Consider the following 57,671-nt stretch of genomic DNA (forward strand, 5'->3'; position numbering starts at 1 on the left):
CCGTTCGACCGACACTGGCCGTCCAGCCGGGATGTCGTCGATCACCGAGCGGCGGAACACGTAGCAGCCGGCGTTGATCAGATTGGTCGGCGGCTCGAGGGTCTTCTCCAGGAACTCCGTCACCCGGCCGTGCTCGTCGGTCGGCACGACGCCGAACGCGCGCGGGTCCTCGACCTCGGTGAGGTGCAGGGTGACCGCGGCGCCGCTGTCGGTGTGCCGGGCGATGAGCGCCTGGATGTCGAGCCCGGACAGGATGTCACCGTTGAAGATGACCACCGGGTCGTCCGGGCCGCAGCGCAGGAAGCCGGCGACGTTGCGGATCGCGCCCCCGGTGCCCAGCGGCTCGGTCTCGGTCACATATGCCAACTCGAGGCCGAGGGCCGACCCGTCGCCGAAGTACTCCTCGAAGACCTCGGCCTTGTACGACGTGGCGAGCACGACACGGTCGATCCCGGCGTCGCGCGCGCGGGCAAGCATGTGCGCGGTGACGGGCACCCCGGCGACCGGAAGCATCGGCTTGGGGGCAGACATCGTCAACGGCCGAAGCCGGGTGCCCTTGCCCCCCACCAGCATCACTGCGTCCATGGCCGCCAGTTTTCCAGACTCCGAGCAGGGAGATGAGGCCACCCGTCCAAGTGGACCCGATCGCCCTGAAAACGAAACCCCACAGCCGTACGCGGTTTACCACCCACAGTGCGAACCCGCGCTCCGGAACATCATCACCTGAAGACTCTCCCTGACCACGCTCGGACCACCAGACGGAGATCACCTGAACCCGGGCCCGCCCTGGAGAAGACCCGGTCAAGAGGAACTGACCAATCCATCAAGAAACCACGAAGGGCCCTCCACGCCACCCCACGGAGCGGGGCCCGACCCGGGTGTCAGCGCGGGCGGGTACCGGTAGCCAGCATTTCGGCGGACCGGGTGGCCCGGGCGCCGGCGCTGTCCTTGGCGAACGCCAGCGCGAGCGCGAGCCGAGCGCCCAGCCCCAGCGTGACCAGCACCCGCAGCGGCAGGTACGCCGGCCCTGAGTACTGGCGGCACAGGTAGCGCACCATGCTGCGGTGGTGGGCGACGACCATCCGGCGCGACGTGCGCGTCGTGGAGTGCCCGCCCAGGTGCTCGACGACCGCGCTGGGCACGTAGACGCTGCTCCAGTCGGCGAGCCCGAGCCGGCGGCCGAGGTCGACGTCCTCCATGAACATGAAGTACGACTCGTCGAAACCGGCGACCGCCTCGAACGCCTCCCGGCGCAGCAGCTGGACCGAGCCGGACAGCCAGCCGGTGGTCATCTCCTTCGGCGCGCCGCGTTCCCGCCGGTAGGAGGCCGTCCACGGGTTCGTCGGCCAGAACCAGCCGAACAGCGCGTGCCCGGCGCCGCGGCCGAGCGAGGGCAGGTCACGGGCGGAGGGATAGAGCGCGCCGTCCGGGTTGACGATGCCCGGGCCGAACGCGCCACCGCGCGGCCAGCGGGCGGCGGCGTCGACCAGCTCGTCCAACGAGCCTGGGATGAACGAGATGTCCGCGTTGGCGACGACGATCCAGTCCCCGCGGGCGCCGGCCGCGCCACGGTTGGCGGCGGCGCCGTAGCCGAGGTTGCAACCCGGCCGGACCAGCCGCGCCTCGGGCCGCCGGGCGGCCGCGGCGGTGGCCTCGTCCAGCTCGGGCGAGTTGTCGACGATGACGACCTCGTAGCTACGCGCCGTCGCCTTGGCCAACGTGTCCAGGAAGGCGCCAATGACCTCACCGGACCGGTAGGTCACGACGACGACCCGGATCTCCGGCTCAGCACTCACCAACAGGCCCTCTTTTCTGGTTCGCTCCGTGCGGGCACGGCGCTACGGCCCCTTACTCGCTTCGCTCCCAAGGGACCTCCGCGCCGTGTCCTCCTCCGCTCACGTGCGCTCCGGCGACCTCCGCTGCGGCCCAACCCACGTCGCTTCGCTCGTGGGCCGAGCCTCCGCGGAGGCACGCCTCCGCGCCAGCCCGGTTGCTCGCCGCTGTACATCACCAATCCACAAGCAGCCCGGTCCGGAGCCGACCCACCGGGGGCCAGGTCACGCCCTCCGGCCGCCACGATGGGGTCCCGGGTCCGCCCGGCTCTTAGGCGTCCGCGGCGGCGCGGGCGTAGCTGGCCAGGTGCGCGTCGGCGCAGGCCGCCCAGGTGAACTCGCGAGCGCGGGCGAGGCCGGCGGCGGCGAGCTGGGCGCGCCGGTCGGCGTCGTCGAGCAGCGCGCCGAGCTCACGGGCGATCGAGTCGACGTCGGGCTGGGTGTACGCGACCGCGTCGCCGCCGACCTCCGGCAGCGAGAGCCGGGGGGTGGTGAGCACCGGGGCGCCACAGGCCATCGCCTCCAGCACCGGCAGGCCGAACCCCTCGCCGTGCGAGGGGTAGGCGACCAGTTCCGAGCCGCCCAGGTACCCGGGCAGGTCGGAGAAGCGCAGGTAGCCGGGCCGCAGCACGCGCAGGTGGCTCGGCACGGCGGCGATGGCGGCGTCCACCTCGTCGTCCCAGCCGGAGCCGCCCGCGAGCACCAGGGCCGGCGGCTCGTCGCGCCAGTGCACCGCCTCGGCCCAGGCGCGGATGAGGTTCGGCACGTTCTTGCGCGGTTCGAGCATGCCCAGGAAGGCGACGTAGCGGCGGTCGCCGAGGCCGAGGCGCATGCGCACCCGGCGCTTGTCCTCGTCCGTCGGCGGATGGAAGGTCGCCGTGTCGACGCCGTGATAGGCGACGTCGGTCGTGGTCGGCTCGCCGTCGAGGACGCGGACCAGCTCGTCGCGGGTGGCCTTGGACGGCACGATGATCCGGTCGGCCTTGCGGACCGCGGTGCGCATGGCCGAGCGGAAGAACGTCCCCTTGACGGCGGTGTGCATCTCCGGCTCGGTGAAGAACGTGACGTCGTGGATCGTCACGCACACCGGCCGCTGCGCGCGCAGCGGCATCGTGTAGTGCGGCGAGTGGATCACGTCCGCGGCGACCTGCTCGGCTACCAGGGGGAGGCCGGTCTGTTCCCAGGCGAGCCGGGCCGGCCGGTGCGCGATGGCGGCGGGCCCGGACAGAACGGTGGCGTCTGGTGCCATCCGGCTGTATCTTTCTTCGTCCGACCGTTGGCACACCAGCGCCAGATCGGCGCCGGCCGCGCCAAGAGCCGCTACCAGCCCATCGACATAGCGCCCGACACCGCCACGGTCCGCTGGAACCGAGGTGGCGTCGACGAGCACCCGGGGTCCCACGGCGCTCCCTCCACCGAGACGTGCTGCCAGTCTCTCGTCTGTCCGAATCGGGTCAGATTTCTGGGGAGCGCGCAGCACCTTGTCACGCCCCGTCAGCCCACTTCTACCGCCGTCCGCTCCGCCCGCGCCGAGGGATGTCCCTCGAATGTTCGGACGGTGCATGCGACCGGGGCAACACTACGCCCGCCCGTCAGCGGCGACGGACATGGCCGGGGGAACCGCTGACTCGACGGTAGAGGGCCCAGCACGCCCGCGCTGCCTCAATCCAGTTAAAGTGCCGAGCCCGCTCGCGGCCGAAGTCCGACAGCCGCGCGCGCAGCGCGGAATCACCAGCGATCCGGATCACCGCGGTGGCGAGCGCCCGTGGGTCGTCGACCGGCACGACGACCCCCGCCGGGCCCGCGACCTCGACGAGCGCGGGCACGTCCGAGATGACGACCGGCACCCCGTGTGCCATCGCCTCCACGACGGGCAGGCCGAAGCCCTCGGACCGCGACGGCATGACCAGCGCGGTGGCGCGTGACAGCACCACCGCGAGGTCGGCGTCGTCGATCCGGCCGAGCGAGCGGAACCGCCCTACCGGCACTCCGAGCTTCTTCGCCTCCATGTCCGCGTCCAGCCCGCCCCAGCCCGACTGTCCGACATGCAACAGCGGCAGCCGGGCCGCGGGGCCGGTGAGCATCCCCAGGGCCGCAAGCGCCACTTCCAGGCCCTTGCGCGGCTCCAGGGTGGCCAACGTCAGCAGGTAGCCACCGGCCGGCAGGCCCAGGCGGCGCGCCCGCCCGTCGGCATCCGGGCCGAGGCGCAGAACCGCGTCGGCGGGGCCCTCGCCGATGACGTGCATCCGGCCGTCGGGCACCCGCAGGAAGGGGCGCAGATCCGCGGCGACGGCGAGGGTGGGAACGACGATCGCGTCGGCGGTATGGGCGGCGCGCTCGCCCATCTCCTGGTGCCAGCGGGCGCCGTGCGGCGTGAGTGTGCGGGGGTGGGTCCAGGGGACGGCGTCGTGGATCGTGACCACGAGCGCCGTGCCCTTCCGCCTCGGCGGTAGCAGCAGCGTCGGGGCGTGCACGACGTCGACACCGGTCGGCGCCGGACCGACGCCTCGCGCCCAGGCCGCCGCCAGCGCTCTGCGCCCCAGCGGGAGCCGCAACGGGCCGAGTACGCCGGGGATCGCCGCGTCGGCCGCCGGCGCCGCCTGCGCACCTGGGATCCGGCCGCCGGTAAGCCGGCCGAGGGCGGCGCCACCGAGGCGCGCGGGGAAGCCCGTCGGCCGGTGCTCGGGGCGCAGCGCGCACCAGCTGGTGACGCCGTCACCCGGGACGGCGGTGCGTGCCAGCGCGGCGGCGAGCTCGGCCGTGTAGCGGCCGGTGCCGCCCGGCACCGGCGCGAGCATCTGTTCGACCAGGAAACCCACCCGCACGGGTCCGGCCCCCTCTCAGTGCTTCTGGGACGGGGGCCTCCGGAGGTGCGAAGGAGGAGCATTTTCGCACCTCCTTTGGCCCTCCAGTGCTTCTGGGGACGGGGGCCTCCGGAGGTGCGAAGGAGGAGCATTTTCGCACCTCCTTTGGCCCTCCAGTGCTTCTGGGACGGGGGCCTCCGGAGGTGCGAAGGAGGAGCATTTTCGCACCTCCTTTGGCCCTCTAGTGCTTCTGGGACGGGGGCCTCCGGAGGTGCGAAGGAGGAGCATTTTCGCACCTCCTTTGGCCCTCTAGCGACGCCCGGAGCGGCCTGGGCGGCCGGTTCCCCCCGGCCGCCCAGGCCCGCCGGCGCGTCCGGAAGACCTGCCGGAACCGCCAGCGCCGCCTGGACGGCCGGGACCAGCCGGGCGGCGCGCGGCCGTCGGGCGGCGGCCGTCACCGCGCTGGCCGGGGCCGGCGGGCCCGCCCGTGCCCTCGGACCGACGGGAGCCGTTGACGGCGGCGCCGACCATCACCGCGCAGGCGAGCGCGCCCGCGACATAGCCCCAGACGCGGTGGTCGAACAACGCGAACAGGGCTCCCATGCCAAAGATCACCAGGCCGAACAGCCCGACGGTGAGCAGGACGGCCAATGCCCGCTGCGCCTTCACCGGCGGCCGGCCGCCGCGGCGCCCAGGGCACCGCCGCCAGAAACGACACCGTCAGAAACGACACCGTCAGGGACGGTGCCAGCCGAGATCGCGCCGACGGAGGCGCGGCCGGCCCGGCGGAGTCCCGTCACCGGGCGTCCCGCCATGCGGCCCTCAGCCACGGCGGCGGGCGTGCGTGAGCACCACGCTGCCGCCGTCGTCGGAGGTGCGCCGGTCGTCCCACGCGACCAGCGGGGACAGCGGAGCCGCGGCGTTCCAGCCGGCCCGGCCGCCCTTGCTCGACAGCGTCAGGTAGAACCGCTCGGCGCGCTCGGAGCGGAACATGTGCGTCTGGCTGACGACGTCCAGGCCGGCGGCGTCCAGCAGCTTGGACAGCACGTCCGCCGGATAGGTGTGCTTGACGTGGTAGCGCTCCCGGTGACGCGCGAGCATCGCCGGCCAGCGTTCGGCCCTGGTCAGCGCGTCAGCGGACATCACGAGATCGCCGCCGGGGCGCAGCACTCGCGCCATCTCGGCGAGCGCGGCCGCGCCGTCGTCGAAGTGCTCGATCGCGCAGACGGACATGACGACGTCGAAGGAGCCGTCGGCGAACGGCAGCGCGAGCGCGTCGCCCTCGATCAGCCCCGGGTGGCGGCGTAGCCGTCCGCCGAAGTCCAGCTTGTGCCGCGCGAGGTCCAGGCAGACTGCGCGTGCGCCGCGGCGGATGGCCTGGCCGGCCCAGTAGCCATCCCCGCCGGCGACGTCGAGCAGGGTGCGCCCGCGCAGGTCGCCGGCCCAGCGCAGGAGGGTGGAGACCTCCCGGCGGCGCATCACGTGCACCTGGTGCCCGAAGTACGCCAAGGCGTCGTCGCGCAGCGAACTCATGCCTCCAGTCTGCCCTTCGCCCCCACCGGCGCACGTGCCGGGTCATTCCGGCGAGTCGGCGACCAGCCCCGCCCCTGCCTGTGGTGGTGCTTGTCGCGAGGCCGCGCGGCAGCCCGCGGCGGATCTCATCTTCCGCGCCAGCCTGTCCCCGGGGTCTCCACAGACTGGCGGTCGGTCGCCGCGGCGCCGAACGTCCAGATGGGCTTCAGGTCCCTGAACAGCCAGTCGGTCGAGAAGGCGGCGCCGACCGGGCTCGGCGGGATGGGCAGCGGCTCGCCGGCGGGGTGGCGCGAGCCCGGCGTGGCGACCCACAGGAAGGTCGGGGCGAGCGGCAGCGCGGCGCGCGCGAGCCACGCCCGCGCGGCCACCGGCAGCTGGCCCACCACCGTGCCCGGCAGGGGCAGGCCGCGCAGCGGGCCCGGCAGCGGCGGTAGGCGTGGCACGTCGGCCTCGGCGTGGAACGCCTCGGGCGCGAGCAGGACCGGCACCGTGTAGTCCCAGGCCCGCAGCCCGGCGGCCGCGAGCATCCGGCGCAGGCCGGCGCGCGTGCGGTAGCGCTCGTAGTAGTGCTCGCCGCGGCCGGTGGCCCGCAGGTACCTGTCGGCCAGCGCAGGGGGCAGCCAGGACAGCAGCGGCAGCCGGTGGTGTGGCTCCATGACGCCGAGCCGGTTGCCGAGGCCGAGGTACGCGACGCCGTCCGGCGCGAGGACGCGGCGCACCTCGGCGGCGAGCGCGTCGGCGTCGGCGACGTGCTCGTAGATGTGGTTCGCGACGACCACGTCGACGGCGCCGTCCGCCAGCGGCAGGGAGAGCCCGTCGGCCTGGACGAACCGGGCACGCCTGGCGAACCGCGCCCTGGCGCGGCGCAGGCCGGCGATGTCGATGTCGACGCCGGTCACCTCGGCACCGGCGGCGGCGAGCTCGTCGCAGATGAAGCCGGCGGAGCATCCCACGTCGAGCACGCGCAGCCCGGCGAACGCCCGCGGCGCGGCCTGGTCGCGACCGAGGAAGTGGGCAAGCACCGCGATCAGCTTGCGGGCCTTGCGGCGGCGGGTGAACTCGTCGAGCGAACGGGGCTCGATCTCGGAGTAGCGCAGCTGGCGCCCGCGCGCCTCGGTGCGACGTGCCCTGGTTCGGCGGGATCTCGTCTGACGTATCGGCGCAGTGCGTGTCGTCGCTCTCACAGTGCGTGAGAGTACGGACAGCTCTCTAACGCTTACCTATTGTGCTCAATGGCCTCGCCTGGCCCAGGCTCACCTGGCCCAGGCTCATCCGGTTCGGCCTCCCCCAGGCCGGCATCCTCCAGCCCGGCCTCGACCCGGGCCTCGCTCTCCGGGAACGTCTCGTCCAGGACGGCGCCGGCAAGCACGTCGAGGTACCGCTCCCAGCCACCGGCGGTGTCCGGCGGGCGCACCTTGGCCGCCAGCGCCGCGAGCACCCCGGGCTCGTAGAGGCGGCGCAGCGCCGCGGCCAGCGCCGCCGGGTCCTCCGGCGGGACCAGCAGGCCGTCCACCCCGTCGGCGACGGCCGCGGGCAGGGTGCCGACCGATGTCGCGACGACCGGCAGGCCATGCAGGTGCGCGAGGTCGACGTTCTGCGACGCGGTACCGGCGCGATAGGGCAGCACCAGCGCATCCGCGGCGTCGAACAGCGCGGGCACGTCGGCCGCGTCGACGTAGCCGGGACGCAGCTCGACCCGGTCGGCGAGCCCGAGCTCGGCGATGAGCGCCCTGGTCTCCTCCGTCCCGCCCCAGAACTCGCCCGCGACCGTGAGCGCGACGTCCGGTGGCCCCCCCGTCGCGAGGGCCCGCAGCAGCACATCCAGCCCCTTGTAGGGACGCACCAGCCCGAAGAACAGCACCCGCCGCCGCGGCGCCCGGCCACCGGCGGCCAGCGCGGCACCCGCGGCCCCGGCCGCGGCTTCGCTCCCGGCGGCATCCGCGGCCCCGGCGGCGCCCGGGCGCACCCGGCGGGTTGGCGCGGCCCACAGGTGGGGAGCCATCGCGGCGACGTGCACGGGTGCCCTGGTCAGCGCCGCGGCCCGGGTCGCCTCGGCGTCGGTATGGACCAGGACGGCGTCGGTTCGGCGCAGCACGGCCCTGACCAGCGGCTCGTCGACCGGCCGGCGCTCGTGCGGAAGCACGTTGTGGCAGAGCGCGAGCACGAACGGCCCGGCCGGGCCGGCCGGCTTGCCCGGCGGGCGCCCGGCTGAGCTGACACGGGTACCGGCGCGGTCGCCGGCCCGCGGCCGGGAGCGGCCCAGGCCGGCGAGGATGCCCAGATAGGCGGGAGCCTGGATAGGGGTGACCACGACGACGATGACCACGTCGGCGGTGGCCCGCAGCCGGCGGCCGAGCCGCACCCAGCCATCCGGCCGGCGCCACGACAACGGGTAGCCCGTGGCCGGGAACGGCTCCATCTCGGGCACGTCGACGCGCTGCTGACCAGGGTAGAGCCGAGCTGGGTACTGCTCGCTCCACGACTCGATCCACACATTGTGTCCGCGCACGGCCAGCCGGTGGGCGAGCTCCGTGGTGTGCTGCGCGATCCCGCCCTTGTACGGGTGGGTCGGCCCGACGATCGCGACGCGCGGCCGGCCGCTGGCGGCCGCGCCGCCCTCGGTCCCGGTGGCCGTCGACGGCTCAGGAGCTGCCACGGGAGCGGGCGACCAGGTCGCCGATCAGCGCGAGGACCGCGATCTGGAAGCCGACCAGGATCGCCAGCATCGTCGACGTCGTGACGTGGAAGTTGTACCGGATGACGTCGTAGATCAGCTTCACGAAGCCAAGACCCATGATCCACAGCGCCACCGGCATGAGGACCTTGATCGGGTCGAAGTACATGACCATCCGCAGGACCTGCAGGATGTAACGCCGCGCGTCCCGGAACGGGTGGAACTTCGACTTCCCGGACCGCTTCGCGTAGTCGATCGGGATGTAGTCCACCGGGTGCTGGTTGGACAGGAATGCCATCGTGATGGTGGTGACGCAGGAGAACCCGGGCGGCAGCAGCCGCAGGTAGGGCAGCGACACCTCACGGCGGAACGCGCGCAGGCCCGAGTTCAGGTCGGGAATCCTCATCCCGGACAGCCGCTGCGCGACCATGCGGATGAACCACTTCGCCGGCACCCGGGCCCACTTGTGGGTGCCCTCCTCGGTGAGCCGGGCTCCGACGACCTGGTCGACGTCCTGGTGGTCGTCGAGGTACTTGATGAACTCGGGGATCCGCTCGTTCGGGTAGGTCATGTCGGCGTCGGTCCACACGACGATCTGGCCGCGGGCATCCCGCGTGCCGATCCGGCGGGCGGTGCCGGAGCCGCCATTACGCCGGAACGGCATCAGCCGCATCCTCGGGTATTGGGACGCCACCTCGTAGAGCACCGCGAGCGTGTTGTCGGTCGACTTGTCGTCGATCACCAGCAGCTCGTAGCTGTAGCGGCTGGCGTCCATCGCTCTCGTGATCCGCTCGAGCTCCATGACGACGTGGTCCTGCTCGTTGTAACAGGGCAGCACGATCGTCACGTACGGCGCGTCTCGCTGGACCGAGAACTGTTCGTCGTCGCCGGGCGCGGTGAGCATGGACGCGTCCGATGGGTGGGGCTGGCGGATGGCGCTGACACTCACGTCGGTCTGACTCCCGGTCGCGTGCGGAACTGAGCGGCCTCGGCCACCGGACGCGAGCGGGCACTGTGACGCCGCCGGCGGCTTCTGCGCCCCCCAGGGTGACACGGTGTGGCGCACGCCCAGACAGTGGGCAGGCCGTGGACACGCTATGCGACGGGCGCCGTGTGCCCGCCATCGGGCGCTTAGTGCCCTCCCACGTGGTTTTGGGCCAAGGCACTTGGCGGTGGTACGGCTGGATCCAGGTCACCGAGGTGGCCGAGTTGGCACAGCGCTGACGCACCGTCACCATGAGCGACCAGGCTGCGCTGGCGGCTCACCAGAACGACCACCCACTGCGCGGCGAGACACCCAAGGCCATGGGATGCGGCGGGCGCTGGGCGTCTACGCGCCTTCGGCCCCGGTGCGGGTGGCCATCGCGGCGGCGCCTAGTCTGGTTTGCCGTGGGTGCGTTCAGGAGCGATCTCCGCGAGTACGTCCAGCATGTCCGTGCCCTGCATACGGGCCGGGAGACGTCGGCGCTGGCGTTCGTCGCCGGGCTGCGCTACCCGCTGGCCTATGGCAAGCCGATCTGGACGGGCTCGCGCACGATCATCGAGGGCCACGAGCGTTTCGAGTTCAGCCCCGGCGGGGTGATGCGGGTCGGCCTGGGCTCGTTCGGCCTGTCCACCAAGCACGACTCGTCCGTTGTCCGGGTGCATCCGGAAGGACGGCTGCGCTGCGAGGGTGTCGTCTCGCTGCAGCGCGGCGTGCGGGTGGTCGTCGACTCCGGGCTGCTGCAGCTGGGCCACGGGGTGAACATCAACGGCTTCGCGAAGATCCTGGTCCGCGAGCGGGTGTCCATCGGCGAGCACTGCACGATCTCGTGGAACACCCAGATCATGGACAACGACTTCCACCCGATCATCATCGACGGCGTACAGCAGCCACAGAGCGCGCCGGTCGTGATCGAGGACCACGTCTGGATCGGCACCGGGGCGATCGTGCTGAAGGGCGTGACAATCGGCGAGGGCGCCGTCGTCGCCGCCGGAGCCGTGGTGACCCGGGACGTCCCGGCCAAGGCGATCGTCGCCGGCTCGCCCGCGAAGGTCATCGGCACCGCCGACACCTGGTCCTGAGGCCGTCCCGCGGCCGGACGCTCCGCGCCCCAGACCTGCCGGATCGGCGAAGCCGATCTGGGAGGTCGTGATCTGGAGGTCCGCGGGCGCTGGGCGCCCTCCCATGTGGTTCCGGACCCTGGCATATGGCGGTGGTAAGCCTTTGAGCCCGAGCTAACGAGGTGGCTGAGTTGGTACTGCGCTGATGCGCAGTCACTCGTCATGGCTGGGTTGCGTGCGTTGCTCGCCGGAACGAGATCGTGACCACCCAGTGGCTCGACGTCGAAGCTCATGGGATGTCTGAGAACGCCGCCACGCGCCCATCGGTTCAGGTTCACCATGAGCGGTGCCGGCCGGCGTCCGTGACGGCCAGATCCTGGTCGATATCCTGGTCGATCGGGGCGAATTGGGCCGATCAGGTATATCCGTTGCTGGCGGTGCGCTGGTGAGCCCCTACGATGACAGGCGTCCATCGCCCGGGGGGTCTTTCACTGTGCCCACTGTTGTGGAAGGCCGGCATCCGGCCGTCGCCGACGCCCGCCAGCTGCTGCCGCCTGAGGTGCGGTTCCGCCCGTGGCGGGTGCTGCGGTCCGTGCCGGCACCCGTCTGGCTGATCACGGCCGCGTTCGCCCTGCTGCTGGGCACCTGGTCGATGCTGGTGCCGCAGTACCACGCACCGGACGAGCCGCACCACGTCGATGCCGTGATGCGCCTGGCCGAGGGCAAGGGCTGGCCGCCCACCGGGCATGCCCTTGTCTCGCCCGAGACGGTCGGCTCGATCGCCGCCGCGCCCTACGGCACCCGGGACAAGCCACGCGAGCTCGCCGTCGGGCCGTTCACGGAGGCGGACGCCCCCGCGCGCACGGACCGGCCCGAGTGGGGCGAACTGGCCAGGCCCGGCCAGCCGGCACCCGACGTGCAGCAGATGCTGCAGCACCCGCCGCTCTACTACCTGGCCGGCGCGGCGCTGGTGAAGCTGCCGCCGGGTGCGCCGCAGGACCTGCGGTTCGACCTCGTCATCGGCCTGCTGCGGCTGATGAGTGTGCTGATGGTCGCGCCGCTGCCGCTGCTGGCCTGGGCGGCCGCGGACCGGCTCACCGAAAGCCGCGTCGCCGGCCGGATCGCCGCGCTGGTGCCGCTGGCGGTTCCGATGCTCACCCACATCGGGTCGAGCGTGAACAACGACGCCCTGCTGGTGCTCACCGGGGCGCTTACGACCCTGGCGCTGTGTTACGTGCTGCGCGGCGACACCTCGTTGCGCACAGCCTGCTGGCTGGGCGCGTTCATCGGCGTCACGATGCTGTCGAAGTCGCTGGGCGTCGTGTTCGTCCCGATGGCGATCGTGGCCTACGTGCTGGCCTGGCTGCGCGCCCGCAAGGCCCTGGCCCGGGCCGGTACCCAGGCACCCGATGCCGGCGCGGCCGGACTCGGCGCCGCCACGGGCGGCCGGCGCGAGGGCGGCGACTCCGCCCCGTTCCTGCTCGCCGAGGCGGCGGCCGGGCCGGCGGTACCGGCCGGCGCCGCCCGCTTCCCCTGGCGGCCGCTGCTGGTCGGGTCGGCCGCGGCGCTCGCCTTCGGCGCCTGGTGGTTCGTCGTCAACGTCGTCCGCTACCACTCCTTCCAGCCGTCGACGCCCGGGTTCACACCCGGCAGCAAGCTGTCCGGCTGGGGCGAGTACGCCGACGTGCTGGTCAACGGCACGATCCTGCGCTGGTGGGGCGACTTCGGCTGGTTCGAGGCGCACGTACCGGAGCTGGCGGCCCGGATCGGCACCGCGGTGATCGCGGTGCTCGTCGCCGTCGGGATCGCCCAGGCACGCGGGGCGACCCGGCGGGTCGATCTGCTGCTGATGGTGTGGCCGACGGCGGGCCTGTTCGCCCTGATGACGCTGCAGTCCGGGCTGCACTTCCACCGGACCTACCACGTCAGCGGCATCTCCGGCCGGTACCTGTTCGCCGGGATCGCGGCGCTGGCCGTCGCGGTCGGCGCGGGCGCCGCCTCGACCGGCCGGTTCTCCCGGTTCGCCCCGCCACTGGTGCTCGCCGCGGCGCTCGCGATGCAGGGCATTGCCGGCCAGCTGCTGTTCCGCCGCTGGTGGGAAGGCCCGGGTGGCGGGCCCCGCACCGGCTTCTCCAACCTGCTGGCCTGGTCGCCGTGGCCGGAGCTCGCGGTCGAGATCGTGATCGGTCTGTGCGCGCTGACGCTGCTGGCGATCATCGTCTGGTCGGTGGTCTTCGCGATCCGCCCGGTACCGCGCGACCCGGGCGAGCGCGACGACCACGCGGGCCGAGGCGGCGCGCCCGCGCCGGCGCTCGCGGCGACCGGCGGCGTGGACGGCGCGACGGGCGGCTACGACTGGTTCGCCGACGGCCCGGGCGGTCGCACCGGTGCGCACCCAACCACTCCCGCCGGCTCGGCCGGCCCTGCTGGCTCTGCTGGCTCTGGCGGCTCCACCGGCCCGTTCGGCCTCGGTCCCGAACCGTCGAACGAGGCGGAGCAGACGATGTCCATCCCCCGCCGTCCCGGCGCCCATCGCCACCGTCGCCCCTGATCCCCGGGCAGGGCCGCAAACAGGAACTACTTACGGCAACTGGATTGTGGCGCCACGGCGTCGCGGGTGGGACCGCAGACTGAAGACCTGTCGGGGGAGGGCGACCGGCTCGGTCGGGGGTGGTCTGTGCGGCGCAACCAGCACCAGACGCTCGCCTTCCCGCCCATGGCCGCGAGCCTGCCCGCCCAGCAGGCGCTGACGGTCCCGCCCCACCAGGGACTCACTCTCCCTACGCATCCGACGCACCCGCTGGGCGCCGTCGCCGCCGACCCGCTTTCCGCCGACGATCCCGAGGAGCTGGGCAGTTACCAGCTGATCGGCCGGCTCGGCGAGGGCGGGATGGGCACCGTCTACCTCGGCGTCGGCCCGCTTCGCGACGGCCAGTCGATCCCCGGCGGCGCCTCCCCCGGCGGCGCCGCTCCTGGTGGCGGTCCGGCCGACGACGCGGCGACCGGCGGGGCGGCGAAGATCGGGCCGAACGGCATCGAGGGCGATCTGCGCCTGGTCGCGATCAAGATGATTCGGGCGGACCTGGCCCGGCTGCCCGAGTTCCGGGAGAGGTTCCTGCGTGAGGCGGACGTGGCGCGCCGGGTCGCCCGGTTCTGCACCGCGGAGGTGCTCGAGGTCGTCGACCCGCCGGACGGCCCGCCCTACCTGGTCACCGAGTACATCGACGGGCTGACGCTCACCCACGCCGTGCTCGCCGGCGGCCCGCTGCGCACCGGCGACCTGGAACGGCTGGCCGTCAGCGTCGCCGCCGCGCTGACCGCGATCCACGGGGCCGGGCTGGTACACCGCGACCTCAAACCGTCGAACGTGATCCTCTCCTCGCTCGGCCCGCGCGTCATCGACTTCGGCATCGCCAGGGCCACCGACGCGCACGGCGTGCTGAGCCACGACATCCAGCGGATCGGCACACCAGCGTTCATGGCCCCCGAACAGGCCAACGGCCGGCTGGTGACGGCCGCGGCGGACATCTTCGCCTGGGGCGGGCTGGTCACCTACGCCAGCACCGGCGTGCTGCCCTTCGGCGACGGGCCAACGCCGGTCCAGCTCTACCGGGTCGTCCACCTGGAGCCGAATCTGGAAGGCCTCGGCCCGGCGCTGCGCCCGATCGTCGAGCACGCGATGCGCAAGGACCCCGCGCAGCGCCCGACCGCCCAGGAGCTCTTCCTGCGCCTGGTCGGCATGGGCCCACCGACCCACCCCGACCCGGCGGTGAGCCGGGCGATCCGCTCAGGCGCGATCCCCGGCCAGCCGCCGGCCGCGGGCGCGGGCGCGGACACCGACGGGCCCACGGACACCGACCCGCCCCTGGCCGCAGGCGAGGCCGGTGCCACCGGCGCGCGTGGGCCCGCCGGGGACGCGGCGGGCGGGCCGGGTGGCGTCGGCGCACCCTCGGGCGGCGACGGCCCGGCCGGCGGCGAAGCCCTCGGCGGGTACGCCGGCCCGCCGGACCGGACCTGGCGAGACCGGCTGCGCCACGGCTCCCTGATGATCACCCCGTTGCTCGCGCTGATGCTGATCGCGGTCCTGATCCCGGTGGTGCTCGGACGGGCACCCGCGCCAAGCCCGACGCCGGCCGCGCTCGCCGCCGAGGTCGCCGCGTCCGCCGATGAGATCCGTTCCACCGACGCGGGCCTGGCCGACGCGCTGAGCCTCGCCGCCTTCCGGATCAACCCGGCCCCGACCGCCCGGGCGAGCCTGCGCACCTCGTTCGCCGGCGCCGCGGCGAGCCCGCTTTCCGGGCATACCGCGTCGGTGCTCGGCGTCGCCGTGAGCCTCGACGGCCGGCTCGCCGCCACCGCGTCCGCCGACGGCACCACCCGCCTCTGGGACCTCGCGGCCCTGACCGGCCAGGCTGGGGGGATGGCATCTCGGGGAACGCCGTCGAGGGAGGCGCCGTCGCCGGCGCGGCCCCCCGCGCCGCTCGCGGTGCTGAGCGGGCACGACGGCTGGGTCACCGCCGCCGCCTTCAGCCCGGACGGGACCCTCCTGGCCACCGCGGGCTACGACCGCACCGTGCTCCTGTGGGACGTGAGCAACCCGGCCAGCCCGGTGAAGATCGCGACGCTGACCGGCCACGAGGGCTATGTTCTGTCCGTCGCGTTCAGCGCGGACGGCGGGCTGCTGGCGACGTCCGGCCACGACGACACGGCCCGGATCTGGGACGTCCATGACCCGAGGCGCCCGACGGAGCTGAGCGTCCTGACCGGCCACACCGGCTGGGTGCGCCACGTTTCATTCAGCCCCGACGGCCGGCTGCTGGCGACGGCGAGCACCGATCACACGGCCCGCCTCTGGGAGCTCAGCGACCCCCGCCATCCCCGCGAGCTGGCCACCCTGTCCGGTCACACCGACTACGTCTGGGCTGTGGCCTTCAGCCCAGACGGCCGCCAGCTCGCCACCGGCGGCTATGACGGCACCGCGCGCCTGTGGGACGTCACCGACCCGAACCACCCGCGCCTCCTCGAGACGATCAAGGCGGATTCCCGCTGGGTGCTCGCGCTGGCCTTCAGCCCCGACGGCCGCATGCTCGCCACCGCCGGCCGCGACGACACGGTCCATCTCTGGGACCTCACCACAAGTGGCCCGCCCGCCGCCGTCGGCAGGCTTTCCGGCCACACCGACTGGATCCAGGATCTCGCCTTCACCCCTGACGGCCAGTCAGTCCTCACCGCGGCCTCGGACCACACGGCGCGGCTGACTCCGATCGACGACACCACGCTTCTGGCGACCGCCTGCCGCACCGGGTCCAACCGGCTGGATCCCGTCCAGTGGCAGCACTACATCCCCGCGGCCCCCTACCGCCCCGTCTGCTGACAACCACCCCACGGCCCAGCCGCGGCCAAACAGGTCAGGAGGGCCGGTCGGGCTTCTGGTTGCGTTCGGGGTTGTGGTTGCGGCCGGAGGCTCGGTGGCGGGGCTCGTGCCGATCGGCCGCGAATGTGCCGGCCATGCGGCGTCGTCGAGGGACGCCAGAGCGGTCGAACAGGGGCGGCTGGCCGGGTGCGCCGAGCTCGGCCGGTCGGCCCGGGTCTGACGGGTGGACCGCCGAGCCGGGTGGGATGGGCTGGCCGGCGGGGATCGGCCGGCCAGACTGGATCGGCGTCACCGGCGGGGCCGGGCTCGGCGGTGCCCCGCCGGCCAACGGGGGGAGAAGCGGCGACGGCACCCGCGGCGGGCCTGACACGCCGCCGGTCGAGGACGGGTCGGGCAAGGACAGAGGCGACGGAGGCAGCGGAGGCGCCGGGGTCAGCAGGACGGCGCCGGAACCCGCGCCCGGCGGGACCGACAGCGCGTGCGGCTCCCCTGGGGGTGCCACCGGCGGAGGCGGGGGCACGGACCGCGCGGCGCGGCCGCGGCGCGGCGGATCGGCGGAGGCCTGTCCCGGTGTCCACAGAGAGGGCTCCTGGTGACCTGGGCCGCCAGCGACGATGTCCGGTTCGCCGATGCGGTGGTGCGGCCGGTGGCGGCCGCGCAGACGTTCTTCGGTGTCCCTTCCGGCGTCCGTGCCCCGGCTCGCGGCCGTTTCGGCGGCCGGGTCGCCGGCAGCCGGCCCACTGGGTGAACCTGGCGGAAGAGCGGGCAGCGCATGGGACCCACGGTCCAGACCGCCGTCCCCGCCCGCGCCGAGGTCCCCGCCCAGCGAGCCGTCGGCGCCCGCGCCGGCGCCGGGCGGCAGGGCCAGCCTGCCGGCGGCGCCGGCCAGCTCAAGGGCACCGGCCGTGTCCGGGTCGGCGAGCTGGGCGAGGCGGCGCTGCTCCTCCTGGGCGAGCCGGGCCCTGGCCTGCTCGTAGCGGCTGGGGCCGCGGCGGAGCCTTGCCCGCAGCCGGGAGTCGGCGGAGCGGGCGGCGGCCACCAGCCGCGGTTCCTCCAGCCGGGCGCCCAGCGCCTCGGCGGCCATCGCCCGCTCGGCGGCGAGCTCCCGCTCGAGCTGGGCGATCCGGTCCGACTTCTCGATGTCGAGCGCGACCAGCCGCATGCGCTCGGCGTCGAGCTTCGCCCACTCCTGCTGATGCAGCCGGGCGGCGGCCATCCCCTCGTCGCGCGTCGCCACCACCCGCAGGTACAGCTCGAGCCGGTTGCGCTCCAACCGGGCCAGCAGCGGGTTGGCCACCCAGGGCGACAGGAGCTCGGCGACCCTGGTCGCGAACGGCGCGCGCCGGTCGACGACGACGCCGAGGCCGAGGACCGGCGCGACGGTGAAGAACCGAAGCTCGGGGTGGCCGGCGACGAACTCCTCGACGGCGGTGCGCACCCCGTTGCGCGGCCCGCCCTCGGCGAGCGCCCACGCGTAGGCGCCGCCGCCGCGCATCCCGCGGCCGAGGACGGCGTCCGGCGTGTCGAGCGTCACACCGGCGTCCCAGGAGTGGGGCTGAAGGTCGGCGTCGGTCAGCCGGTCGGGGGCCCGGTACTGGTCGCGCCGGCCGGTGGGCCAGCCGACGTCGTGGACGATGACCAGCGGGAACGAGTTCCGGCCGAACTCGTGGACGGCGTCGTCGACCGCGGCGAGCGTGGCGGTGACGGTGGCGTAGTTCGCGTCACCGTCGATCAGGTAGGCGTCGGTCGGGGTGTGCCCGTCGAGCCCGGCGGCGCCGTGGTCGCGAACCACGTCGATATCCAGGCCGCGGCCGGCGCTCGGTACGCGGCCCGGCTCGGGGTCGACGATGAGGAGCCGGCCGCCGCCGCCGGCGCGCAGCAGCTCGACGACCAGACCGGTCGTCGAGCCGTTCTCGGCGCCGAGGACGGTGACGCTGCGGACGCTGGCCGCGCCCAGCAGCGGCAGCCAGACCTCCCGCAGGTCGATGAGCGATCGCAGCAGCAGCGGCTGGCCGCCCGCGCGGTTCGCGGCGTTCGGGTCGTAGCCCTCGACCGCGCCGCGGCCCTCCTGGCCGTAGACGGCGAGCTCGGCCGATCCGGGCGCGGCCGCGGCGGCGGCCGCCAGGTCGGCGAAGCTCTCCCGCAGGGCACCCTCGCCAGCCCCGGCCGCACCGCCGGGGCTGGGGAGGCGCAGCGGACCGGTGTTCGCCGAGGCGGCGGAGCGAACGTAGGGGCGGGCGGTGTGCGAGACAGGCTGCTCGTCCCGCCCGTCGTGGCCCGCCAGCCCGGCCGGGGCAGTGCTCGGCGTGTCGTTCACCGCGGGCCTCCCAGCCGGCCGTCTCGACCTGTCCAGGCCTGCCGCCGGATCCCGCGAGGCGAGTCGCCCACCCGGGGTCTTCCAGCTGTCACCGCAGGCCTCCCAGCTGTCGCATCACCCGGCGGGCGGCCCGGCGCGGCAGCTGCGGCCCCGACGCCGGGCCTGCCGCGGCAGGCGCGGGAGCGGCCACTGGGTCCCCCCGGATCCCTATCCAACCAAAGGCGAACTCGACGTCAATTGCGTACGTGCCGCCCAACTCTGGCATGCCGGACAGATCCAGGTTGTAGACGAGTTGAGGGTCGTCGTCGAGGATTTCGACCAAGTTGGGCTGCAGTATTCTCAGCCCCACCAGACCGAGAACAATGCCGCGCCTACGGTCCACCAATCCGGTTTCGCCAGGCGTCCCAGCGGGGATACTGCGGCCCATCGCATCCGGAAGCGAACCCGGCCCGTCGAACGCGGTGATCGTGATCTGCCGGGGCTCGCCCGCGCCGACGATGTGGAAGGCGAGGGTGAGCCAGTCGAGCCGGAGCAGGCCCCGCCGGCCGGCGGGGTCGACCCGGACGCGACGGACACCGACGGCGTCGACGACCCGCAGCCGAACCAGCGACAGCCCGTCCCGGCCGGCATAGGGCACCGCGATGGCCTTGGGGCCACGGGCGAAGTCCGCGCCGGTGTCGACGTACACCTCGACGGGGCCGGCCGCGGCCGGCGCCGACAGCTCCCGCGGGTCGATTCCCGCGGCGGCCGCGAGCTCGGTGACAACCGCGAGCGGCCGGTTCGCGACGGCGGCGACGGCCGCGGGCCAGGTCGCCTCGCGCAGCGGCAGCTCCGCCAGACCCGCCGGGCTCAGGTAGGGCATCCGCCTGATCAGCTCGGCGGGCAACAGACCCCGGCCGTCCTGCTCGGCGGGCTCCGCGCGCCCATGCCGGCCGGTCACCGGCCCCGCTCCCATGGCTCCAGGGACGCCGACCGTGGCGGACGACTCGGATCCGGCCCTTCCCAGCCCGGCCGCCGGCCGCTCCTGGCCGGACGCCACCCCACCGGCCTCAGCACCAGCCAGCGCCATTCCGGTCGGGCCAGTCGGGCCAGCCGCACCGGCCATACCGGCGAACGAGCCGTCCTCCGACGCGGCACCCGGCGGCCGGCCGTCGACCACCAGGGCACTCGTCGCCTCGATGCCGACCGGCTCGTCGTCATCGCCGTCGTGTCGCCAGGAGCCGAAGGTGGCGGCCTCCGCCGTCGTCGGCCGGGCGACGAAGCGAGCCAGCATGCGTAGCAGCGCGAGCCGGGCGCTGTCGCCACCCAGCGACGGCAGCGCGCTGTCGGGGCTGTCCGGGCTCTCCGCGCGCCGGTAGCGCAACCACTCCTGCTGAAAGGCCCGGGCACCGTCCTGGGCGGCGGCCCGCTGCGCCAGCTGCGTGCGGCTGGTCCGGGCGAGTCCCAACAGCGGGGTGGACATCTCGTCGAACGAGGCGAGCCGGCCCGTATCCGCCATGGCGACCTGCTCGACGACCGCCGGGGCGCGCAGCAGCTGGCCGGCGAGGCGCGCTGGCTGGCCGCCGGAGACGAGGTAGCCCTCCATCCGGTGGCCAGCGAGCTGGTATTCGAGCGCGGCGGGACCGGTCGCCAGGTAGAGCCCCACGGGGATGACCTCGCGGCCGGTGGCGGTGAGCAGCCGGGCAAGCAGCGCCTGGGTGGTCCCATCCCAGCCAAGATCGACCATTACGGCCGGGCCGCGCTCGGGCAGCCGATCGTCCAGGTAGCGCAGGAACCGTTCACGCAGCCGCTCGGCGGCCAGCACGATCTCGCCGCGGACGCGGTCGTCGCGGCTGAGCGTCTCCAGCAACTCGTCGAGGATCTCGTCGAGCAGCCCGGCCGGCACGTCGAGCCGGCGGCCGGCGAGCGCGGAGATCCCCGGCGCGGCGGCGAGATCGACCCGCAGCCGGCGCAGCAGTGCCCCGACGGTGCCCACGGCGCCACCGGTGCCAGGGGCCGGACCGCCGGGGCCGGCGTGCGCGGGGCCGGTGCCGGCGTGCCTCAGGAAGGCACGCAGCTCCTCGGGTGAGGCCTCGAAGACGTTGGCCAGCGCACACACCTCGCGCGACGCCCACAGCGTCCGGGCCGCGACGCCGGCGTCGCGGCCGGGGCTTTCGAGCAGGCTCGCGACGAACCGGCCGGAGCGCATCAGGCAGAACGCCTCATCGGCGCCCAGCTCCCGGGTGCGCTCGACGACCCACTCGGCGAAGCCGGTGAAAACCGGGCCGAACACGGTCGCCCCGGTGTCCCAGAAGCGGCGCAGCGCCCGAGGGACGGCGGCGGCGTCGGCCCGGTGCAGGACGCGGGCGCGCAGCGCGGTCAGCCCGAAGTCGCCGTACTCGAGATCTACGGGGGCCGCGTCGTCCGGTTCGTCGAGCAGTCCCTCCATCGCGAGCGTCGCGCGCAGGTCGCGAGCGGGACCGCCCCTGCGCACGATCGTGACGCCCCGCCCACCGCGACCAGCATGCCCACCACGGCCATCACGCCCGCCCGAACCGCCCGAACCGCCCGCGGGCTGGCCCGCGGCGCGCCCGTCGCCGGTGCCCCGGCCCGGCGGGCCACCGGCCGGTTCTGAACCCGCGGCACCGGTGTGCTCGCCGGTCGGGTCGCCGGCCAGGTACAGCAGCCTGGACGTGGGGGCACCGGTCGCCGTGAGCACGTGGCCGAGCAGGCCCTCGGCCGTCCCGACGCCGATGTCGGCCGAGGTGAACGGGCCGGCGAACGGGATGCCCGCGAGCTCCGGGCGCGTCAGCAGGCGCTCCAGCTGCGCCGCTGACAGGCAGGTGTCGGCGACGAGGTAGACCGGCAGGCCCAGCTTGAGAGCGGCGAGCTCGACGAGCTCGGCGGCGGCGAGGTCGACCCGGTAGGCCGCCCGCAGAGCGGCGACCTCCGCCTCCACCAGGGGAGCGAGCTCACCGGCGCCGGGCAGCGCGGGCCGCAGCAGCGCCCAGATCTCGTCCAGCCGCGGCGCGGGGCCACCGCCGTCCCCGGCGGCGGCCACGCCCTCACGGGTGGCCAGCACCCGGCGCCTGGCCTGCCGCTCAGCCAGGATCCTCAGGTGGGCGAACTGGCCGGGGGTGATGCCGGCCGGCAGCCGGCCGGCGGCGGCGAGCCGCTCACCGAGCAGCAGGAACAGGTGCGCCGGCCGCGGCGCCAGCCGCCACAGCAGCGTCTCGAAGACGTCGACGACGAGTACGTCGGCCCCGCCCGAGTCGAGGTGCGACCACGCATCCCCCAGCCTCGCGTCGGTGAACACCGCGGTCACCCCCGTTCCAACGCCGTCGGCCGCGCGACGGCGGGGGAAACGGCGGGCGACATCCCGGGAAGTCCCGGATGTCCGCGCCACCGCGTGCGGTCGCCTCCGACAAGTCGCGAGGGAGGAGCCGGCCACCACACCGGAGGCGGAGTGGACTGCACCGTCGCGCCTCCTTCGGCCAGGGCTGCGCAAGGCGCCGACCGGTGCCGGAGCAGGCTGGCCGATACTATGAACCGCCTCCCGGGTGGCGGGCACCGGCGTCAACGGAGACGCGTGCGGTGGGGTGGCTGTGCGCCCACCGTGCTCATCTCCTGTGCGGCGATGGTGCCCGGTTCCTGCTGGATCGCGAAGCCGGGGCTCCTGCCGGATCGGCGACAGGGTCCCTGCCAGATCGGCGAAGCCGATCTGGCAGGTCAGCGATCTGTGAGGTCAGCGACTTGGGAGGTCTGCTGGGAGGGCGGCGAACCGGAAGGTCCGCCGGCTCGGCACGGGTGCCGACGCCACCGTCGCCGAATCCGGACCTCACCCGCCTCGGCGGGCCCAACCGGGACCATGGCACGATCGGGACAACAACCGGGGCCGCGCCAAGGCGCGCGGCGGTCCCGCGACGTCCCGGGGTCCGGCGTCGTACAGGGTCGAGAAGGAGCCGAGGAGTGCAGCTCGCAGGTGCTGGCCCCGCCGCCGGCCCGGGCGGCGCGACGGGAGCGTCCCCGATACCGCCGCCGGTGACGCCGACGACCGCGACGGCGTCACCCTCGCCGTCCGCGTCGCCGGCCCCCGACGAGTCGTCATCGTCGCCCATGTCCTCGCAGACGGCGCCCCAGCCAGCGGCGCCCCAGCCAGCGGCGCCCCCGCAGGCCGCGTCCCCGTCGGCGCAGGCCCCGTCGCCGTCCACCTCCCCGACGCCGCGTCCGGCGCCGGCGCGCAGGTCCGGTGCCGGGCCACGGCACGCGGCGAGGAACTCGCAGCAGACCCCCCGGCAGATCCCGGGTTCCGCCGGTCCGGACGGGACCTCGGGCTCCGCTGGTCCGGGCGGGGCCCCGGGGGCGCTGGCCAAGCGGTCGCGCGCCCAGAGCAGGGTCCGCTGGGAGCTGCTGCGCAACCTGATCCGCAAGGACATCAAGGTCAAGTACAAGGGCTCGACCCTCGGCTTCGCCTGGTCCCTCGCGAACCCGCTGCTGCTGCTCGTGGTGTACACGTTCGTCTTCCAGGTCGTGTTCAAGTCGGGTGTGCCGCGGTTCGGCATCTACTTCCTGTCCGGCCTGCTCGTCTGGAACGCGTTCGCGGGCAGCGTGTCGACAGCCTGCGGCAGCGTCGTCGGCAACGCCAACCTGGTGAAGAAGGTCCGTTTCCCGCTGCAGGTGCTGCCGCTGTCCGCGGTCGGCTTCGCCGCGGTGCACTTCGTGCTGCAGCTGCTGGTGCTGCTGGTGCTCACCCTGGCGCTCGGCTACCCGCTGATCGGTGGCGGGCTGCTGCTGCTCGTCCCGGCCGGCGCGGTCGCGCTGGTGTTCACCGTCGGGATGTCGATGCTGGTCTCGGCGCTGTCGGTGCGGTTCAAGGACGTGCCGCACCTCGTCGAGGTGGCCCTGATGGCCTGGATCTGGCTGAACCCGATGGTCTACGCGTTCGGGCTGATCCAGCAACGGCTCCACGAGTACACCTGGGTCTACGAGCTGAACCCGATGGCCGTGGTGGTCATGGCGTTCCAGCGGGCCATCTACGTCGACGCCACCGCCACCAAGCCCGACGGCAGCCAGCTGCAGGTCCTCGCCGACCCGGGGTACCTCTACTACCTTGAGCGCCTGGCCATGGCGGGGGCGATCTCCCTGGGCGTGCTGGTGCTCGGCATCTGGGTGTTCCGCAAGCTGCAGGCCGACTTCGCCGAGGACCTCTAGTGAGCCAGACCTCCCCGCCCCTCCCCGTCGGCGCGGCCGCGACGTCGGCGCCCGCCCGGCCGGCCGGCGGTGGCGCGACCGCCAGCGTCAGCGCCGGCGTGCTGCCGACCGGCGGCACGAGCGCGAGGGGCGGCGCCCCCGCGGCGGGGACCGGCCCGACCGTGATCCGCGCTACCGGCGTGAGCAAGAAGTTCGTCTCGTACCACAAGCGGGCGACGAGCCTGAAGGAGGCGTTCGTCCGCCGCGGCGGCCTGGCCGGCGAGGACTTCTGGGCGCTGCGCGACATCAACATCGAGATCGCCCGCGGCCAGACCGTGGGCCTCGCCGGCGCGAACGGCTCCGGCAAGTCGACGACGCTCAAGGTGCTCGCCGGCATCCTGCGCCCGACCAGCGGCAAGGTCGAGGTGCACGGCCGGATCGCCTCGCTGCTGGAGCTGGGCGCCGGGTTCAACGGCGAGCTGTCCGGCCGGGACAACGTCTACCTGAACGCCTCCCTGCTCGGCCTGTCCAAGCGGGAGATCGACAAGCTGTTCGACTCGATCGTCGACTTCGCCGAGCTGTCACACAAGATCGACGACGAGGTGAAGCACTACTCGTCCGGCCAGTACGTCCGGCTCGGCTTCGCCGTCGCCGTGCACGTCGACCCGGACATCCTGCTCGTCGACGAGGTGCTCGCCGTCGGCGACGAGGCGTTCCAGCGCAAGTGCCTCGCCAAGATCGACGAGTTCCGGAACCAGGGCCGCACGATCCTGTTCGTCACGCACTCGCTCGACCTCATCGAGAACATGTGCGACCGGGTCGTCGTGCTCGAGGCCGGCAAGGTGATCCACGACGGCGCGCCGGCGGTCGGCACGAAGCTGCTGCGCCAGCGGCTCGGCAGCTCGCCGACCGAGGGTGCCGGCGCCTACAGCACGGCGACGGTCCGGCCGGAGACCGTCGCCTTCGGCTCGTCCCCCGGCGCGGCGCCGCAGATCTCCTACGACCCCGGCGACCCGATGACACTGAGCGTCGGCATCGAGGTCACCGAGGGCGCGCCCGAACGAGTCCGCGCGCGCTGCGTCATCGTCGGCCAGAACGAGATCCCGATCTGGGTGATGGAGACCCCACCGGGGGGTATTCCGGTCAGCCAGGGCTTCACCATCGTCGACTTCACCATCGGCTCGCTACCAGCGCTGCTCGGCGCGTTCGCCGTGCGGGTGGAGGTCGCCGACGCGGCGACCGGCACGCCCATCACCTCACGTCGCTTCCACGAGCTGTTCGGGATCAACAGCTCGCACGCCGAGGGCCTGGTCCACGTCGACTACGAGGCAAGGCCGCGGGCATGAGCCACATCACCGACCTGACCAGCAGCGACCCGACGAGCAGCGACCTGACGAGCGCCAACCGGGCGAGCGTCGGCCTAGCGAGCCGCGGCCTGGCGAGCGCCGCTGTCGGGGCGGCGTCCGGCGTGGCGGCCGCGGGATCGCTGACCAAGGCCACGCCCGACACCCCGGGCGTCGACGGCATCTCCGACGCCCGGGACACGGGCGGCGCGGTGCCCGCCGCCGGGCACCCCGACGGCGGCGGGTCCGGCTCCGGCTGGGGCGAGCGGCCGCTGGCGACCATCGTCATCGTCAACTGGAACGGCGCCCACCTGCTGCCGCCGTGCCTGGACGCGGTCGCCAAGCAGATCACCGGCTTCGGGTTCCAGACCTGGGTCGTCGACAACGCGTCCAGCGACCACTCGCGGGCGATGCTCGCCGAGCGCTACCCCTGGGTGCGGGTGATCGAGTCGTCGAGGAACCTCGGCTTCGCGGGCGGCAACAATCTGGCGCTGCGCCAGGTGAACACCACCTACGCGGTACTGCTGAACAACGACGCCATCCCGGAGCCGGACTGGCTGGCCAACCTGCTGGCCCCGTTCGAGCAGCCCGGCGGGGACAAGCTGGGCGCGGTCACCGGCAAGGTGGTGTTCCTGCCGCGGTTCCTCCGGCTGCGCATGGAGACCTCGACCTTCTCACCCGGCCCGCACGACCCGCGCTCACTCGGCGCGCGGATCTCGTCGGTGACGGTCAACGGCCGCGACGTGCTGCGCGACGTCCTCTGGGAGAAGCTCACCTTCGGGGCCGAAGGGCCGCCGACCGCCCCGTTCTTCTGGACGCGCGGCAACGGCGAAATGCTCGTGCCCGTACCTGAAAGAGGGACGGTCACGCTCGGGCTCACCTGGGCGGCCGAGGCCGCGAAGACGGTCATGCTCAGCTGGGACGGGCACTCCGGCCCTGCCGACGGCGGCCCCGGCTGGGCGGCGGCCGACGGCGGTGCCGCCCGCTTCGCCGCGCTGCCGGTCACCGGCACCGAGCCGAACGCCGTCTCGGTGACGATCGACGACACCGCGCCGCGCGTCGACGTCATCAACAACGTCGGCGGGATCGTGCTGCGCGACGGCTACGGCGCCGACCGCGGCTACCAGGAGGTCGACACCGGCCAGTTCTCCAACCCGGAGGAGGTCTTCACGGCCTGCGGGAACGGGATGGCCATGCGCGCGGAGCTCGGCCATGACCTGGGCTGGTTCGACGACGACTTCTTCCTCTACTACGAGGACACGGATCTCTCCTGGCGGATCCGCTCCAGGGGGTACAGCATTCGTTACGTGCCCGGCGCCGTGCTGCGGCATGTGCACTCGGCGTCGAGCGTCGAATGGTCGCCGCTGTTCGTCTTCCATACCGACCGCAACCGGCTGCTCATGCTGACGAAGGACGCGACGCTGCCGCTCGCGGTGGCCGCGGTGGCGCGCTACCCGCTGACCACCGCGTCGATCGCGATACGGACGCTGCGCCAGGGGTGGCGGGCGCGCAGCCGGCCGGCGGTGCGGCCTACGCTGCTGCGGCTGAAGGTGATCGCGTCCTACCTGCGACTGTTCCCGATCATGGTCGGGCGGCGCAGGGAGATTGGGCGCACCGCAAGCGAACGGCGCAGCGCGCTGCAGGACTGGCTGGTGTCACGATGACGGACCATTCCGACGAGAACACCCACGGGGACAGCACCTTCGAGACAGATGGCCCCGAGAGCCCTGACGGCGACGCGGCCCGGCCCGGTGGCGACGGATTCGGTGCGCGGGTCGGGGCCGGCGGCTACCCGAGCGGCGGCTGGTCCGGCGAGGAGTGGTCGGCGCGGGGGCAGGACTCGTTCGGTTCGCCGCCCGCCCCGACGCCGATCAACTTCGACCCGCTCGACCCGCTGGGCCTGAGCCGGCTGGACTCGTTGGACGGGCCGGGCCGGGCCGACCCGTTGGACCTTCCGACCCGCTACGACGAGAGCGCGCGGCCGGCACCGCTCGGCCCGTCCTTCGACCAGTCCCTCGACTTCCTCGACCGAACCGCCACGCCCGACGACAAGGCCTACCCAGGACTGCGCGATCCGCTGGACCCGCCAGGCAGACTGGACCGGCCGGGCCGGCTGGACCCGCTGGCGGGGCTGGAGCCGCTGCCGCCGCTGGGCATTCCCACCCGGCCGGACGAGGGCACCAGGCCGACACCGCCGCGCTCGCGCCCGGACCGGCTGTCCTCCCTGGAGCACCTGTCGCTCCTGGAGCCCATGCCGCCTCGGGAACCCGTGTCGCAGCCCAAGCCGCGATCGGCTCGAGAGCCGCTGGCGTCGCCGGAGCCGGCTGGAACGGCGGAGCCATTCGGCTCGTCCGGCCTGGAGCCGCTTACGGGTCATGGCGGCGGCGAGCCGCTGGAGGGGCAGGTCATCGACCGGGCCACCGGTCGTCCGGTCGGCATCCCCGCCCAGGACGCCCGTCTGGCCGGCGCGCCGTACTTCGGCTCTGGCCCGTTCGCCGGCGATGGCACCGATGTGGACCCGCGCACGCGCGGGGTCGACGCGCGGGACGGCCACGACCCCGACCGTGCCGGTGACCACGGCATCGCGTTCTCCGGCCTGTCTCCCGAGCTGGACGACGGCGCGGGCCAGGTTCTCGACGGCGCGGTCCTCGACGCGGACCAGGTGATCGACGTCGATCCGGTGCTCGATGTGGACCTGCGGGAGCCGCTCGACGAGCTGCCGCGCTGGGACCCGCTCTCCGATGACCTGCCGGAGGAGCTAGCCGTGGGCCTCACCACCGAGTCGACGACGGCCGACGACCTGCTGGCCCGCAGACCGCCGTGGCCGGACGGCCTTGACCCGGACGGCCTCGACCTCGACCGCGTCGACCCGGACAGCGTCGGCATCGACGGCCTCGGCTCGGGCAGCCTCGGCATCGACGGCGTCGACCCGGACAGCGTCGGTTTCGACGATGCTCGCCTGAACGATGCTCGCCTGAACGGCATGACCGGGCCCATCGCGCCCACGTTCTCCGACCCGGACGCGGCCTCGACCGCGCGTTCGGGCCTGTTCGGCCTCATCTCCGACGTGCCCGGCATCTCCGACGTGCCCGGCCCGCGGCCCGTCGAGCACGTCCCGGTGGAGCACCTCCCGGTCGCCGACGGCCTGCCCCAGGACCCGGGAGCCATCGACCCGTTGGCGGGTCAGGGCGTCGAGCCGTTCCCGGCCGAGGCCGCGGCGGACCGCGTCGACGGGACGTCCGGCGACGACGCGCCCGAGATCCCGGCCGTCGGCGACGGCTACGCCTCCCCCTTCGGGGACGTCCTCGCCGACGTCACCGATCGCGCCGCGGCCCCGGACGGCGGGTTCGTCCCGGACCCCGGCCCCGTCTCCGATGGTGAGCCTGTCTTCGACGACGGCCGGATCTTCGACGACGACCTCGCGACCCGCTCCGCCGCGTTCGGCGGCCCGATGTTCGATGACGGCCGCGTCTTCGACAGCGGTGCGGTTCTCGACGACGGCCCAGTATTCCCCAGGCCTGGCGGCTCGTTCGACGACATCCCGGCGTTCCCGGCCCCCGGCTCGTTCGACGAGCGGCTCGGCTTCGTCGGTGATCTGGGCGGCGGCTACGGTGAGGATCTCCCCGGCGACGCCCTCGGTCCCGTGCTCGACGACGCGCTTCCGGCCCCGGTCGGCAACGGCGCCTTCGAGCCCACCGACGACGGCATGGCCGACGCGGAGGCGCGCGGCCTCACCAGCTCCGAGGAGACCGCCGGCGCCGACAACGGCGGCGCCCTCTCGGACGTCGACATCCCCATGGATGAAGGCGTCTTCGAACTCGCCGACGAACTTCCCGCGGGCGAGCCGGAACCGGCGACGTGGAGCGGCACCGCCGAACCCGTCGAGACCGGCATCCCCATGGACGAAGGCGCCTTCGAACTCACCGACGAACTTCCCGCGGGCGAGCCGGAACCGGCGACGTGGAGCGGCACCGCCGAACCGGTCGAGACCACCGAACCCGTCGAGACCGTCCTGGCGGACGACAGGGACCACCCCGGCGAGGACGGCGAGGAACCGTCCAACCCACCGGGGCCGGTGCATCCGGACCAACCGACCGAGCGGGCGTTCATGCTGTACTCCGGCTTCTCCGGTGAGCGAAGGCACGTGGGTTTCCAGATCGGGACGCTGCCGGAGCCGGCGATCCCGGAGCGCGCGGTACCGAGCCTGGCCGCGCCGTCGCCCCTGGCCGCCGAGCCCGGCGTCCTGGCGCCCGTCTCCAGCGGTGGCGCCGTCCCGCTGCGGGCCCGGTTCGCCGGCAGGCCCGCGGCGGCTGATGGGTCTGTGACGGCTGATGGGTCTGTGATGGCTGATGAGCCAGTGACGGCTGACGGGCCCGTGGAGGAGTCCCGCCACGGCCGCGCCGGCGGGTTGGCGGCCGACGACGAGCTGGCCGATGCCTACCAGGTGGCCCAGGACGAGGACGTCCCGACGACGCCGGCACAGACGGCCGAGGCCGCGGGCACGAGCGCCGCCACCGCGACGCCGGGCACCCCCGCCACCCCGACGGCGGGCGAGGCCCCGGCAACCTGGCCGCTGAGCATCCCGGCGGGCCGGCCGGTGAGGGCCGCCGTCTACAACCGGTTCTGGCACTCGATGGGCGGCGGCGAGCGCCACAACGGCATGATCGCCCAGGTGATGGCCGCCGACGGCGTCGAGGTCGACATCCTCGGTCACTCGGACGTCAATCTCGCCGACCTCGGCGCGCACCTCGGTCTGGACCTGTCGGGCTGCCGCTACGTCCGGATCCCGGACCGCGGCGAGGAGGACCTGTCGGTCCGGTCCGGTGAGTACGACCTGTTCGTCAACGGCTCCTACATGAGCCGGGTGCCGACCCGGTCGCGCAAGGCCGCCTACCTGTGCTTCTTCCCGACACCGTTCGACCACGACATGGCGGCGTGGCGCAAGGCGGCGGTGCGCTCCGCCGGGCCGCTGCTGCGCGGGGTGCGCCCGGCGGTCGACTTCGGCCTTGGCTGGTATCCGCCGGAGGGCGGCCGGGTGCGCCAGTGGCGCTGGTCGTCCGGGAACGCGGTGCTCGCGATCTCCCCCGGCACCCAGCGGGCGCTGCGCGCCGACTTCGGCCGGCCGGGCGCTCCGACCGGCACCTCGCTGCGGATCGTCGGTGCCAGCGGCGAGACACTCGCCAAGATCGACGTCGGCGCGGAGTTCGTCGCGCACGAGATCCCGCTGCCCGAGTCGCCGACCGGCACCGAGATCACCCTGATCTGCGAGCCGTTCACCCCGGGCCCGGCCGACGTGCGCGAGCTCGGCGTGGCCATCAGCCGGCCGCGGGTGGCCGACGCGGACGAAGGCCCGCGCGCCAAGGTGGCGCTGCGCTTCCCCTGGCTGCTGCGTGACCCGCACGACCTGGCCTGGATCGACCGCTACGACGCGGTGATGGCCAACTCCGACTACACCCGCGGCTGGATCCGGCGGATGTGGCGGCAGGAGGCCGACGTCCTCTACCCGCCGATCCAGGTCGACCGGCTGCACCCGGCGGCCAGGCGGGAGAAGACCATCATCACCGTCGGGCGGTTCTTCTCGCCCGGGCTCGGGCACGCCAAGCGCCAGCTGGAGATGGTCCAGTGGTTCGGCGAACTGCACGCCAGCGGGGCGCTGCCCGGCTGGACGATGCACGTCGTCGGCGGCATGGAGGACTCGCAGAAGCCGTACGTCGAGCAGATCAAGAAGGCCGCGGCCGGCCTGCCTGTCGAGGTGCACCCGAACGCGGCGCGCTCCGACGTCGAGCGGCTGCTGTCCACGGCTTCGGTGTTCTGGTCGGCGACCGGGTGGGGCGAGGACGAGCGGCGCCGGCCATGGACGGCTGAGCACTTCGGGATGACGACGGTCGAGGCGATGGCGGGCGGCTGCGTGCCGGTCGTCATCGACCGCGCCGGCCAGCGCGAGATCGTCCGGCACAGCATCGACGGCTTCCGCTGGACGGAGCCCGACCAGCTGATGTCGTTCACCCGCCGGCTCGCCACCGAGGAGGACCTGCGCGCACGGCTGGCCACCGAGGCGGTCGGCCAGGCCCAGCACTTCTCCGACGCGGCGTTCGCCGAGCGCTGGCGCACGATCGCCGCGCGCCACCACCTGTACGAAGGCTGACGCGCGCTGAAGACGGACGGCCGGGCGCCCTTCCGGCGCCAGAACAGGGGCATCCACGGCGGGTGGGCCCGTATCCCGGGCGCTCCGGTGCGAGGAACTCACCTGCCAGCCGTGCGAACGACCGCACATCTGACGACCATGCGCCTAGGGGGCCAAAGGGTGTGCGAAAATGATCTTCCTTCGCACACCCGGCGGCCGCTGTCCCCAGGATCACTAGCGGCCCTAGCGGCCGCGCACCTGGCGGCCGGCCGTGGAGCGGGCCTCGGGGCGGACGACCGGTGAGCGTGGACCAGCCGCCGCTGCGGGTGGTGCTCGACGGCACCCCGCTGCTGGGCCGGCGGACCGGTGTCGGGCGCTATGTCGAGAGCCTGCTGGCCGGGCTCGCCGACCTGGTAGGCGACGAGACTCTTGGCCTGACAGCCGGGACGATCGCCCTCGGCCGAGGCGCCGCGGGCCTCGCCAGCCGTGGCGGCTCCGGCCGGCCTGGCGGCGCGGTGGCGCCCAGCACCGGAGCGGGCCGAGGCACGAGCGAGCGGCGCTCAGCCGGCGAGGCCACCGAACCGGCCGAGCCGACGCTGGCCACCCGCGCGGCAAACGGTCGCTCCCCTGGCAGGGCGGCCCGCTCCCCCTCGACGCGGCCGCTGGAGCTCGCCGCGACGGCGTTCACCTGGCGGGGCCTCGCCGGCCTCACCGAGGCTCTGCCGCCGGGCATCACCCCCGCGGCGCGTCGGGTGCCGGCCCGGCTCCTGCAGGAGATCTGGGCGAGCGGCGAGCGGCTGCCCGTCGAGCTGCTCACCGGGCGGGCCGACGTCGTCCACGGCACGAACTTCGTGTTGCCGCCGCTGCGCGCCGCGCGCGGCGTGCTGACCATCCATGACCTGTCCTACCTGCGCACCCCGGACACGGTCAGCGCCGCCTCCGCCCGCTACACCTCGCTGGTCCCGCGCGGGCTGCGGCGGGCGGCGGTGGTGATCACCCCGAGCCAGGCGGTCGCCGAGGAGGTGATCGCGGCCTACCGGATCGACCGCGACCGGGTCATCGCCACTCCCCTCGGCGTGGACGACGCCTGGTTCGGCGCGGCGCCTCCCAAGCCCGGCTGGCTCGAGGAGCGCGGCCTCCCCGAGCGCTACCTGCTGTTCGTCGGCACCGCCGAGCCGCGCAAGAACCTGCGGACGCTGCTGTCCGCGCTGCGCGGCCTGCACGGCACCTACCCGGACATTCCACCGCTGGTGCTGGCCGGCCCGCCGGGCTGGGGGGCGGCGCTCGACACCGCGGGGCTGCCCGCCGGGGCGGTCGTCAGCGCCGGCTACCTCGACGAGGCCGACCTGCGCACGGCCGTCGCCGGGGCGGTCGCGCTGTGCTTCCCGTCCCGCTACGAGGGTTTCGGCCTGCCGCCGCTGGAGGCGCTCGCCGCCGGGACACCGGTCATCGCCTCGGACATCCCGGCGATACGCGAGGTGACCGGCCCGGTCGTCGGCGTCGCGGTCCGTCTCGTCCCGCCCGCGGACGCCGACCGGCTGGCCGACGCCCTGCTCGACGTGATCGACGGCGGCCACCGCGGCCTGGCCGACGGCTCGGCCCACGCCACCGGCGCCACCCCGGCCGGCACGGCGGACCCGCGCCGCGCTGGCCGTGAACACGCCCGCACCTTCACCTGGCGGCGCACCGCCGCGCTGACCGCCGACGTCTACCGCCGCGCCGCCGACTCCTGAGCCGCCCGGCGAGCTGGCCGCCTGAGCCGCCCGACCGGTTAGTCGCCGGGTCGGGCGGTGGACTCGGTGGCGGCGGCCAGGACCTCCGGGCCGCCGACGGCGGCCTCCGTGGGCAGGACGGACGACGCGGATACGGACGACTCAGATACGGACGACTCAGGTACGGATGACGCGGGCGTGGTCGGCCTGTCGACGTGGACGTCGACGTGGACATAGCGGCCGCCGCGCAGGAGGGACGCGGCGGCGGCGATCAGGGTCATGACGATCGCCATCGCGAAGACGATCGTCAGGCCGTGGTGGAACGGACTGGTGATCAGAGAGGGGAAGAACTCCTTGCCGGTCAGCGTCTGGGCATCGCCTGGCGGCAGACTGGCCAGCGTGTCCTGGCCGACTAGATGCTCGATGGGGTTGTAGCCGAGGAACGCGGCGAACAGGCTGCCGACCGGGGGCAGTGAGCCGACCTGGCCCGCCACGTCCGCGGGCACGCCGTGCGAGGCGAGACCGCCCGTCAGGGTCCGGGGCAGCACCGAGGCCAGGCCCACGATCATCAGCGAGAAGAACACGCCGATGGACAGCACGCTGCCCGAGTTCATGAACGTCGACCGCATGCCGGACGCGCTGCCGCGCAGGTCGGCCGGTACCGAGTTCATGATCGCTGTCGTGTTGGGCGCGGCGAACAGGCCGGAGCCGATACCGTTCAGCAGCAACAGGAGCGCGAACGTCGTGTAGTGGAAGTTCGTCGGGATCAGCAGCAGGCCGCCGAACGAGCACGCGCAGAGCAGCAGGCCGCCGGTGGAGAAGACCCGGGCACCGAACCGGTCGGACAGCGCCCCGGACACCGGTCCCGCCGCCAGGAATCCGACCGTCAGCGGCAGCATGTAGATGCCGGCCCACAGCGGTGTCTCTTCGTAGTCGTAGCCGTGTAGCGGCAGCCAGATCCCCTGCAGCCAGATGATCAGCATGAACTGCAGGCCGCCGCGGGAGATCGCTGTCAGCAGCAGGGCGATGTTGCCCGCGGCGAAGGACCGGATCCGGAACAGCTGCAGCCGGAACATCGGGTGCTCGACTTTGGTCTCGAGGACGGCGAACGCGCCGAGCACGACCACGCCGCCGATCAGCGCGGCGAGCACCTTCGGGTTCGTCCAGCCCATCGTGTGTCCGCCGTAGGGCTGGATGCCGTAGGTGACGGCGGCGAGCAGCGCGGTCAGGCCGACGGCGAACGTCACGTTACCCAACCAGTCGATCTTCGAGGCGGATCGGCGGCCATTGTCCCGCAGGCTGATGTAGGCCCAGATCGTGCCGACCAGGCCGATAGGCACGTTCACCCAGAAGATCGCGCGCCAGTTCCACTCGGACAGCACGCCACCCAGGACAAGGCCGATGAAGGAGCCGCCGAGCGCGGCGACCTGGTTGATGCCGAGCGCCATGCCACGCCGGTTGGCGGGGAACGCGTCGGTGATGATCGCGGCCGAGTTGGCCATCAGCATCGCGCCGCCGATCCCCTGAATGATCCGCACCACGATCAGCCAGATGGCGGCCTTCGCGCCGGTCCACGGGGTGAGGGCCAGGGCCGCCGAGGCGACGGTGAAGACGGCGAAGCCGGCGTTGTAGATCCGCACCCGGCCGTACATGTCGCCGAGCCGCCCGAGCGAGACGACCAGCACCGCCACCGCCACCATGTAGCCCATCAGCATCCAGAGCAGGTAGCTGATGTTCCCTGGCTGCAGGGGGTCGAGCCCGATCCCCCGGAAGATCGCGGGCAGCGAGATGATCACGATAGAGGCGTCGATCGAGGCCATCAGCACGCCTACCGTCGTGTTCGACAGCGCGATCTTGCCGTAGTGCCGCCCACGGTCGGCCGACACGGCGTCACCGGCCCCGGCGGAGTCGGCTCCGGCAGAGTTGGCGCCAGACGCGGCCGGACTGGGTGGCGAGGGCGGCCTCGGGGTCATCGTCGGTGCTGCTCCCGTCCGGGCCGGCATCCGGCGCCGTCGGAGATGAGCCCGCGGACGCACGCCACCGAGCAGGCCCGACAAGTCGGCGGCACATACTTGCTTAACACAAGCTAACGATCGACATCTCAGCACATCCCAAAATCTGACGTTCACGTAACTGATCGACTCCCGAGACGTCACGACCAAGGTCACGCGGCGTCCGGGGGCGAGCACAGACCCGGCGATCCCGGCGACGTGCCGAGCCTGGCCAGCGCGCGCCGACGTGGGTTGGTGTGTGCCGGCGCGCGCCGGCGTGGGCCGGCGCACAGGCTCGGGCCGGCGTGGGCGGGCGCGCCGGCTTGGGCAGACTTCGACGGACAAGCTTCGACGCGTGACGATCGGCTGGCTACGCAAAGTCGGGAAGAATCTTCCCGGACGGGTGTCGATCCGTCCAAGAGCCGTTCGTCGGATCCGTGAGCGGTCCGAGAGGCGGGCCGCGAGACGACAGGGGACATGCGATGGCGCAGTACCTGATCCTGATCTACGAGGACGAGGCTGGCTATGTCGCCGGCGGCCAGGCCGCCACCGACCGGGCGATGCGCGAGCACACGGCGTTCGGGGAGAAGAACGGGCCGTCCCTGCGTGGCGGCAACGCCCTGCAGCCGGTCGGCACGGCGACGTCGGTCCGCTCCGACAGCGCCGGCGGGTTCACCGTCACTGACGGCCCGTTCGCCGAGACGAAGGAGGCCCTCGGCGGCTACTACCTCGTCGAGGCCGCCAATCTCGACGAGGCGATCGCGATCGCGAAGGAGGTCCCGGCGCCGTTCGGCGGCGTCGAGGTCCGCCCGATCATGACCTTCGAGTAGGCCCGACCACCCGATGCGCACCGCCGAAGTGGCCGCCGCGGTCGCCGATGCGCACCGGCGCGAGTGGGCGTTCGTTCTCGCGGCGACGGTGCGCGTCACCCGTGACCTCGACGTCGCCGAGGAGTGCGTCCAGGAGGCCTACGCCCGCGCGCTGACGGCCTGGGCGGATGAGGGGATCCCCGCGCGGCCGGGCGGCTGGCTGACGACGGTCGCCCGGCGGCGGGCCATCGACCTGCTCCGCCGGGACGCGGCCCTGCGCCGCAGCCTGCCCCTGCTCATCGAGGACGAGGCCGCGCCGGGCCCGGAGGACGAGGTCACCTCGCCCTCCGGGCCGCGCCCCGGTTCCCGGCCCCGGATGCCGGCACTGGACTTGGCGGACCTGCCGGTGGTCGAGGGCGCGGCCGACGATCGACTTCGGCTGATCTTCACCTGCTGCCACCCGGCGCTGGCGCCCGAGGCGCGGGTGGCGCTGACCCTGCGGCTGCTGTGCGGGCTGACGACGGCCGAGGTGGCGCGGGCGTTCCTCGTGAGCGAGCCGACGATGGCCGCCCGGATCACCCGGGCCAAGAAGAAGATCACAGCGGCCCGGATCCCGTACCGGGTGCCGCCGCCCACCGAACTGCCCGATCGGGTCGACGCGGTGCTCACCGTCGTCCACCTGCTCTTCACGACCGGTCACACCGCGCCCGCCGGTGCCGACCTGGTCCGCCGCGACCTCGTCGAGCGGGCGCTGGACCTCGCCAGGATGCTGCGCCTGCTGCTACCCGACGACCCGGACGTCGCCGGCCTGCTCGCCCTCATCCTGCTCACCGACGCCCGGGCGGCCGGCCGGGTCGGCCCCGACGGGCGGCTGCTGCTGCTCGCCGAGCAGGACCGGGCCCAGTGGGACCGGGCCGCGATCGACGAGGGCATCGCTTTGGTCCGCGAGGGGCTACGCCGACGCGGGCCCGGGCACGGCCCGGGGCGGCTGCCCGGCCGGTACCCGCTGATGGCCGCGATCGCGGCGGTGCATTCCGGCTCGCCCAGCTGGGCCGACACCGACTGGCGCGAGATCGTCGGCCTCTACGGCCTGCTGGCCGCGCGCTGGCCGTCGCCGGTCGTGGCCCTCAACCGGGCGGTCGCGGTCGGTTTCGCGAACGGGCCGGCCGCCGGCCTCGCCGCGCTGGATGACCTCGCCGCCGAACCCCAGCTCGCCGGTTACGGCTATCTCCCCGCCGCCCGTGCCGACTTCCTGCGCCAGCTCGGCCGCCCGGGCGAAGCCCGCCTCGCCTACGAGGAGGCCCTCACCCTCACCGACAACTCCGTCGAACGCGACTTCCTCGCCACCCGCCTCCGCCAGCTCGACCAGCCCTGAGGCCCGGGCACCGGAGCCGGGGACAGGGGCCGCAGGCCAGGGAGCAGGACCAGGGGCCAGGCGGTCGGGACCGGGGAAACCGAAGGCAGCCATGGGACACGGCGGTCCGCGGGCGGCGCAGCGGTCACAGTTGGTCACGGCGACGAGGGGCAGGCCGTCAGCCGGCCGAGGCCAGCTCCCGTGGGGCGGCGGCCAGGACGAGCAGCTCGTCGACGGACCACTGGTCGTAGGCATGCTCGCCGTACTTGGCGGCGAGCACCTTGCCGTCGGGCGCGATCAGGAAGTCGCCGGGCAGGCCGAGGCGGCCGTGCGGCTGGCGCCGCGCCGGCGGCCGGTCCCGGCCCCGCAGGACCGCCCAGGTACTGCGGGCGACCCCGCCGATGACCGCGCCCCACGCCCGCGGGTCGAGCAGCGCGCGGGCAGCCGACTCGACGCCGAACTCCACGTAGAGCCGTCTGTCCGGATCTGCGATCAGCGTCAAAGGCAGCTCGTCGGCATAGCGGGCGAGCTCGGCCGCCGGCGAGTGGAAGACGACGACCTCCCGCACCCCTGCGCCTTCGATCTCGGCGACCCGACGGGCGACAGAGCGAAGGTGCAGGTTGCAGATGGGACAGCCGGCAAACCGCCGGAACTGCAGGTGAACGAGCCGTCCAGCCGGATCGGGGACCGGTATCGGCGGGCCGGCGACAGGCACGAGCTCGCGGACGGCGACCACGTCACCGGGCCGCACCGGGTTTCGCGGGGTATACATCAGGATCTCACTCCCACCGTAGGCGTACAGGGTACGCCTACCAGCGTAGGCGTACCCTGTACGCTGTCAACCCACTGAAGCCGCACCCCCAGCTGACCGCTCCTCCGAGCGGGACGTCTCGCCGGCCGCCACGGGTCACCGGCCCGGCGACCCGCTGGCCCGCCGACCCGCTGACCCGAGGACCCACCGACCCGCTGGCCCGGCGACCGCCGGCCCGGCCCGACTACCCGATGGACGATCCCGATGCCGCGCCGCCCCTCGCTCACCCACCTGCAGCTGGCGTCGGCGGCCCTCGACGTCGTCGACCGGGACGGCCTCGCCGGACTGACCATGCGAGCGGTCGCCGCCCAGCTCGGTGTGAGCACGATGGGGCTCTACCGATACGTCCAGGACCGGGACGAGCTGGAAGAACTGGTCGTCGAGACCGTGCTCGGCGAGATCGACACGGATCCGCCTGGGCCGGGCGATGCCGCGTCCTGGCGGGAGCAGCTCACGGTGATGGCCAGAAGGCTGCGCGACACGGTGGGCACCCACCCGTCGACGGTCCCGCTGGCGCTCACCCGCCGGTACCGTTCGACGGCGATCATGCGCTGGTCGGAGACAGTGCTCGCCATCCTGGCCGGCGCCGGCATCGACGGCGAGCGGCGCGTGATCGCGTTGCGCAGCCTCCTGGCCTACGCGATCGGCGCCATCCAGCTCGAGCACCTCGGCGGCCCATCCGGCCTCGATGCCCTGGCCACCGTCCCCAGCTCCGCCGTTTCGTCCGAGTTCCCGTTTCTGGCGGACAGCGCCGCCGCGGCGGCCGGCGTCACCCGCGACGACGAGTTCGTCGGCGGCGTGGCCCTCCTCCTGGACGGCCTAACTCCCTGAAGCGGATGTGCGCGGTCGATGATCGCGGCGATCTCCTCCTCGGGGCTTCTCCGCGATGGTCTAACTCACTGAAGCGGATTTCCCGGCCGCCGGCCCGAAGGTGACCTAGGAACCCCGCGTGTTAGGGCATTTGACCTGCCGATATTTGGGCCGGTCTCAGCGTGAACAGTTCCGGTCTCACCTTCCCGGCGTTTTTAAGGACTTGGCCTCTTGATATTTGGTGCCACTTTCATGATCTGGTGGAATCTTAGAAGCTGGGGCTCCGAGGATCCCACCAGATCATGAACGGCCCCGCGTTCAGCGCCAAGGTGCACGACGAGGCGCGGCCATCCGGCCGCTCGTCCCGCCCATACCAGGGTAAAGCGAAATGCACCTAGTCAGGATTCTTCGCGATCTTCGCGCGGACCGTTGACCTGCGGTGATGCTGGTCGATCTTGGCCTAGCCAAGCGGCATTGAGGCGAAGCGAGAACATGCCGGAGCCCTGAAGGTGGCCTGACAGGACACACACTTGAAGAGCCGTTTGCGGCAGCCGGGGCCTCAGGAGCCGAGGCTGGCCCCTACCTCGAGGTCGACGAGGATCCCGGTCTGCACCGTGCCGACCTGTCCTGGCTGTAGGGCGGTCCGAAACCGCTTCGGCGACGTGGTCACGTCCTCGTAGGACGGTGGTTCGCCGGTCGGCTGCCAGTTTCTCGGCCCGACCTCAATCATGCGGCACGTCTGGACTCGAATGCCGCGGATGGTCCCGTGGGTCTCCGGGAACGACTCCGGAACACCAGCGTGGTGGTCCTCGCCGATGTAGCCGGTAAGCCGGACCGGGCCCGCCGTTGGCTGACGGGCCACCCAGAAGAGCGACAGGCCGTCGGCGACGTCGGGCGCTCCCAGCCACGTGCCGTGGCGGGGGTTGTCTGCCGGCATCGACGCCGTTTGGGCGCCCAGGTGCGCGGCAACCAGGTCCAGCTCGACCAGTCCGGCCCCGTCGGAGCCGTCCCGCTCCGACTGTGCCGTGAACACGAGCTGCCATCTCACGTGGTCTCCCACCGAGGGCGGATCCATGCAGCATTCGATCTGCCAACTCTCGACGTGCACAGGCAGGCGCATGTCCACATCGTCCCGGGCCGATGGCCGCGGCATCCGAGATATCACCTCGACGACACGACCGATCTTCGGCGCGCCCGACTCAGTCCGGCGTACCAGGGATCTGCCGGCTTGGAGACTGCCGTCGCGGGCCGGTGCCGGTTGGCTTTCCCGCCGCGGTCAAATGTCGCCGGTTCGACGCCTGATGCCGAGACTTGCCGCGACGGTCATGACCCGCGACGCTTCGAACCTGTTCTCCCCCTACGGAGGACGACCCGGCGACCGACCTTGGAGAGGCGGGAAAGATGACAACTGAGGCCGGTAGCCCAGCGGTGCCCACAGGCCCGTTAGTGATCCTGGGGACAACGGCCGCCGGGTGTGCGAAAGAAGATCATTTTCGCACACCCTTTGGCCCTCTAGCTGGCAAGGCCGCGATCGTGACCGGCGGCGGGCAGGGAGTCGGCCGCGGCATCGCGCTCGCGCTGGCTGGTGCCGGGGCGCGGGTGGTCGTCTGCGGCCGTACCGAGCCGACGCTCGACGCCGTCCGCAAGGAGATCGAGGCGCGCGGCGGCACGGCCCTGACCATCCGCTGCGACGTCACCGTGCCCGCCGACCTCATCCGGCTCGTGGAGCTGACCGTCGCCGCGTTCGGGACTGTCGACATCCTCGTCAACAGCGCCATGACCGTGCCATTCGGGACGCTGCTGGACATCAGCGAGGAGACGATCGCGGCCGGCTGGGAGTCGGGCCCGCTCGCCGCGCTCCGCCTGATGCGTTTGTGCCATCCCTACCTGCGGGGCGGCGGCTCGGTCGTCAACGTCTCCTCCGGCGCCTCGATCGCGCCGATGACCCACGACCGCGCCGTCTACGCGGCAACGAAGGCCGCGCTGAACTCGATCTCGCGCGGCGCCGCCGTCGAATGGGGCCCCGACGGCATCCGCGTCAACACGATCATGCCGTTCGCGCACTCCCCAGCTCTCGAGCGTTTCGCCGCCGACGAGCCCGCGGCCATGGCCGACGTCCTCGCCACCATCCCGCTACGCCGCACCGGCGACCCCGAATCCGACATCGGCCAGGCCGCGGTCTTTCTGGCCAGCCCAGCCGCCGCCTACATCACGGGCGCGATCCTCCCGGTAGACGGCGGCGCCGCCTACGTCCGCTGACAACAGGTCAGGAGCTTGGAGTCGGGTCGGCGGTGGGTGGGGCGTTGGCCACGACCGGTCGGGGCATCGGCCGGTGGGCGAAGGTCGGACGGCGGTTGACCCGCGGACGTGGGACGGGCCAGGTGGGGACGGCCGCGGTGGCGAGAGACCACAACGCGGTTGTGAGGAGGGCCAGGCCGACTAGCGCGACGAGGCCTAGCGTCCACAGCGTGAACGTGGGCGCGTGGGCTCCGCTCACGACCAGCGCCGACCGGAGGCGGCCGACCGTGTCGTACTGGTGCAGCGCCGGGAGCTTGAACGCGAGCTCCCGTCCCGTCATGACACAGGTCATGAGGGCGAGCGCGGCGACCGTGACGACGGTGGGCAGGCCGCGGCGCGCGCCTGGCAGCGCGGCGAGCGCGGCCGCGAGGAGCAGCGTCGCGACCGGTACGGCTGGCAGGAGGTAACGGGCGAACCACGCACCACCGGCAGCGACGTAGCCGACCAGCGTGGCGGCCGCGACCGCGACATGCAGCATGATCAGCACCCATGCGAACGCGCCCGGCGCCCGGCGACGGCACACGCCGAGAAAGCCCGCCGTGGCGTCTCGCGTCCCACGCAGGTCGGGCTCGGGCGCCAGATCAGGCACGGGCCCGGGCGCCAGATCAGGCACGGGCGCCGGATCGGAGGCGCCGTCGTCCGGCGCCTCGCGGGCGGGCGGCAGGGCGATCGGGCCGGCCGACGGCAGTGCCCTCCGAGCCGCGAGCAGCCGCGCGCCGCGCGCCCACAGGACCGCGCACCGGCGGGCGGTCCAACGCAGCGCCGCCAGCGTGAGGCCCGCGACGAGCACCAGCAGGACCAGCTTCGGCCCGTCCGTCAGGTCACGGCCGTCGGTGAGCAGGCGCGGGCGGCCGTAGAAGCCCCGGTAGATGGCCCAGGCGAAAGCGCGTGAGTGCAGGATCTCGCCGGCCGTCATCGGCTTTTCCGATATCGGGAACATTTTGGCGATCAGGCCGCTCGCCGTGAGATCGCCGTAAAGCTGGATGTTTCTCCAGTAGAACCAGCCGATTCCCGCGCATACGACCGCCGCGCCACCCGCCACGGTGGCGATCCCGAATCCAAGTCGGCGCCACCTCCCGCCGGAGTGGAGTGCGACGGCGATTCCGGCGACCGGCAGGAGAAGCCCCGCCTCGAGCACGCCGCTCGCCCGGGTCGCCGCCGCCGCGAGCACCACGGCCGCCAGGCAGAGCAGGCGCATCGCGGACGGCCCGCGCCGTAGCAGCGCGACCGTGGCCGCTAGGCCCGCGACGATCGTCGCGAGGGATAGCCCGTCGTTGTAGAGCTGGCCGCAGGAGTTGACGAACATTCCGACCGTGCCCATGACCGCCGCCGTGCCGACGGCCAGGTCCGGGCGCGCGGGTACTAGCTCGCGCACCAGCCAGGCGATCGCGGCGAGCGCCGCGATTCCGAAGACGACGTTCAGAAGCCTGGCCGCGCGGAAACCGGCGATCGGGTGGCCGCTGTGAATGCCGGCCTCGAGTGGGACCGACTGGATGGCGTAGAACAACGGCGGATGATTGGCCGTGTAGGTCAGCTGGGTGTTGCTGTGAACTCCCCGTGGCCCGTGGGCGCAGGCGGGCATTCCACCGGCGGACGCCATCTCGACGGCTACCGACAGCGGGCGGCCATTCCCGGCACTACCGGCCGTTGGCCGAGGGGCGGTGCCGGTGCCGGTGCCGCCGGCCGTCGGCCGGCCCGGCTGGGGCGCGCCGGTCTCGGCAGCCACCGGTATCGCCAAAGGCGGGCTGGACGTCGGGGGCCGGCCGGTCTCGCCCGCGCGAGGCCCTTCCCTCGTTCCGGCGCCGGGGACGGTGGCTGATCCCCGTCCGGACCCACCCTCGTGGGCCAACCGTGCGCGGGCCGCTTCGAGGCCGGCCCTGGCTTGTTCGGGGGTGACGACGCAGTCGGCGGGGATGCCCGGCATTCCGGGGAGGAGGGAGCGGACCGGGGTGTCGATCACCGGCAGGCTGCCGCTGCCGACCTCCAGGGCGTAGGAGGTGTGCTGGGCCTCGTCGGCGCTGGTGAAAGGCGGAATGGCGAGTGCTGTCAGTGTGGCAAGCGCGGCGAAGACCAGGCTCGCCCCGGAGACCCCGACCACCACCCACCGCCGCGTCGCCGAGCGACCGGCACCCCGGTCATTACCCGAACCGGGGTCATCACCCGAACCGACGCGCCTACTGACACGCGTACCGACAACCGCTACCGCGCGACGCCACCGGGCGGCGATGTGGACACGGAGGGCGCCCCTGGCGCCGATGCCATGCGTCTTCTCGCTGTCGCCGATCTCGCGGTGGTCGCAGGCGTGCCCCGACCGCCGCTCCCCTGCCGTCCCCACCTGGCATCCCGATTATCGCGGGCGGCCGGGCCTTCGTCGGCCAATGCGCCCGGAGAAGACGTTAGCGGGCCCACTCCGACGACCACGCACGCACCCGGTGGAGCCAGGCGATTTACGTCAAACCGTTCTGCTCTAGAGCAATCCGGCTTTCAGGTCTGGGCGGCCGAACCGTGGGGCGTGGAGTAGGGGCGGCGCGACGGGTCGGCGGCGCCGGGCTCGGCAGCCGCCGGCAGCGGGGCGAGGTCCGCGATGGCGGAGAAGTCGTCTTCGCTCTGGCCGCGGCGGGCGGCCTCGGCGGTGAGGCCGAGCACCGCCTGGGCGAGGCCGAGCTGGCGCGGGGTGGCGCGGACGGCCAGCCTGACGTCCTTCGCGAGGGCCTCGACGGTGAACGCGGGCGGGGTGAAGTTCCCGGACTCGATCATCGCCCGCTTGTAGCCGAGGACTCCGCCCAGGAACCCGCCGGCGAGCTCGTCGAGCACGACCTCGCGGTCGAGGCCCAGGTCGACACCGAGCGCGACGGTCTCGGCGACGGCGGCCATCGCCTCGGCGAGGGTGAGGTTGACGACGAGCTTCAGCGCGCTGCCCGCGCCCACCTCGCCCACCCGGACGATCCGCTCCGGATCCCCGAACAGCTCCAGGGTCGGCCGGGCGGCGGCGAGGTCGGCCTCGCTCGCGCCGACGAGGATCTTCAGCTTGCCCTCGCGGGCCGGCCCGAGCGTGCCGACGACCGGCGCGTCCACGTATCGCAGCCCGGCGGCGGCGGCGGCCCGGCCCAGCTCGCGAGCCGACTCCGGCCCGACCGTCGTCGCGTTGATCACCAACAGCCCGGCGGGCGCGGCGACATGAACCGACTCCATCACCTCACCGGCCGACTCCGGCCCGAACAGCATCAGGACGACCACGTCGGCGTCCGCGACGGCGTCCGCGACGGAACCGGCCTCGCGGGCACCGGCCGTGACCAGCTCGGCAGCCCGGCCGGGCGTCCGGTTCCAGACGGTGAGCTCATGCCCGCCGGTCAGCGCCCGGGCCGCCATCAGCTGGCCCATCTTGCCCATTCCGAGAAATGCCACCCGCACGTTCGGCCTCCCATCGTCGCCGTGCGACTTCCGCCACGAACGATGGCCTACCCGGCTCAACCGGCCTCGCCCGCCAAGCAGCACGGATCCAGTCACGGCGCGGTCACCAGCGGTGTTGTCGCCACGACCGCCCGCGACGCACCTCTCATCCCACCAGAGCGCCCGGCCGGACTCGAACTCCAGCGCCAGAAGGCATACCCGGACCGGGATCACCCGTCGCTCCCAGCCCCGCCAGGCCGCCTTGATCACGTCCAGCGTATGCACAAATCCGGCAAAGCACGACAGGGAACGCCGACATCCATACCTGGCGGCCGATCAAGCCGCGGAAACCGCACCCACCTCGCCCATGACCTCCAGCCCTGCATGCGGACTGGCGCCGGGCGACGCGGCCGCGGCCGTCCGGGGCCCGGCTCATCGGGCCCCGGACGGCCGCACGGCCTGGGTCTGCCCGGAGGGATCCGACGGGCCGGCAGGACTGGACGGTTCGGGACGACCGGGCACGGGAATCGCGACGGCCGGCGCGGGGACGGCCTTCGCCGTGGCCGGCACGGCGACGCCATCGGCGTCGGCAATGTCGCCGGCCGCGGCAATGTCGCCGGCGGCGGCAATGTCGGCCGCGGCAATGTCGCCGGCGGCGGCGAGGCCGGTGCCGATGGCGGCCGGCGTCGTGGTCTGGGCCGGCGCGCCGCGCAGGGCGCGCGCGAGGCTCGCGGCGCCGAGGACGGCGCCGGCGCCGAGGACGCCGAGGACGGACGAGAGATAGCGGTAGTCGAAGCCGGCGGTCAGCGCGCTGATCGCGAGCACCGACAGGCCGCCGGCGCCCGCGAGCCAGTACATCGGAGGAGGGCCGGGCCTGCGGCGGCGCCGGGCCACCGGGACGGCGAGCAGCCCGGCGAGCAGCCCGGCGCCGACCAGGGGCATCGGCGCGTAGCCGAGCCGCGAGTAGTCGGCGAGCCGCTCCGCGAGCCCCGTCCGCAGGGTCGTCACGACGTAGTAGCCGTCGGCCGAACTCGGGTCGCTTTCCGGCAGGACGTTGGTGAGCGTGTCCGGCAGCTCCCAGGTGTCGGCGCGGGACGTCCTGGCGTTCTCGTGCCGCGTCGGGGAGAAGTAGCCCACCAGATAGTCGCCCGACGTCCGCAGCATCATCCACGGCTGCGCGCGGACGATGTCGTCCGCGAACTCGCCGGCGAGCTCCTCTCGGCCCTTGGGGATGCGCGCGTGGCCCTGGCGTAGCGGCGACTTCGCCGGCCACAGGTAGGTGTCGGGCTGGGTGCGCCGCGCCACGGGCCGCGTGTCACACAGGGTCCGCAGCACGGGACGGTCCTCGGGCAGCGCGGCGCAGTCGGCGAACGGCGCGACCCGGCCGTACAGGAAGTACCCGGAGTGCGCCGAGACGTTGAAGTGCTTGCCCTCCGAGAGGCTCCACCCGCTGTACGCGCACACCGGCGCCGCCGCCGCGCCGACGAACGAGAGAGCCACGGCGAGTACCCGCATGATCCCGCGGACCCTCTCCGTGCCCTGCTCGCGACGGGCCCGGACGGCGGCGGCCGTCGCGGTCACGACCAGGACGGCGAACGCGACGGCGAGCGGTCCGTAGCCGACGGTCCGGACGGTGAGGCTCGCGCCGAGCAGCAGCCCGGCGAGCGCCGCGGCCCACACCCGCGGCCGGCCGGGCATCGCGAGCAGCAGCAGCCCGAGGCCCGTGAGCACGCTGAACAGCGTCTCCGCGAGGACGAACTGGCCGAGGTCGAGCACCCAGGGCGACAGCAGCATGGGCACGGCACACAGCGAGGCCACCCACGTCCGCCGGGTCACCCGGACGGCCACTGCGTACAGCACGATGCCGACGGCGAACGTCAGCGCGTGCTGGATGATCACTAGCCGGGTGAGGTGGGCCTCGCCGTCGACCAGCCGCAGGAACATCGGGTAGCCGGACGGCCGCCAGTCCTCGGGCCACAGGCCATGCCATGCCTGATCCAGGTAGGCGCCCGAGTCGCCCAGGTACATCAGCGCCGGCTGGTAGGTGACCACGACCAGCACCCTGGCGACGAGCGCCACCAGCGCGACCACACCGAACAAAGCGTGCCGCCGCGCCCACGCGCGCAGTCGCCGCCGCGCTCCTGGCCGCCACACCGCCGACCGCCAAGCCGCCGACCGCCAAGCCGCCGACCGTCGAAACGCCGCGGGGCTCGGGGCGCCATCCGTGCCATCCACGCCAGTCGTGTCGATCGTGTCGGTCGGCTCTGGGCCGGGAGGGGTCGTTGAATCCACGACCGGCTGTGTCGTCACGGTCGTGACCGGCTGGTCAAGCGGCGTCGCCATCGTCGTCAGTGTCCCAGCCGATCCCGCCGTGACGGCTCCGCCCTCCCCGGTGTCTCCCCGTGTCTGCACCCCTCGCACGGCATGACCTGCGCGTCAGGCGCCGCCGGGCAGCCTTCGCTCCCGGCCTCCCGCCCTCCCGCCTCATCGCCCCTTCGCCGTCGCCTCCCCCTCGGAGCGTCACCCCTCGGAGCGTCACTCCGTCGGAGCGCCGTTCCGGCGTCGTCACGTCATGCCGCCCGCACGCCGCTGGCGGAAGTCGCCTCGTGGAGGTGACCCAGATCTCTGCAGGCTCGGAATTTTTGCGTTGACTGCAAACTTGTAGGAGAGGCAAAGTTGTAGTGCACGCACGATCGACCGGCCCGGCACCGCGTCCAGCCCCGACGCGGACCCTGATCCCGCCGCCGCGGCCGGCGACCGTGCAGGGCGCGGAAACGCGAAACGAGAACCGCGAACGACGGACCCCCAAGGCCCGGAGGCGCACCCTTTGGAGACACGCAGATGAATTCGCCACGCAGCGCCGCCCGGGCCATGACCACCCGGCTCACCCGGACGAAGGACGCAGCTCGAACCTCGACGCTCGCACCCGCCGGCCCAGCGGGAACTCCAGGAACCGGCGGTACCCGGGCCTCGAACCTCACCGGCGGCACAGCGGCCGGCGCCGCCGGCGATGGCCGCCGGATCTGGCTGATCGTCGCCGCTCTCGGCACCGGCCTGCTGCTGGCCTCGCTCGACCAGACGATCGTGTCGACGGCGCTGCCGACGATCGTCGGTGACCTGGGCGGCGCCTCGCACCTGTCCTGGGTGGTGACCGCCTACCTGCTGGCCTCGACGGTCTCGACACCGATCTGGGGCAAGCTCGGCGACCTCTACGGCCGCAAGCGCTTCTTCCAGGCAGCCATCGTGATCTTCGTGGCCGCGTCCATGCTCGCGGGCCTCAGCCAGTCGATGACAGAGGTCATCGCGTTCCGCGCGCTGCAGGGCCTGGGCGGCGGTGGCCTTGTCGTCGGCGCGATGACGATCATCAGCGACCTGGTCTCGCCCCGGGAGCGGGGCCGCTACCAGGGCGTGTTCAGCGCGCTGTTCGCCGTCTCGTCGGTGCTCGGCCCGCTGCTGGGCGGCCTGTTCGTCGATCACCTGTCCTGGCACTGGATCTTCTACATCAACGTTCCGGTCGGCGTGGCCGCGTTCGCCGTCGTCACCGCGGTGCTGCCCGCGATCCGCAACCGGGCCAAGACCTCGATCGACTACCTGGGAGCCGCCGTCCTCGCGGCCGCCACGACCTGCCTGGTCCTGTTCACCAGCCTCGGAGGCTCCTCGATCGCGTGGAGCTCAGCGACGAGCATCGGCCTCGGGGCCGGCGGTGTGGCGCTGCTGGGCCTGTTTGCGCTGGTCGAGCGGCGGGCGGCCGAGCCGATCCTGCCGCCCCGGCTGTTCACGCTGAAGGTGTTCAACATCGCGAGCCTGATGAGCTTCGTGGTCGGCTTCGCGATGTTCGGCTCGATCATCTTCCTGCCGCTGTTCCTGCAGGTCGTCAAGGGCATCGACCCGACCGTGTCCGGCCTGCAGATGCTGCCGATGAGCCTCGGCCTGATGATCGCCTCAATGACGACCGGGCGGCTGATCTCCGCCTTCGGCCGGTACAAGGTCTTCCCGATCATCGGCACCGGCCTGATGACGGTCGGCGTGGCGCTGTTCTCGCTGCTGACCCCGGACGTCTCGACCCTGCGGCTGAGCCTGTCGATGTTCGTCTTCGGCGTCGGGATGGGCATGGTCATGCCGGTCCTCACCCTGTCGGTGCAGAACGCGGTCGACCCGCGGGACCTGGGCGCGGCGACGTCGGGCGCGACGTTCTTCCGCTCGATCGGTGGCTCGTTCGGCACCGCCGTGTTCGGCACGATCTTCGCGAACGTGCTGGCCGGCAAGCTGGCGCACCTGGTCGGCGGCGCCCCGCTGCCGGGCGGGGTCACCGGCTCGAACGTGAGCCCCAAGCTCATCGCCGGCCTGCCCGAGGCTCTGCGCACCGGCTTCATCCAGACCTACACCGACTCGCTGCAGGTCGTCTTCCTGGTCGCTGTGCCGATCGCGTTCCTCGGGTTCCTGACCGCCTGGCTGCTCCCCGAGCTGCGCATGCGCCGCAGCAGCGGTCTCGACGCCCGCACTGAGGCCACCGCGGCGGCCGACGCTGGGCTGGTCGGCACGGCCGACGCCGCGCTGGTCGGCGCGACGGCCGGCCAGGCCGCCACGGCGGGGCACGCCCGGCCGCGGACCACGACCGGTGGAACGGTCGTCCCGGCTCCGCGCCTGGCCGACCTCGGCCTGCGCACGGCCAGCGGCGACGAGCCGGAGCTGACCATCCCGGACACGGTTCCGGCGGACCTGATGCTCTCCGGTGACCTGGCCAGGCGCGGCCGCTCGCCCAGGCACGACGGTTGAGCGAGGCGCCTGGCCACGGGTCCTGCCCGGACACCCGAAAGGGTTGCCGGGCAGGCCCCGTGGCCAGGCCGACCGGGCCCAGCGGCCCGCGATCAAATCTTTTCACTGGCTGCAAACTTGTATTGACGGCAAACTTGTAGAGTACGCAAGATACGGTGCGGACGATCGACCACCGGCGCCGGCGGCGACCGGCCGAGAACGACCGGTCGCGCGGCGGCCGGAGCGACGAACGAACGCCGACGAGCACCACGAAGCGAGCGGGCGCGAGGGAGGAGGAACGGGCGATGGGAGTGAGTGCCGGTGTGGCCGAGCCCACCGAGCTCGGGCTGCGCGAGCGCAAGAAGCGCCAGACCCGCGACGCGATCCGGGAGGCCGCCGTCCGCCTCGTCGCCGACCGTGGCCTCGAGCGCGTGACCGTCGACGAGATCGCCCAGGCGGCGAACGTCTCCCCGCGCACGTTCTTCAACTACTTCCGGTCCAAGGAAGACGCCCTCGCCGGGATCGACGAGGACGAGATCGAGGAGACGTGCGCCGCGTTGCGCGCCCGGCCGGCCGACGAACCGCCGCTGCGTGCGCTCGCCGCGATCCTGACCGCCCGGCTCGAGCGCAGGATGCTCGACCCGCGGATGCACCAGGCACGGGTGCAGATGCACCAGAGCCACCCGCAGTTGTTCGGCGCGCACGCCGCCACCTGGCGCAACTTCGAGCGGCGCCTCGCCGAGGTCATCGGCGAGCGCACCGGCCTGTCGGCCGACGAGGACCCGTACCCGGCGACCGTCGTCGCCGTGGCGATGGCCGTCGTCCGGTCGACGATCTCCCACTGGCAAGGAACCCAGAACCCGTCCGCGGCGGCGCTGTCGGCGAACCTGCGGGCGGGATTCGACAGCGTCGCCCGCGGCCTCGCGCCGCCCGCGTCCGGGCAGCCGGCCGCGTCCGGGCAGCCGCGCGCGGCCCCAAACCCGCCGCCGGCCACGCCGCCGCTCGTGACGCCGGCCGACGCCACGCCCGCCTGAACCCATCGAGCCCGGCCCGACTGAGCACGGACCGACTGAGGACGGACCGCGCCGCGCCCGGCGCGCGAACCCCGCCGACCATGCCCCGCCCAGCCGCCGAGGGAGAACGTGATGGCGTCACCCAGCACAGCGAGCCGGTCCCCGGAGCCCACCCCTCCCGCCTCGCCACCGGCGGCGGACGTCCTGGACAAGCCGGGAGGACACCGGGTCGGCCTGATCCTCCTCGCCCTTGGCGTGGGCATGCTGCTCGCCGCGCTCGACCAGACGATCGTGTCGACAGCGCTGCCGACGATCGTCGGCGACCTCGGCGGCGCGGAGCACCTGTCCTGGATCGTCACCGCGTACCTGTTGGCCTCGACGGTGTCCACGCCGCTGTGGGGCAAGCTCGGCGACCTCTACGGCCGCAAGATCTTCTTCCAGGCGGCGATCGTCATCTTCCTGGTGGCATCGGCGGTCGCGGGGCTCAGCCAGTCCATGGGCCAGCTCATCGCGTTCCGCGCGCTGCAGGGCCTGGGCGGCGGCGGCCTCATCATCGGCGCTCAGACGATCATCGGTGACGTGCTGTCGCCGCGGGAACGGGGCCGCTACCAGGGCGTGTTCAGCGGCCTGTTCGGCTTCGCGTCGGTGGTCGGCCCGCTGCTCGGCGGCCTGTTCGTCGACCATCTGAACTGGCGGTGGGTCTTCTACATCAACCTGCCGCTCGGCGCGATCGCGCTGATCATCGTCGCCTCGGCGCTGCCGTCGACCCGCAACCGGGTGAAGCGATCGATCGACTACGTCGGCACGCTCGCACTCGGCGGTGCCGCCACCTGCCTGGTGCTGTTCACCAGCCTCGGTGGCACAACGCTGGCCTGGAGTTCCCCGGCCAGCATCAGCCTGGTCGTCGGCGGCGTGGTGCTGCTGGTCGCGTTCGGCTTCATCGAGCAGCGCGTGGTTGAGCCCGTGCTGCCGCCGAGGCTGTTCGCCAACCGGGTCTTCAACGTCTCCAACCTCATGGGCTTCGTGTGCGGTTTCGCGATGTTCGGGGCCATCACCTTCCTGCCGCTGTTCCTGCAGGTGGTCCAGGGCATCGAGCCGACGATGTCCGGCCTGCACCTGATACCGGTCATGGGCGGCATGCTCGTGTCGTCGACCCTCACAGGGCGGCTGGTGAGCAGGACGGGCCAATACAGGGTTTACCCGATCGTCGGCAGCGCGCTGATGGCGATCGCGATCGTGATGCTCGCCACGCGGATCACCCCGGGTATCGGCTCGGCGGAGCTGGTCATCTACATGCTGCTGCTGGGTCTTGGGCTGGGCGGCGTCATGCCAGTGCTGGTCGTGTCGGTGCAGAACGCCGTCGAGTTCCGTGACCTCGGGGCGGCCACGTCTGGTTCGGCGTTCTTCCGATCGATCGGCGGCTCGTTCGGCACGGCCATCCTCGGCGCGATCTTCGCGAACCAGCTGACCAGCAAGCTGGCGACATCGCTCCACGGCGCCGCGCTGCCGCAGAACTTCAGCCCATCGGAGGTGAGCCCGAAGCTGGTCTCGGGCCTTCCGCCCGCGGTTCGCCAGGGCTTCGAGGGCGCGTACACCGACGCGATCCAGGTCGCGTTCTGGGTTGCCGCTCCGGTCGCGGCGATCGCCCTTGTCCTCAGCTGCTTCCTGCCCCAACTGAGCATGCGCTCGAGCAGGCATGTCGCGGAGACCACCCCGGCGGCGCTAGGCGCCGGGGTGGAAGCCCCGGTCAGCGGCGCCGCCTCGCTGAGCGAGGCCGCCGCGGCGGACGGCGACGTCACCGCGGGCGCTACCTCCAGCAACGGCGCTGCCAGCACGGCGGGCGCGAGGTCGACCACCGGGTAGAACACAGAAAGTGATCGCGCGCACACGGCTGAACGGGCCGCTGGCGGCCGATCACGGGAGCCCTGGCCGATCCCCTGGGTGCCCGGCGACCACGCCCGAGGCACCAGGCCGCCGGGGTCTCACCGGAAACCCGATCCGTGGCACGTCAGCCAGCCCATAGACAGGCTGAGTTGACACACTTCGCGGCACCGCCATTGATGTGTGTTGGATGAGCAGGCCTATAGGCCGGCCTAAATGACACAGTTCGACATCCAGCACCCGCTCGGGCGTCCCGGCCGCAAGGGACGAGACCTCGGAGCCGCCGCGGCACGCCCCACCCCGACAGCGGCGGGGCGTGCGGGCGGAACCACAGCCGCGACCCCGCGCACCATGGTCGGGGTTATCGAGAACCCGCCACCGCATCCGCCGCGTCCGCGCCAACGACCCCGCCGGGCTCAGGGCTGGTGGCGCCCGCGGCGGATGGCTTCGCGTGGTCGTCTCCGGCCAGCCCCGCCGGCAGGTCGCGCAAGGACGAGCGGGAGACGACGACGAGCGCCGCCACGACCAGCGCGCCGGTGGCCGCGAGGATCGTCCAGGTGACACCCACAGGGAACGGAGCCCAGCGGGCGATCGCGGCTGCGGCGTCCGGGATCCGCGCCGGGGTGAAGGCGACGCCGCGGCCGAGCCAGTAGTAGCTGCAGATGGCCAGCAGCGCGAACGCCTGCATGAGCACCGCGCCGACGAGCAGGATCACCGGAGTCCAGCACGCGCGCCGGCCGAGCAGCCGGGCAAGACCCGCCACGGCGACCACGGCGATGCCGACGACGCCGAGATAGAGGTAGCGGCCTTGGACGGCGATGCCGCGGGTGTAGCGCTCGTAGTCGGCCCAGCTGCGCTGGCCGACCGTCACATAGGCGAACACGGCCGGCAGCAGCAGGACTGCCGGAACCGCGGGCGTGCGCAGCCGGCCCAGCCAGCGCCGCCCGGCTGGCGCCGCCGCCATGTCGGCCGCGGCCCGCGCCGGGATCGGCGGAACGGACGACTCCGCGGGCCCGCGTCCACGCCCGCGTGGACCGGCGAGGCCGGTCGCGAGCCCGACGAGGCCGACCGCGACGACGACGACGGTCGCGGAGACGATCGCGATCGGCGTCAGCTGCGGCGGTTCGAACATGCCCAGCCCGGCCCAGAACCGGTTGAACATGGTCTGGACGAAGTACCACAGCCAGGTCCAGAACGAGTCGGGCAGCAGCAACGGCTCCCGGCGGGGCGGGTCTACCCCCCAGCCGTTCGGCTGGACCGCCCCGTAGAGCACGTAGTTGCGCACCCACCACCAGCCGCCGCCGGCGAGCCCCACGCCGAGCGCGATGGCCGCCGGCCGCCACGGCAGCGAGGCGAGCGCCGCGCGCAGGCGGGCACGGCGCGGCTCGGTGCCGGCCGGCCTCGCGTCGCGGTCGCGCAGCCAGCCGACCAGGTAGGCGGCGGCGACCATGAGCGGCAGCAGCAGGGCCGTTCCTTTGGACAGCAGGGCCACCGTGAGCCACAGCCCGGCCCAGACCGCCGTGCGCGCCCGCCGGTCGCCTCGCAGCACCCCTGCGAGGACAAACGTCAGGGCGCTCGCGGACAGCATGAGGATGCCGTCGTTGTTGAACGACGAGCCGACCCGGGTGAGGCCGGGAACCGCCAGCGGCAGCACCGCGGCGCCCCGCGCCACCATCTCGGCGAGGCCGAGGCGGCGTGCCGTCGCCCAGGCCAGCAACGGCAGCGGCGCGACCAGCAGGATGTTGAGCAGCCGCAGGACATAGACCTGTTCGTCGTAGGCCCAGTCGTCCGAGCCTGGCAGCGCGGACAGCAGCCCGGCACCGACGGCGTAGACCAGCGGCGGGTGCTGCACCATCTGGTTCGACAGCCGGCCGTCGGTGACGGGGTCCGGCCCACCGAGCTCGTCGAACGAGCCACGCTCAGGGCGTGGCGTCGGGGTGATCTCGGCGAACGACGGCGAGCCGCGTCGCTTGCCGCCGGACTGGAACATGTCGGCGTAGTCGCCTCGGTCGAAGTCGTCCGAGGTCGCCGCGACCCCCTTGGAGATCGTCTTGTCACCCGGGCCGGGCCAGCCGGCGCCGTGCTGGAGCCCATAGACCATGTCGACGTGCTGCGCCTCGTCGTAGCCGGCCCACGTCGGGTAGATCACCGAGTAGGTAGCAAGCAGCGCGACGTGCAGCGCGGTGATCAGCAGCACGGCCGCCGGCACCCGCCGGGCCAGCGCCCCGGCGGCCCCGGCCGCTTTCCCGGGGGCCCGCCGCGGGCGCCGCACGCGCCGCGGGTGGTCCGGCGCGCCGGCGGCGGCTGGTCCGCCGGATGGGTCGGGCGCGGTCGGCTGGGAGGGAATCCCCATGCCGCCCGCCTCGGGCGGGGGGGACGCGGTGTCGGTGCGCTCGCTGATCTTTGGCTCCGTGGTTGCTTCGTCGCGGGCGCGTCGCGCCCTCCTCCGGCCATGCCGGCCGCCAGGCCGGCTCCGCCGGGTCTCCGCGGCCCATTCGTGGCCGAACGGCCCCTCATGTGGGCCGTGGTCCGTTGCGATTCGGCCCGATATGGCCCGCGACCCGCCCGTCAAGCCTAGACGACCGGTTCCGGCGCCCCGGCGGCCCGGGAGGCCACGCCGCCGGGCACCACGGTGCCCATGCCGTGCCGCCCGCATGCCGTGCCGCCCGCATGCCGTGCCGCCCCGCGCCGCGCGCCGTGCTGCCCAGGTCTATGCGATGCCCAGGCGCGATGGTGTTGCCTGGGTGTGGGCCGCGCCACGGTGCCCGGCCGTGCCGGGTGCTTGGTGCTCACCGCCGGACGCCGCACGGCGCGGGCGCCCCACGCGGCCAGGCGCCGTGGGAGTCCCACCACGCCACCGCACAAACCTGTGCAATACCTGTGAATCCACCCGGGCCTCCCGCAGGTGGCGGGCAGGCACGCGCCGATGTCACCGGCACACCCGCCCTGAGCCGTGGCGGCCGGCGTCGGAACCCGCCCGGGAAGGCACGGCGGGTGCCTACCTGACGTGGGTGCCGGGTTGTTCGACGGTCTGCCAGACTGCGAACCGTGCGCGTACTCGTGATCGGTTCTGGTGGCCAGGTCGGCTCCGACCTGTGCCGGCTGCTTGCCGCTGATCCCCGGCTGCCGGCCTCCGCTGGGCTGACCCGGGCGGAGTGTGACATCACCGACCCGGCCAGGGTCCGGGCGGTAATCCGCGACCAGGCCAGACCGGCGAAGATCCAGGGCGGGCTCACCGTCGTGAACACCGCAGCCTGGACCGACGTCGACGGCGCGGAGACCGACGAGGCGGGTGCCTACGCCGCCAACGCCGCCGGGCCCGCGCACCTGGCCGCCGCCTGCGCGGACGCCGACGCGACGCTCATCCACCTCTCTACCGACTACGTCTTCGACGGCACGGCCGACAAGCCGTACGAGGTGGACGACCAGACCAGCCCGGTCTCCGCCTACGGGCGGACCAAGCTGGCCGGCGAGCAGGCCGTGCTCGCGCTGTGCCCGTCGGCATACGTGATCCGTACGGCCTGGGTATACGGCGCGGTAGGGAAGAACTTCGTCAAGGCGATGGCGCGGCTAGCCCGTGAGCGCGACTGCCTCACGGTCGTGGACGACCAGCGCGGCTCACCCACCTGGTCAGCCGACCTCGCCGCCGGGATCGTCGAGCTGGCGCTCTCCGGCGCCTCACCCGGGCTCTACCACTACACGAGTGCCGGCGACACCACCTGGTTCCACTTCGCGCAGGCGATCATGGAGGAGCTCGGCCCCGACGCGGTCAAGGTCGCCCCGACGACCACAGCGGCGTTCCCGCGCCCCGCGCCCCGGCCCGCCTACTCGGTACTGTCCGCCCGCCGCTGGACCGACGCCGGCCTCACCCCGCCCCGCCCCTGGCGCGACGCGCTTCACGCCGCCTTCGCCGCCCATCCGCGGGAGCTGCGCGGCTGACCACAATGCCTGGGAGCCGGCGGTTCTTCTTGATTAAGCCAGGCGAGGGGTCCCCGCCGATCCGCCTACCGGCGCCGACCGAGCAGCAGGTATGGAATTCGTCGATGCGACGCATTGGGGGATCGGTGGGGTAGCTGTGCCCCGGGGGTAACGTGAAGCCGTGACCGCGCAGATCAGCCCGTCTCCACCACCGGGGGCCAACCCCGGGCCTGAGGGCCGTCCCACCCTGGTGGCGGTCGCCTGGCCCTACGCCAACGGCGCACCGCACCTGGGGCATATCGCCGGCGCCTACCTGCCGGCCGATATCTTCGCGCGGTTCCAGCGGATGGTGGGCAACCGCGTGCTGATGGTGTCCGGGTCGGATACCCACGGCACGCCGATCACGGTGCGCGCCGAGGAGGAGGGCATCACTCCTCAGGAGGTCGTCGACCGCTATCACCCGGTGTTCCTGGATATCTGGGAGCGGCTCGGCATCTCCTTCGACCTGTTCACCTCCACCCGGACGGACAACCACACCCGAGTCACCCAGGATGTGTTCACCCGGCTGCGCGACGCCGGCTACATCTCCATCCAGGAGACGACGCAGTTCTACGACCCCCAGGCACAGCGGTTCCTGCCCGACCGTTATGTGCTGGGCACCTGCCCGTACTGCGCGTACCCGAGCGCGCGCGGCGACCAGTGCGAGAACTGCGGCCGCACCCTCGACCCGGACCAGCTCATCGACCCGCGCAGCAAGATGACCGGCGCGGTGCCCGAGCAGCGCCGGACGTCGCACTTCTTCCTGCGGCTGTCGGCGCTGTCCGACGAGCTGCTGGCGTGGCTGCAGAGCCGGCAGGGCTGGCGCCGGCACGTGATCAACTGGTCGGTCCAGTTCGTCAAGGACGGCCTGCACGACCGGGCGATCACTCGCGACCTCGACTGGGGTGTGCCGCTGCCGACCGACGAGCTCGGGCCGGGCAAGCGGATCTACGTCTGGTTCGAGGCGGTCATCGGCTACCTGTCGGCGAGCAAGGAGTGGGCGGCGACGATCGCCGGCGACCCGGAGGCGTGGCGCGCCTGGTGGGAGAACCCGGACGCGGCGGCGTACTACTTCGTCGGCAAGGACAACATCCCGTTCCACACTGTGATCTGGCCGGCGATGCTGCTTGGCTACGGCGGCCTGAACCTGCCGACCGACGTACCAGCGAATCAGTACGTCACCTTCGGCGGGGCGAAGGCGTCGAAGTCGGCCGGGATCGGGCGGACGGTCCCGGACTACCTCGACGTCCTCCAGCCGGATGCGCTGCGGTACGCGGTCTCGACCGTGCTGCCCGAGCAGAACGACACCGAGGTCTCCGACGCGGACATCATCCGCCGGGTCAACGACGAACTGATCGCCAACTGGGGCAACCTCGTCAACCGGGTGATGGCTCAGATCAACAAGTTCTTCGACGGGGTGCTGCCGGACGTCCCCGCCCCGGCGGAGCTGGGCGGCCAGCACGCCGAGCTGCTGGCGAAGGTCGACGAGGGCCTGGCCCGGGTCGCCGAGCTGCTGGAGAAGGTCGAGCTGCGGGCCGCGCTGCGGGCCGCGATGGAGATCTCCGGCGAGGTGAACCAGTACCTCTACCGTGAGGAGCCCTGGAAGACCATCAAGGTCGACCGGGAGGCCGCCGCGGCCAGCCTCGCCACGTCGGTGCAGGCGATCGCCGGTATCGC

Annotated in this window: 34 protein-coding genes and 1 pseudogene (1 of these 35 running past the window's edge); 17 read left to right on the plus strand and 18 right to left on the minus strand. The window is 73.2% G+C overall.

Annotation, left to right across the window (positions count from 1 at the left end):
• The 9 genes and pseudogenes from BCD48_RS34890 to BCD48_RS34935 form a co-directional block, all read right to left on the minus strand.
• A partial coding sequence (locus tag BCD48_RS34890; protein ID WP_241842234.1) for a nucleotidyltransferase family protein occupies nucleotides 1-573 on the minus strand: 573 nt, incomplete at its 3' end.
• A 308-nt stretch (nucleotides 574-881) separates the two neighbouring features.
• On the minus strand, nucleotides 882-1,796 hold the full coding sequence (locus tag BCD48_RS34895; protein ID WP_083419508.1) for a glycosyltransferase: 915 nt from the start codon (nucleotides 1,794-1,796) through the stop codon (nucleotides 882-884).
• Nucleotides 1,797-2,103: 307 nt separating this feature from the next.
• A complete protein-coding gene (locus BCD48_RS34900; protein WP_071052690.1) occupies nucleotides 2,104-3,234 on the minus strand; it encodes a glycosyltransferase family 4 protein in 1,131 nt (376 codons plus the stop codon).
• A 177-nt stretch (nucleotides 3,235-3,411) separates the two neighbouring features.
• Nucleotides 3,412-4,657, minus strand: a pseudogene (locus BCD48_RS34905) (glycosyltransferase family 4 protein).
• 288 nt (nucleotides 4,658-4,945) lie between these two features.
• On the minus strand, nucleotides 4,946-5,305 hold the full coding sequence (locus tag BCD48_RS34910; protein ID WP_083419660.1) for a hypothetical protein: 360 nt from the start codon (nucleotides 5,303-5,305) through the stop codon (nucleotides 4,946-4,948).
• A gap of 153 nt (nucleotides 5,306-5,458) precedes the next feature.
• The gene (locus tag BCD48_RS34920) at nucleotides 5,459-6,169 is read right to left on the minus strand and encodes a class I SAM-dependent methyltransferase (RefSeq protein WP_071052693.1); all 711 of its coding nucleotides are present in this window, start codon (nucleotides 6,167-6,169) and stop codon (nucleotides 5,459-5,461) included.
• Nucleotides 6,170-6,294: 125 nt separating this feature from the next.
• Nucleotides 6,295-7,353 carry a class I SAM-dependent methyltransferase gene (locus BCD48_RS34925; RefSeq protein WP_083419661.1) on the minus strand — a complete coding sequence of 353 codons (1,059 nt, stop codon included), beginning with the start codon at nucleotides 7,351-7,353 and terminating at the stop codon, nucleotides 6,295-6,297.
• A gap of 32 nt (nucleotides 7,354-7,385) precedes the next feature.
• Nucleotides 7,386-8,750: a glycosyltransferase gene (locus BCD48_RS34930; RefSeq protein ID WP_241842244.1), complete on the minus strand. Its 1,365-nt coding sequence runs from the start codon at nucleotides 8,748-8,750 to the stop codon at nucleotides 7,386-7,388.
• A 61-nt stretch (nucleotides 8,751-8,811) separates the two neighbouring features.
• On the minus strand, nucleotides 8,812-9,747 hold the full coding sequence (locus tag BCD48_RS34935; protein ID WP_071052694.1) for a glycosyltransferase family 2 protein: 936 nt from the start codon (nucleotides 9,745-9,747) through the stop codon (nucleotides 8,812-8,814).
• A gap of 485 nt (nucleotides 9,748-10,232) precedes the next feature.
• Here BCD48_RS34935 and BCD48_RS34940 point away from each other — a divergent pair, with 485 nt between their 5' ends.
• The 3 genes from BCD48_RS34940 to BCD48_RS34950 all read left to right on the plus strand — a co-directional run bounded on the left by BCD48_RS34940 (nucleotide 10,233) and on the right by BCD48_RS34950 (nucleotide 16,260).
• Nucleotides 10,233-10,907: an acyltransferase gene (locus BCD48_RS34940; protein WP_071052695.1), complete on the plus strand. Its 675-nt coding sequence runs from the start codon at nucleotides 10,233-10,235 to the stop codon at nucleotides 10,905-10,907.
• A 472-nt stretch (nucleotides 10,908-11,379) separates the two neighbouring features.
• The gene (locus tag BCD48_RS34945) at nucleotides 11,380-13,437 is read left to right on the plus strand and encodes an ArnT family glycosyltransferase (RefSeq protein WP_083419663.1); all 2,058 of its coding nucleotides are present in this window, start codon (nucleotides 11,380-11,382) and stop codon (nucleotides 13,435-13,437) included.
• 165 nt (nucleotides 13,438-13,602) lie between these two features.
• A complete protein-coding gene (locus BCD48_RS34950) occupies nucleotides 13,603-16,260 on the plus strand; it encodes a serine/threonine-protein kinase (RefSeq protein WP_083419678.1) in 2,658 nt (885 codons plus the stop codon).
• 34 nt (nucleotides 16,261-16,294) lie between these two features.
• Here BCD48_RS34950 and BCD48_RS51685 read toward each other — a convergent pair whose 3' ends face one another.
• A complete protein-coding gene (locus tag BCD48_RS51685; protein WP_071052696.1) occupies nucleotides 16,295-18,577 on the minus strand; it encodes a hypothetical protein in 2,283 nt (760 codons plus the stop codon).
• A gap of 88 nt (nucleotides 18,578-18,665) precedes the next feature.
• Nucleotides 18,666-21,872: a haloacid dehalogenase gene (locus BCD48_RS34960; RefSeq protein ID WP_083419679.1), complete on the minus strand. Its 3,207-nt coding sequence runs from the start codon at nucleotides 21,870-21,872 to the stop codon at nucleotides 18,666-18,668.
• Between the two features lie 653 nt (nucleotides 21,873-22,525).
• On the opposite strand from BCD48_RS34960, the gene BCD48_RS34965 reads away from it, so the two are divergent.
• From BCD48_RS34965 to BCD48_RS34985, 5 genes are all read left to right on the plus strand, one after another.
• The gene (locus BCD48_RS34965; protein ID WP_083419665.1) at nucleotides 22,526-23,767 is read left to right on the plus strand and encodes an ABC transporter permease; all 1,242 of its coding nucleotides are present in this window, start codon (nucleotides 22,526-22,528) and stop codon (nucleotides 23,765-23,767) included.
• Nucleotides 23,767-25,092 (plus strand): ABC transporter ATP-binding protein, encoded by a 1,326-nt coding sequence (locus BCD48_RS34970; RefSeq protein WP_116271767.1) that lies wholly within the window; start codon nucleotides 23,767-23,769, stop codon nucleotides 25,090-25,092. Before BCD48_RS34965 ends, BCD48_RS34970 begins: the two co-directional genes overlap by 1 nt.
• A complete protein-coding gene (locus BCD48_RS34975) occupies nucleotides 25,089-26,753 on the plus strand; it encodes a glycosyltransferase family 2 protein (RefSeq protein WP_241842236.1) in 1,665 nt (554 codons plus the stop codon). The genes BCD48_RS34970 and BCD48_RS34975 overlap by 4 nt, the downstream gene beginning before the upstream one ends.
• Before the next feature lie 2,969 nt (nucleotides 26,754-29,722).
• Entirely contained in the window at nucleotides 29,723-31,234 is a 1,512-nt protein-coding gene (locus BCD48_RS34980; protein WP_241842245.1) for a glycosyltransferase, read from the plus strand.
• 278 nt (nucleotides 31,235-31,512) lie between these two features.
• On the plus strand, nucleotides 31,513-32,946 hold the full coding sequence (locus BCD48_RS34985; protein ID WP_241842237.1) for a glycosyltransferase family 4 protein: 1,434 nt from the start codon (nucleotides 31,513-31,515) through the stop codon (nucleotides 32,944-32,946).
• A gap of 38 nt (nucleotides 32,947-32,984) precedes the next feature.
• Here BCD48_RS34985 and BCD48_RS34990 read toward each other — a convergent pair whose 3' ends face one another.
• Complete coding sequence (locus BCD48_RS34990) at nucleotides 32,985-34,898, minus strand: MFS transporter (protein WP_083419666.1); 1,914 nt, start codon at nucleotides 34,896-34,898, stop codon at nucleotides 32,985-32,987.
• Nucleotides 34,899-35,398: 500 nt separating this feature from the next.
• Between BCD48_RS34990 and BCD48_RS34995 the strand changes: the two genes are divergently transcribed.
• Nucleotides 35,399-35,746: a YciI family protein gene (locus BCD48_RS34995; protein WP_071052697.1), complete on the plus strand. Its 348-nt coding sequence runs from the start codon at nucleotides 35,399-35,401 to the stop codon at nucleotides 35,744-35,746.
• A 13-nt stretch (nucleotides 35,747-35,759) separates the two neighbouring features.
• Complete coding sequence (locus tag BCD48_RS35000) at nucleotides 35,760-37,100, plus strand: RNA polymerase sigma factor (RefSeq protein ID WP_071052698.1); 1,341 nt, start codon at nucleotides 35,760-35,762, stop codon at nucleotides 37,098-37,100.
• Nucleotides 37,101-37,257: 157 nt separating this feature from the next.
• On the opposite strand, the gene BCD48_RS35005 is transcribed toward BCD48_RS35000, so the two are convergent.
• The gene (locus BCD48_RS35005) at nucleotides 37,258-37,851 is read right to left on the minus strand and encodes a peroxiredoxin-like family protein (RefSeq protein ID WP_071052699.1); all 594 of its coding nucleotides are present in this window, start codon (nucleotides 37,849-37,851) and stop codon (nucleotides 37,258-37,260) included.
• A gap of 243 nt (nucleotides 37,852-38,094) precedes the next feature.
• Here BCD48_RS35005 and BCD48_RS35010 point away from each other — a divergent pair, with 243 nt between their 5' ends.
• Nucleotides 38,095-38,721, plus strand: coding sequence for a TetR/AcrR family transcriptional regulator (locus BCD48_RS35010; protein ID WP_071052700.1), 627 nt, complete (start codon nucleotides 38,095-38,097; stop codon nucleotides 38,719-38,721).
• A gap of 538 nt (nucleotides 38,722-39,259) precedes the next feature.
• Here BCD48_RS35010 and BCD48_RS35015 read toward each other — a convergent pair.
• Nucleotides 39,260-39,853, minus strand: coding sequence for a DUF6578 domain-containing protein (locus BCD48_RS35015; RefSeq protein WP_071052701.1), 594 nt, complete (start codon nucleotides 39,851-39,853; stop codon nucleotides 39,260-39,262).
• A gap of 380 nt (nucleotides 39,854-40,233) precedes the next feature.
• On the opposite strand from BCD48_RS35015, the gene BCD48_RS35020 reads away from it, so the two are divergent.
• Complete coding sequence (locus BCD48_RS35020) at nucleotides 40,234-40,959, plus strand: SDR family NAD(P)-dependent oxidoreductase (protein ID WP_241842238.1); 726 nt, start codon at nucleotides 40,234-40,236, stop codon at nucleotides 40,957-40,959.
• A 7-nt stretch (nucleotides 40,960-40,966) separates the two neighbouring features.
• Here the strand turns inward: BCD48_RS35020 and BCD48_RS35025 are convergent, their stop codons facing one another.
• The 3 genes from BCD48_RS35025 to BCD48_RS35035 all read right to left on the minus strand — a co-directional run bounded on the left by BCD48_RS35025 (nucleotide 40,967) and on the right by BCD48_RS35035 (nucleotide 46,479).
• Entirely contained in the window at nucleotides 40,967-43,099 is a 2,133-nt protein-coding gene (locus BCD48_RS35025) for a hypothetical protein (protein WP_198543522.1), read from the minus strand.
• A 383-nt stretch (nucleotides 43,100-43,482) separates the two neighbouring features.
• A complete protein-coding gene (locus BCD48_RS35030) occupies nucleotides 43,483-44,409 on the minus strand; it encodes an NAD(P)-dependent oxidoreductase (protein WP_083419684.1) in 927 nt (308 codons plus the stop codon).
• A 411-nt stretch (nucleotides 44,410-44,820) separates the two neighbouring features.
• Nucleotides 44,821-46,479 carry a hypothetical protein gene (locus BCD48_RS35035; protein WP_241842246.1) on the minus strand — a complete coding sequence of 553 codons (1,659 nt, stop codon included), beginning with the start codon at nucleotides 46,477-46,479 and terminating at the stop codon, nucleotides 44,821-44,823.
• Nucleotides 46,480-47,229: 750 nt separating this feature from the next.
• On the opposite strand from BCD48_RS35035, the gene BCD48_RS35040 reads away from it, so the two are divergent.
• From BCD48_RS35040 to BCD48_RS35050, 3 genes are all read left to right on the plus strand, one after another.
• Nucleotides 47,230-49,164: an MDR family MFS transporter gene (locus tag BCD48_RS35040; protein WP_241842239.1), complete on the plus strand. Its 1,935-nt coding sequence runs from the start codon at nucleotides 47,230-47,232 to the stop codon at nucleotides 49,162-49,164.
• 284 nt (nucleotides 49,165-49,448) lie between these two features.
• A complete protein-coding gene (locus BCD48_RS35045; RefSeq protein ID WP_083419685.1) occupies nucleotides 49,449-50,177 on the plus strand; it encodes a TetR/AcrR family transcriptional regulator in 729 nt (242 codons plus the stop codon).
• Nucleotides 50,178-50,288: 111 nt separating this feature from the next.
• Complete coding sequence (locus BCD48_RS35050; RefSeq protein ID WP_083419667.1) at nucleotides 50,289-52,019, plus strand: MDR family MFS transporter; 1,731 nt, start codon at nucleotides 50,289-50,291, stop codon at nucleotides 52,017-52,019.
• A gap of 379 nt (nucleotides 52,020-52,398) precedes the next feature.
• On the opposite strand, the gene BCD48_RS35055 is transcribed toward BCD48_RS35050, so the two are convergent.
• Complete coding sequence (locus tag BCD48_RS35055) at nucleotides 52,399-54,390, minus strand: ArnT family glycosyltransferase (protein WP_116271768.1); 1,992 nt, start codon at nucleotides 54,388-54,390, stop codon at nucleotides 52,399-52,401.
• A gap of 707 nt (nucleotides 54,391-55,097) precedes the next feature.
• On the opposite strand from BCD48_RS35055, the gene rfbD reads away from it, so the two are divergent.
• Nucleotides 55,098-55,976, plus strand: coding sequence for a dTDP-4-dehydrorhamnose reductase (gene rfbD / locus BCD48_RS35060; protein ID WP_071052703.1), 879 nt, complete (start codon nucleotides 55,098-55,100; stop codon nucleotides 55,974-55,976).
• 160 nt (nucleotides 55,977-56,136) lie between these two features.
• A protein-coding gene (gene metG, locus BCD48_RS35065; protein ID WP_083419669.1) for a methionine--tRNA ligase crosses the window boundary here: on the plus strand, nucleotides 56,137-57,671 show its 5' portion. Its footprint extends 172 nt past the window's final position; 1,535 of the gene's 1,707 nt are visible here — the first part of the coding sequence; the start codon lies at nucleotides 56,137-56,139; its stop codon lies off the right edge, out of view.

Source organism: Pseudofrankia coriaricola (assembly GCF_001854805.1).
GTDB lineage: Bacteria > Actinomycetota > Actinomycetes > Frankiales > Frankiaceae > Pseudofrankia.

Bases quoted from the DNA above. Each gene is read 5' to 3' on its own strand.
- BCD48_RS34920 (WP_071052693.1), bottom strand. From the start codon at position 6,169: ATGAGTTCGCTGCGCGACGACGCCTTGGCGTACTTCGGGCACCAGGTG.
- BCD48_RS35000 (WP_071052698.1), top strand. From the start codon at position 35,760: ATGCGCACCGCCGAAGTGGCCGCCGCGGTCGCCGATGCGCACCGGCGC.
- BCD48_RS35015 (WP_071052701.1), bottom strand. From the start codon at position 39,853: ATGCCGCGGCCATCGGCCCGGGACGATGTGGACATGCGCCTGCCTGTG.
- BCD48_RS35050 (WP_083419667.1), top strand. From the start codon at position 50,289: ATGGCGTCACCCAGCACAGCGAGCCGGTCCCCGGAGCCCACCCCTCCC.
- BCD48_RS34995 (WP_071052697.1), top strand. From the start codon at position 35,399: ATGGCGCAGTACCTGATCCTGATCTACGAGGACGAGGCTGGCTATGTC.
- BCD48_RS35010 (WP_071052700.1), top strand. From the start codon at position 38,095: ATGCCGCGCCGCCCCTCGCTCACCCACCTGCAGCTGGCGTCGGCGGCC.
- BCD48_RS34990 (WP_083419666.1), bottom strand. From the start codon at position 34,898: ATGACCCCGAGGCCGCCCTCGCCACCCAGTCCGGCCGCGTCTGGCGCC.
- BCD48_RS35040 (WP_241842239.1), top strand. From the start codon at position 47,230: ATGAATTCGCCACGCAGCGCCGCCCGGGCCATGACCACCCGGCTCACC.
- BCD48_RS35045 (WP_083419685.1), top strand. From the start codon at position 49,449: ATGGGAGTGAGTGCCGGTGTGGCCGAGCCCACCGAGCTCGGGCTGCGC.
- BCD48_RS35055 (WP_116271768.1), bottom strand. From the start codon at position 54,390: ATGGGGATTCCCTCCCAGCCGACCGCGCCCGACCCATCCGGCGGACCA.
- BCD48_RS34980 (WP_241842245.1), top strand. From the start codon at position 29,723: ATGGGCGGCGGCGAGCGCCACAACGGCATGATCGCCCAGGTGATGGCC.
- BCD48_RS35005 (WP_071052699.1), bottom strand. From the start codon at position 37,851: ATGTATACCCCGCGAAACCCGGTGCGGCCCGGTGACGTGGTCGCCGTC.
- BCD48_RS34935 (WP_071052694.1), bottom strand. From the start codon at position 9,747: ATGCTCACCGCGCCCGGCGACGACGAACAGTTCTCGGTCCAGCGAGAC.
- BCD48_RS34975 (WP_241842236.1), top strand. From the start codon at position 25,089: ATGAGCCACATCACCGACCTGACCAGCAGCGACCCGACGAGCAGCGAC.
- BCD48_RS34950 (WP_083419678.1), top strand. From the start codon at position 13,603: ATGGCCGCGAGCCTGCCCGCCCAGCAGGCGCTGACGGTCCCGCCCCAC.